The 50,009-nt window shown below is 72.2% G+C and carries 34 protein-coding genes and 1 pseudogene; 19 read left to right on the top strand and 16 right to left on the bottom strand.

Features of this window, described 5'->3' with window-relative positions; genetic code table 11:
* Nucleotides 1–2,211, top strand: a 2,211-nt coding sequence (locus GWI24_RS05720; protein ID WP_210944807.1) for a type I polyketide synthase, incomplete at its 5' end; no start/stop codon positions are given.
* Nucleotides 2,212–2,248: 37 nt separating this feature from the next.
* Here the strand turns inward: GWI24_RS05720 and GWI24_RS05715 are convergent.
* Together GWI24_RS05715 and GWI24_RS05710 are read right to left on the bottom strand one after the other, a co-directional pair.
* Nucleotides 2,249–2,932, bottom strand: a complete 684-nt coding sequence (locus tag GWI24_RS05715) for a DUF4232 domain-containing protein (RefSeq protein WP_210944806.1) — start codon at nucleotides 2,930–2,932, stop codon at nucleotides 2,249–2,251.
* A gap of 57 nt (nucleotides 2,933–2,989) precedes the next feature.
* Entirely contained in the window at nucleotides 2,990–4,372 is a 1,383-nt protein-coding gene (locus GWI24_RS05710; protein WP_210944805.1) for a Gfo/Idh/MocA family protein, read from the bottom strand.
* A 243-nt stretch (nucleotides 4,373–4,615) separates the two neighbouring features.
* On the opposite strand from GWI24_RS05710, the gene GWI24_RS05705 reads away from it, so the two are divergent.
* The 3 genes from GWI24_RS05705 to GWI24_RS05695 all read left to right on the top strand — a co-directional run bounded on the left by GWI24_RS05705 (nucleotide 4,616) and on the right by GWI24_RS05695 (nucleotide 9,906).
* Nucleotides 4,616–4,990 (top strand): hypothetical protein, encoded by a 375-nt coding sequence (locus tag GWI24_RS05705; protein WP_210944804.1) that lies wholly within the window; start codon nucleotides 4,616–4,618, stop codon nucleotides 4,988–4,990.
* Between the two features lie 246 nt (nucleotides 4,991–5,236).
* A complete protein-coding gene (locus GWI24_RS05700; protein WP_210944810.1) occupies nucleotides 5,237–7,927 on the top strand; it encodes a SpoIIE family protein phosphatase/ATP-binding protein in 2,691 nt (896 codons plus the stop codon).
* Between the two features lie 107 nt (nucleotides 7,928–8,034).
* Entirely contained in the window at nucleotides 8,035–9,906 is a 1,872-nt protein-coding gene (locus tag GWI24_RS05695) for a potassium transporter TrkA (RefSeq protein WP_210944803.1), read from the top strand.
* A gap of 16 nt (nucleotides 9,907–9,922) precedes the next feature.
* Here GWI24_RS05695 and GWI24_RS05690 read toward each other — a convergent pair whose 3' ends face one another.
* Nucleotides 9,923–10,669 (bottom strand): helix-turn-helix transcriptional regulator, encoded by a 747-nt coding sequence (locus GWI24_RS05690; protein WP_210944802.1) that lies wholly within the window; start codon nucleotides 10,667–10,669, stop codon nucleotides 9,923–9,925.
* A 61-nt stretch (nucleotides 10,670–10,730) separates the two neighbouring features.
* Nucleotides 10,731–11,519 carry an SDR family NAD(P)-dependent oxidoreductase gene (locus tag GWI24_RS05685; protein ID WP_210944801.1) on the bottom strand — a complete coding sequence of 263 codons (789 nt, stop codon included), beginning with the start codon at nucleotides 11,517–11,519 and terminating at the stop codon, nucleotides 10,731–10,733.
* Between the two features lie 174 nt (nucleotides 11,520–11,693).
* On the opposite strand from GWI24_RS05685, the gene GWI24_RS05680 reads away from it, so the two are divergent.
* Nucleotides 11,694–12,908: a DUF4032 domain-containing protein gene (locus tag GWI24_RS05680; RefSeq protein WP_210944800.1), complete on the top strand. Its 1,215-nt coding sequence runs from the start codon at nucleotides 11,694–11,696 to the stop codon at nucleotides 12,906–12,908.
* Between the two features lie 139 nt (nucleotides 12,909–13,047).
* Here the strand turns inward: GWI24_RS05680 and GWI24_RS05675 are convergent, their stop codons facing one another.
* The 4 genes from GWI24_RS05675 to GWI24_RS05660 form a co-directional block, all read right to left on the bottom strand.
* Nucleotides 13,048–14,202 (bottom strand): hypothetical protein, encoded by a 1,155-nt coding sequence (locus GWI24_RS05675; RefSeq protein WP_210944799.1) that lies wholly within the window; start codon nucleotides 14,200–14,202, stop codon nucleotides 13,048–13,050.
* A gap of 502 nt (nucleotides 14,203–14,704) precedes the next feature.
* Nucleotides 14,705–15,460: a thioesterase II family protein gene (locus GWI24_RS05670; RefSeq protein WP_210944798.1), complete on the bottom strand. Its 756-nt coding sequence runs from the start codon at nucleotides 15,458–15,460 to the stop codon at nucleotides 14,705–14,707.
* A 161-nt stretch (nucleotides 15,461–15,621) separates the two neighbouring features.
* The gene (locus GWI24_RS05665) at nucleotides 15,622–16,455 is read right to left on the bottom strand and encodes a RimK family alpha-L-glutamate ligase (protein ID WP_210944797.1); all 834 of its coding nucleotides are present in this window, start codon (nucleotides 16,453–16,455) and stop codon (nucleotides 15,622–15,624) included.
* Entirely contained in the window at nucleotides 16,452–17,381 is a 930-nt protein-coding gene (locus GWI24_RS05660) for a RimK family alpha-L-glutamate ligase (RefSeq protein ID WP_210944796.1), read from the bottom strand. The genes GWI24_RS05665 and GWI24_RS05660 overlap by 4 nt, the downstream gene beginning before the upstream one ends.
* A 190-nt stretch (nucleotides 17,382–17,571) precedes the next feature.
* On the opposite strand from GWI24_RS05660, the gene GWI24_RS05655 reads away from it, so the two are divergent.
* From GWI24_RS05655 to GWI24_RS05630, 6 genes are all read left to right on the top strand, one after another.
* A complete protein-coding gene (locus GWI24_RS05655; protein WP_210944795.1) occupies nucleotides 17,572–18,708 on the top strand; it encodes a PfkB family carbohydrate kinase in 1,137 nt (378 codons plus the stop codon).
* Nucleotides 18,705–19,640 (top strand): pseudouridine-5'-phosphate glycosidase, encoded by a 936-nt coding sequence (locus tag GWI24_RS05650; RefSeq protein ID WP_210944794.1) that lies wholly within the window; start codon nucleotides 18,705–18,707, stop codon nucleotides 19,638–19,640. The genes GWI24_RS05655 and GWI24_RS05650 overlap by 4 nt, the downstream gene beginning before the upstream one ends.
* Nucleotides 19,641–19,704: 64 nt before the next feature.
* Nucleotides 19,705–20,481 carry a GNAT family N-acetyltransferase gene (locus tag GWI24_RS05645; RefSeq protein ID WP_210944793.1) on the top strand — a complete coding sequence of 259 codons (777 nt, stop codon included), beginning with the start codon at nucleotides 19,705–19,707 and terminating at the stop codon, nucleotides 20,479–20,481.
* A 60-nt stretch (nucleotides 20,482–20,541) separates the two neighbouring features.
* Nucleotides 20,542–20,868, top strand: a complete 327-nt coding sequence (locus tag GWI24_RS05640; RefSeq protein WP_210944792.1) for an MmcQ/YjbR family DNA-binding protein — start codon at nucleotides 20,542–20,544, stop codon at nucleotides 20,866–20,868.
* A gap of 154 nt (nucleotides 20,869–21,022) precedes the next feature.
* Entirely contained in the window at nucleotides 21,023–21,595 is a 573-nt protein-coding gene (locus tag GWI24_RS05635; protein ID WP_210944791.1) for a hypothetical protein, read from the top strand.
* Nucleotides 21,596–21,703: 108 nt separating this feature from the next.
* A complete protein-coding gene (locus GWI24_RS05630; protein ID WP_210944790.1) occupies nucleotides 21,704–22,015 on the top strand; it encodes a hypothetical protein in 312 nt (103 codons plus the stop codon).
* Between the two features lie 118 nt (nucleotides 22,016–22,133).
* Here GWI24_RS05630 and GWI24_RS05625 read toward each other — a convergent pair whose 3' ends face one another.
* Entirely contained in the window at nucleotides 22,134–24,548 is a 2,415-nt protein-coding gene (locus tag GWI24_RS05625) for a tetratricopeptide repeat protein (RefSeq protein ID WP_247615932.1), read from the bottom strand.
* A gap of 72 nt (nucleotides 24,549–24,620) precedes the next feature.
* Between GWI24_RS05625 and GWI24_RS05620 the strand changes: the two genes are divergently transcribed.
* From GWI24_RS05620 to GWI24_RS05610, 3 genes and pseudogenes are all read left to right on the top strand, one after another.
* A complete protein-coding gene (locus GWI24_RS05620; protein WP_210944789.1) occupies nucleotides 24,621–25,166 on the top strand; it encodes a GNAT family N-acetyltransferase in 546 nt (181 codons plus the stop codon).
* A pseudogene (locus GWI24_RS05615) lies at nucleotides 25,153–25,836 on the top strand (ABC transporter permease subunit); the annotation flags it as partial. The gene GWI24_RS05620 and the pseudogene GWI24_RS05615, both read left to right, overlap by 14 nt.
* Before the next feature lie 74 nt (nucleotides 25,837–25,910).
* On the top strand, nucleotides 25,911–27,371 hold the full coding sequence (locus GWI24_RS05610; protein WP_210944788.1) for an aldehyde dehydrogenase family protein: 1,461 nt from the start codon (nucleotides 25,911–25,913) through the stop codon (nucleotides 27,369–27,371).
* 259 nt (nucleotides 27,372–27,630) lie between these two features.
* Here the strand turns inward: GWI24_RS05610 and GWI24_RS05605 are convergent, their stop codons facing one another.
* Nucleotides 27,631–28,713, bottom strand: a complete 1,083-nt coding sequence (locus GWI24_RS05605; protein ID WP_210944787.1) for an NAD(P)/FAD-dependent oxidoreductase — start codon at nucleotides 28,711–28,713, stop codon at nucleotides 27,631–27,633.
* A 74-nt stretch (nucleotides 28,714–28,787) separates the two neighbouring features.
* Nucleotides 28,788–29,660 (bottom strand): RNA polymerase sigma factor SigJ, encoded by an 873-nt coding sequence (sigJ, locus tag GWI24_RS05600; RefSeq protein WP_210944786.1) that lies wholly within the window; start codon nucleotides 29,658–29,660, stop codon nucleotides 28,788–28,790.
* 190 nt (nucleotides 29,661–29,850) lie between these two features.
* Here sigJ and GWI24_RS05595 point away from each other — a divergent pair, with 190 nt between their 5' ends.
* Together GWI24_RS05595 and GWI24_RS05590 are read left to right on the top strand one after the other, a co-directional pair.
* Nucleotides 29,851–30,909: a PP2C family protein-serine/threonine phosphatase gene (locus GWI24_RS05595; RefSeq protein WP_247615931.1), complete on the top strand. Its 1,059-nt coding sequence runs from the start codon at nucleotides 29,851–29,853 to the stop codon at nucleotides 30,907–30,909.
* Nucleotides 30,910–31,019: 110 nt separating this feature from the next.
* Nucleotides 31,020–33,644, top strand: coding sequence for an ATP-dependent Clp protease ATP-binding subunit (locus tag GWI24_RS05590; protein WP_247615930.1), 2,625 nt, complete (start codon nucleotides 31,020–31,022; stop codon nucleotides 33,642–33,644).
* A 21-nt stretch (nucleotides 33,645–33,665) separates the two neighbouring features.
* Here the strand turns inward: GWI24_RS05590 and GWI24_RS05585 are convergent, their stop codons facing one another.
* Nucleotides 33,666–34,835: a CapA family protein gene (locus GWI24_RS05585; protein WP_210944784.1), complete on the bottom strand. Its 1,170-nt coding sequence runs from the start codon at nucleotides 34,833–34,835 to the stop codon at nucleotides 33,666–33,668.
* 344 nt (nucleotides 34,836–35,179) lie between these two features.
* Between GWI24_RS05585 and GWI24_RS05580 the strand changes: the two genes are divergently transcribed.
* Entirely contained in the window at nucleotides 35,180–36,031 is an 852-nt protein-coding gene (locus GWI24_RS05580; protein ID WP_210944783.1) for an SAM-dependent methyltransferase, read from the top strand.
* Between the two features lie 67 nt (nucleotides 36,032–36,098).
* Here the strand turns inward: GWI24_RS05580 and GWI24_RS05575 are convergent, their stop codons facing one another.
* From GWI24_RS05575 to GWI24_RS05560, 4 genes are all read right to left on the bottom strand, one after another.
* Entirely contained in the window at nucleotides 36,099–37,994 is a 1,896-nt protein-coding gene (locus GWI24_RS05575) for a Xaa-Pro dipeptidyl-peptidase (protein ID WP_210944782.1), read from the bottom strand.
* Nucleotides 37,995–38,080: 86 nt separating this feature from the next.
* Complete coding sequence (locus GWI24_RS05570; protein ID WP_308343497.1) at nucleotides 38,081–38,320, bottom strand: DUF5988 family protein; 240 nt, start codon at nucleotides 38,318–38,320, stop codon at nucleotides 38,081–38,083.
* 18 nt (nucleotides 38,321–38,338) lie between these two features.
* Nucleotides 38,339–39,109 carry an AfsR/SARP family transcriptional regulator gene (locus tag GWI24_RS05565; protein WP_210944781.1) on the bottom strand — a complete coding sequence of 257 codons (771 nt, stop codon included), beginning with the start codon at nucleotides 39,107–39,109 and terminating at the stop codon, nucleotides 38,339–38,341.
* 727 nt (nucleotides 39,110–39,836) lie between these two features.
* Nucleotides 39,837–40,649, bottom strand: a complete 813-nt coding sequence (locus GWI24_RS05560) for a cyclopropane-fatty-acyl-phospholipid synthase family protein (RefSeq protein ID WP_210944780.1) — start codon at nucleotides 40,647–40,649, stop codon at nucleotides 39,837–39,839.
* Nucleotides 40,650–40,892: 243 nt separating this feature from the next.
* Here GWI24_RS05560 and GWI24_RS05555 point away from each other — a divergent pair, with 243 nt between their 5' ends.
* Entirely contained in the window at nucleotides 40,893–48,179 is a 7,287-nt protein-coding gene (locus GWI24_RS05555) for a type I polyketide synthase (RefSeq protein WP_210944779.1), read from the top strand.
* Between the two features lie 41 nt (nucleotides 48,180–48,220).
* Nucleotides 48,221–50,009: type I polyketide synthase (locus GWI24_RS05550; RefSeq protein WP_210944778.1), on the top strand; the 1,789-nt coding region annotated here is incomplete at its 3' end.

Genomic DNA, 50,009 nt, shown 5'->3' with positions numbered 1-50,009 from the left:
GCCCGCTACACCGCCGAACTGGACCACGCGCCCCTCACCGACACCGAGCGCACCACCGCCGCCGCCCGCACCGTGCGCTGCGGCACCGACGGCTTCCGGCTGCGCGCCGGCCGCCTCGGCGACCTCGGCAGCCTGGAGCTCACCACCACCCCCCGCCGCCCGCCCGGACCCGGTGAGGTGGAACTGCGGGTGCTCGCCGCGGGGCTGAACTTCCGTGACGTCCTCACCGCCATGGGGCTGCTCCCCGGCGACGAGGACATCCGCTACCGGCTCGGCTTCGAATGCGCGGCCGAGGTGAGCGCGGTGGGGCCCGGCGTCGACCACCTCCGCGCCGGTGACCGGGTGGTGGCCGCCGATGTGCACGGCGGCGCCTTCGGCTCCTTCACCGTCGTCCCCGCCGACCGCACCGCGCCCCTCCCCGAGGGCCTCGCCCCGCACACCGCCGCCGGGCTGCCGATCGCGTTCCTCACCGCCTGGTACGCGCTGCGCCACATCGGCCGGGTGAGCGCGGGGGAGCGGGTGCTGATCCACTCGGCCACCGGCGGCACCGGACTCGCCGCCATCGCGGTCGCCTGGCTGCTGGGCGCCGAGGTGCTGGCCACGGCGGGCAGCGAGGAGAAGCGGCGCTTCCTGCGGGGGATGGGCATCGCCCGGGTGATGGACTCCCGGTCGCTGGACTTCCGCGACGAGGTCATGGAGGCCACCGGAGGCGAGGGCGTCGACGTGGTGCTCAACTCCCTCTCCGGGGCCGCCATCCGGGCCGGGCTCGAGTGTCTGCGCCCCTTCGGCCGCTTCGTCGAACTCGGCGTCCGCGACATCCTCTCCGACGCCCCGCTCGGGCTCGCCCCGCTGCGCCACAACATCACCTTCTCCACCGTGGACCTCAGGGAGCTCCAGCTGGACCGCCCGCGGGAGTACGCGGCGATGCTGCGCGAGGTGCTCACCGCGATCGGCGAGGGCCGTCTCAAGCCACTGCGCTGCACCACCTATCCGCTGGCCGAGGTCACCGACGCGTTCCGGCAGATGGCCGGCGCCCGCCACATCGGCAAACTGGTGCTCACCATCCCGCAGGAGGGCCAGGTCGACGCGGTGCTTCCCGACGGACCGCTCACGGTGCGGGACGGCGGGACGTACATCGTCACCGGCGGTCTGCGCGGTCTCGGACTCGCCACCGCCTGCTGGCTGGCCCGGCAGGGCGCGGGTCACCTGGTGCTCAACGGACGGACCGCACCGGTCGGCGCCGCCGCGCGGACGCTCGCCGAACTCTCCGCCACCGGCACCAGGATCACCGTCGTCACCGGCGACATCGCCCGCCCGGGCACGGCCGAGCGGCTGATGGCCGCCGCCACCGCCGACGAGGGGGCGTCCCCGCACGGCGTCGTCCACTCCGCGATGGTTCTCGACGACGCGGCCGTGGCCAACATCCGCGAGGACCAGCTGCGCCGCGTATGGGCGCCGAAGGCCACCGGGGCGTGGCGGCTGCACCAGGCCACCGAGGGGCACCGGCTCGACTGGTTCGCGGTGTACTCCTCCATGGCCTCCCTGCTGGGCAACGCCGGACAGGGCGCCTACGCGGCCGCCAACGCCTGGCTGGACGGCTTCGCCGCCTGGCGCTCGGCGCGCGGCCTGCCCACCCTCGCGGTCAACTGGGGCCCGTGGGGCGAGACCGGAGTGGCCACCGGCTTCGCCGACCGCGGCTACCAGACGATCCCCACCGACGAGGGGCTCCGCGCCCTCGGCGCCCTGCTGGCCCATCGGCGGGTGCAGACCGGGGTGATACCCGGCGAACCGGCCACCTGGATACCCGCCACCGGCCGCCGGTCCTCCCTCTTCGCCCCGCTGCTCCCCGGCGACGACACCCCGGCGGCCGCCCGCGAGAGCACCGACGACATCCGCACCCGGCTGGCCGCCCTCCCCGCCGGTCCGGCCCGCCGCACCGCATTGGAGTCCTATCTCAGCGACCACATCCGAGCCGTGCTGCGGCTCAGCAGCGCCACCCTCGATCCGCGGACCCCGCTCAAGTCACTGGGCTTCGACTCGCTGCTCGCCATGGAGCTGAGGGTGCGGCTGGAGACGGGGCTGAGCATCAAGCTCGCGGGCAACTTCGTCTGGCGGCATCCGACCGTGGAGGCCCTGGCCGCCGGGCTCGCCCAGCAGCTGGAGCTCGATCCGGCCGACCGGCCGGAGGAGCGGCTGGGCGCCCCGGGCTGACGGGGCCGCGGGACCGTACGGCGCCACCGGCGGGCGGCTACGGACGGGCGTCCGGGCGCTCCGGGGAATCCGGGGCCGGGCGGGCCCAGGCGCTCACGCCCAGCTTGCCGGTGGTGCCCAGGTCGACATGGTCGGGCACGGTCTGCGCGTCCGTCCCGCCGCCGTTCGGCGCGATCTTCAGATAGCGCCCGTCGGCGGCGGGGCGCGTCACCTCCGTCACCAGATTCCGCCACGCGAGCCGCGCCACCGCCCGTTCACCGGGCTTCAGCCGCACCGGCCCGGTGGCCGTCTCGAAGCCGTCGAGAGTGGCGATGGCCGAGGCCCCGTGGCTGACCGTGACCTCCAGCGGCTCCAGGTCCTCGTCCAGCACCTGGACGGACGGATGGCCGCTCACCGTATAGGCGCGCGTGCCGCAGTTCACCAGCTCGATCTGCTGCACCCGCAGCCCCATCGCCGCGTCGGCCTCCGCGGCCCGCAGCAGCACCCCCGAGTCGGGGCAGGCCGCAGGGGCGGTGGGGGCGGTGGCGTCCGGCGAGACGGTGGGGCCCGCCGGGCGGGACGTGGCCTCGTCGGGCACCGCGGCCACTCCCGACGAGGACTGCGTACCGCACGCGGTGAGCAGACCGGCCGCCGCGAGCGCGCCGAGCAGCCGTCTTCGGCGGTGCCGGGGGGCGCTCCGGAAATGGGGCGCCGGGGATGTTCCGACCGTATCCGTGTCCATGCGGCTCATCCTGCCCCAACGGCGGGCGGGATGAGCCGTGTTGGACCGGACGCCCGGTTACGGGGTCACGACGTCCGCCGTGGCCACCGGCCTTCCGCTGACGAACGACTGGTTGGCCGCGAGCCCGGTGACCAGCGCGAGCGCCCCGTCCTCCTCGGTGGCCCGCCGACGGGAGGCGTCCGAGGCGTCCACGGCCGCCGCCGCTTCGGTGGCGGCCGCCGGATCCACCGGGCCGTCCGCCGGATCCACCGGGCCGTAGAGCACATCGAGCATCCGCTCGTCCCCGCCGCCGTGCCCCGCGTGGTCGAACGCCGGCAGCTCCACCTCCCGCGGCGGCTCCCACAGCGGCCGCAGCACCAGCCGCGGACCGCCCGCGTTGGCCAGTGCCTGATCGCCGTGGATGGTGCCGCGGCCGGAGGCGGTGCCCAGCAGCGGCGGCTGCCACGCGCTCTCCTCGACCTCCAGCTCCAGCCGGCCCCGGGTGCCGTTGAACATCACCCGGTAGCCCTCCCAGGGGGAGTAGGCGGTCAGGTGGTACGTCATGGTGGCGCCGGTGTCATAGCGGACCAGCAGCGCCATGTCGTCCTCGATGGTGATGTTGTCGCCGAACACATTGCGGTCGCGGTGGTAGCCGTCCGCGCCCTCGGCGTCCAGGTACAGCGAGCGCATCGCGTCGTTCTCGGCGAGCTCCAGCGCGAACGGGTCGTCCCTGGCGGCGGCGGCGCCATGGGCCCGCTCGTACTCGCGCCGGTAGCCGCTGCGCTCGCCCGCCGCACGGCCGTAGAAGCCGAGCCGGCCGTAGCCGAACACCTCCTCCGGCCGGGCCCCCAGCCACCAGTTGACCAGGTCGAAGTGGTGGCTGGACTTGTGCACCATCAGCCCGCCGCTGTGCTCCTTCTCGCGGTGCCAGCGGCGGAAGTAGTCGGCGCCGTGCCGGGTGTCCAGCAGCCACTCGAAGTGCACCGACAGCACCTCGCCGATGGCGCCACCGGACAGCTGCCGGTGGACCTCCTCGTGCACCGGGTTGAAGCGGTAGTTGAAGGCGACCGCCAGATGGTTGCCGGTCTCCCGGACCGTCTCCAGGATGCGGCGGCACTTGGCCGCGTCGGTGGTCATCGGCTTCTCGGTGACCACCCGGCAGCCGGTTCGCAGCGCGGGCACGATGTACGCGTCGTGCGACGCGTCCACGCAGGTAACCACCACCTCCTGGATATCGTCCGTGCGCAGCCGCCGCTCGAACTCCGCCGGGCTCCAGGCGGCCGCCTCCGGCTCGCCCGCCTCCTTCAGCAGCCGCTGGTGATGGGCGATGCGCACGGGGTTCGGATCGCACAGCGCGGCGACCCTCAGCCGTGGGCGGCGGGCAAGTGCCTCGGTGAACATCTGGGCCCGGGAGCCGGTGCCCACCACCACGGCCCGGGACGGGGTGCTGCCGACGGTCATGCGTCCTCCAGCGGAAGCAAACGATTCAATCCGAAGTCGATCAACGCCTGCGCAGGATAGGACGATCGGCGGCCCGCCACCACGGGGAGTGCCGCACGACGCCGGGGGCGGCCGCGCGCGGGGGTGCGCCGGCGGACCCTGTGCAAGGATGAAACGTGTGGACATGACCTCCAGGGTCCCGGCGCGGTGGACGTTTCCGGCCGGTGCCGGCGCCCCTCACAGGTCCCGGAAGGGCGACGGGCCATGACCGATATCCAGGAGTCGCTGCGCGAGATGATGGAGTGCGAGGGCGCACTCGCGGCCTCGCTCGTCGACTACCTGAGCCGGATCAGCCTGGGCGCCGCCCAGACCCCGCAGGGACCGGACCTGGAGAAGGTGGCCTACGGGGACACGGATGTGCTGCGGGCCAAGCTGTCCACTCTGGAGTTGCTCGGCTACAGTGCGGAGCGCCTCGAGGACATCGTCGTCACGCTGGACACCGAGTACCACGTGATCCGTCCGCTCAGCCAGCGCGCCAGCCAGGGGGTCTTCCTCTATCTGGTGGCCGACCGGGCGCGGGCGGATCTGGACAGCACGAGGGCCACGATGCGCGATGTGGCCCTCCGGCTCGATGTGTGACCGTGTCCCCTCGCCCCGACGGGGCCGGTGACGCCTGCCGATGGGCCATGGTGAGCGATGCGTGGCCGAGGTGCCACATATCGTGCCGATGCGTATCGCGGATCGGGACGGCCGGGGATCGTGCGCCACGAGGCTTCCCGATCGGAGGGGAATAAATGGTAGGAAGGGGGCGTGGTCGGAGTTTTCGGTCAACCTAGGCTTGCCCCACACACCCCCTCCCGGACGCGTCTCCGCTCGCTCCTGAGCCTGCGCAGCTTGAGCGTGCGCAGCATCGCCGGGCAGGTTTTCGCTGTCCAAGTGCTGCTCGTGTGCCTGCTCATCGTGGCGGCCACGACGGCGCTCATCCTCCAGGCCCGTATCGACAGCGAGCAGGAGGCCCTCAACCGCGCCACCGCCGTCGCCCAGACCTTCGCCACCTCCCCGGGCACCGCGTCCGCGATGCGCACCGAGAATCCGACCGCCCTCCTCCAGCCACGGGCCGAGGAGACACGCAAGCGGGCGCATCTGGACTTCGTGGTGGTGGCGAACACCCACGGCATCCGCTACACCCACCCCAAGCCGCAGTACATCGGCAAGACGCTGGTGGCCGACTGGCGGCCCGTGGTGAAGGGCAAGATCGTCACCGAGTCCGTACAGGGGCCCCTCGGCCGGGAGGTCCAGACCACCGTCCCGATCCCCAAGGGCGACGGCACCGTGGCCGGTGTGGTGTGCGCCGGGATGACCGCCGCCGATGTGAGCGGCCGGGTCGAGCGCCAGCTGCCGCTGGTCTTCGGCTCCGCCGCCGGTGCGCTCGCGCTCGCCACCGGCGGGACCGCGCTGGTCGGCGGGCGGCTGCGGCGGCAGACGCGAGGGCTCGGCCCCGCCCAGATGACCCGCATGTACGAGCACCACGACGCCGTTCTGCACTCCGTGAAGGAAGGCGTGCTCATCGTCGACAGCCACGGCCGTCTGGTCCTCGCCAACGACGAGGCCGGCCGGCTGCTCGACCTGCCCCCGGACGCCGAGGGCCGCCCCGTCACCGAGCTCGGCATCGAGCCGCGCACCGCCGAGCTGCTCGCCTCGGGCCGGGTCGCCACCGACGAGGTGCATCTGGCCGGGGAGCGGCTGCTGGCCGTCAACCAGCGCCACACCCGGTGGGACGGCGGGATGTCCGGAAGCGTCGCCACGCTCCGCGACTCCACCGAACTGCGCGCGCTGTCCGGCAAGGCCGAAGTGGCGGAGCGGCGGCTGAGGCTGCTCTACGAGGCCGGCGCGAAGGTCGGCACCACCCTCGATGTCGTACGGACCGCCGAGGAGCTGACCCGCTTCGCCGTCCCGTGGTTCGCCGACTTCGCCACCGTCGACCTCGTGGACCCCGTGCTGCGCGGCGACGAGCCCGTGGGCAGCGCCATGCGCCGCACCGCGACCTGCGGCGTCCGGTCCGACCATCCGCTGTGGCGGGTCGGCAAGATGATCACCTACAGCGGCACCGCGCCCCAGGCACTGGGCTTCGGCGCCGGCCGGCCGGTGCTCGAGGCGGATCTGCGCACCTACGAGGGATGGCAGGAGCAGGATCGCGAGCAGGCGACCAAGATCGTCAAGTATGGCATCCACTCGATGATCACCATCCCGCTGCGGGCACGGGACGTCACCCTGGGCATCGCCACCTTCTGGCGCTCGGAGAAGTCCGAACCGTTCGACGAGGACGACGTGGCGCTCACCGAGGAGCTGGTCGCGCGCGCCGCGGTCGCCATCGACAACGCCCGCCGCTACACCCGCGAACACGCGATGGCGGCCACTCTGCAGCGCAGCCTGCTGCCCCAGGGCCTGCCCGAGCAGGACGCCATGGAGGTGGCCCACCGCTATCTGCCCGCCCGGGCCGGAGTCGGTGGTGACTGGTTCGACGTCATCCCCCTGCCCGGCGCCCGGGTCGCGCTCGTCGTCGGCGATGTCGTCGGCCACGGACTGCACGCCGCCGCCACCATGGGCCGGCTGCGCACCGCCGTGCACAACTTCTCCGCGCTCGACCTGCCGCCCGATGAACTGCTGGCCCATCTCGACGAGCTGGTCAGCCGGTTCGACCAGGACCAGGCCGCCGCGGGCACCGACGCGCCGGGGATCAGCGGCGCCAGCTGCCTGTACGCCATCTACGACCCGGTCTCCGGCCGCTGCACGATGGCGGGCGCCGGCCACCCGGGCCCGGCGGTGGTCCTCCCCGACTCCTCCGTGACCTTCCCCGACGTCCCCCTCGGCCCACCGCTGGGCCTGGGTGGCGAGCCCATCGAGACCGTCGAGCTGGAGCTGCCCGAGGGCAGCCGGCTGGCGCTGTTCACCGACGGGCTGATCCGGGACCGCGGCCGGGACTTCGACGAGGGGCTCGGCGTCCTGCGCACCACGCTCGCCGGACTGCCCGAGCGCACTCCGGAGGAGACCTGCCAGGCCGTCTTCGACACCATGGCGTCCTCCCACCCCGGCGACGACATCGCCCTCCTCGTGGCCCGCACCCATCTGCTGGACCCCGGGCACGTCGCCGAATGGGAGCTGCCCTCCGACCCCGCCGCGGTGGCCCGCATCCGCAACGAGGCCGCCGGGCAACTGAGCGCATGGGGGCTGGAGGAGGTCGGCTTCACCACCGAACTCATCCTCAGCGAGCTGATGACCAACGCCATCCGCTACGGATGCCGCCCCAGCCGCGTCCGGTTGCTGCGCGCCCGCACCCTCATCTGCGAGGTGGCGGACGGCTCCAGCACCTCCCCGCATCTGCGCCGCGCCGCCACCACCGACGAAGGCGGCCGAGGGCTCTTCCTCGTGGCCCAGTACGCCCAGCGCTGGGGGACCCGCTACACCCCCAACGGCAAGATCATCTGGGCCGAGCAGCCCCTGACCGCCCCGGTGTCACCGCCGGGCGAATACACGGGCGACGACCTCCTCGACCAGTGGGCCGACATCCCCGGCTGACCCCGATTGGCGCCGAAGCACCGTCAGACGACACCCTCATGGCGTAAAGCGCCGCTCACCACGGGCCGTTGGGCCCGGCGGCGCGATGGGCTATGGAGGAATACGGCATGCGCAAGAGGCTGCGGGAGCGGCTGCGGTACTGGTTCGACGGGACGATGGACCGTGGCACCCCGGCGCTGATCGGCTGGCTGGGGCTGGCCTCATTGGCGTTGATCACCCTGGTCTCCGGGGCGGCGGTCGCCTTCGCCCACAAGGACACCAAGGAGAACGGCGGCTGGCTGGGCATCGTCTGGATGAGCCTGCTGCGCACCCTCGACCCGGGCACGATGGGCGGGGACAGCGGCCGGCCGCTGTTCCTCATCCTCATGCTCACGGTGACCATCGGCGGAATCTTCATCGTCAGCGCGCTGATCGGTGTGATGACCACCGGCCTGGAGACCCGGATCCAGCAGCTGCGCAAGGGCACCTCACGGCTGATCGAGCACCACCACACCATTGTGCTGGGCTGGTCGGAGCAGGTCTTCACGGTGATAGCGGAGCTGGTGGAGGCCAATCAGAGCGAGCGGCGCTCCTGTGTGGTGATCCTCGCCGACCGGGACAAGGTCGACATGGAGGACGAGATCCGGCGCCGCATCCCGGACACCGGGAAGACCCGGGTGGTCTGCCGCTCCGGCAATCCGCTCCAGCGCGGCGACCTGGAGCTGGTGAGCCCGGACAGCGCCAAGGCCATCATGGTGCTCTCGCCCATCGGGGACGACAGCGACATCGACGTCATCAAGTCGCTGTTGCTGCTGAACAGCCGCACCTGGACCGGGACCCGGCCCAATGTGGTGGCCGCCGTGCAGAGTTCGGCGAACCTGGCGGCCGCCCGGCTGGCCGCGGGGGACACCGCGCTGGTGATCGACGCCGATGACATCGCGGTCGGGCTGATCGTGCAGTCCCACCGCCAGTCCGGTCTCTCCACCGTCTTCAACGAACTGCTCAGCTTCGTCGGCAATGAGATCTACCCCTGGGACGAGCCCGCACTGGCCGGCGCCACCTACGGGGAGTCGCTGAACGCCTTCGAGTTCGGTGTGCCCATCGGCGTGCACCGCGCGAATGGCGAGGCGCTGGTCAACCCGCCCATGGACACCGTGATGGGGCGCGGGGACCGGCTGCTGATGGTCGCGGAGGACGATCTGCTCATCAAGGCCGCGGCCACCCGGCCCCGGATCGTGCGCCAGGCGATGGCCATGGCCGAGTTCCAGCCGCCGGTGCCGGACCGGACGCTGCTGATCGGCTGGAACTCCCGCGCGGAGAAGATCATCGCGCAGCTCGACCTCCTGGTGAAACCCGGGTCGGTGGTGGACATCGCCGCCGCGCGCCCGCCCCGGGAGGAGGCGAACCGGGAACTGAAGAACCTCACCGTCGGCTTCAAGTACTGCGAACCCACCCGCCGTCCGTCGCTGGAGGCGCTCGGGCTGGACGGCTACCGCCACATCGTGGTGCTGACGGACGACGGCATCGACCCCGGACGCGCCGACGACCGCACCCTGGTCACCCTGCTCCATCTGCGCGACATCGAGATCCAGCTCGGCGATCCGTACTCCATCGTCACCGAGATGCACGACGACGCCAACCGCGAGGTCGCGCAGGTCACCAAGGCCGACGACTTCATCGTCAGCACCAAGGTGATCAGCCTGCTGCTGACCCAGCTCACCGAGAACCGCCATCTGTACGCGGTCTTCGCCGACCTCTTCGACCCGCAAGGGTCCGAGATCTACCTCAAACCGGCGCCCAGCTATCTGATACCGGGCGCGGAGGCCAACTTCGCCACCGTCATCGAGGCCGCCCGCCAGCGCGGCGAGACGGCCATCGGCTACCGGCTGGCCCGGCACAGCGACGAGCCACCGCTCTACGGAGTCCACCTCAACCCGTCCAAGACGGCGCCGCTGACCCTGGAGGAGGGCGATACGGTCGTGGTCCTGGCCGAGGACTGAACGCGGGCGCGGGGCGTCAGCCGAGCGCGCGATGGGCGCCTGGGGTGTGGCCGAAGGCCCGGCGGAAGACATCGATGAAGGCGCTGCTGGACGCCCAGCCGCAGCGATGCGCCACGGCCGTGACCGGGACGCCCTCGGCCAGCAGCCGCAGGGCGTGGTGCAGCCGCAGCTGGGTGCGCCACTGCGGGAAGGTCATCCCCAGCTCCGCCCCGCACAGCCGGGTCAGGGTGCGCTCGCCGACCCCGACCGCGGCGCCCAGCTGCCGCAGGGTCCGGTTGTCCGCCGGGTCGTCGTGGAGGAGCGCGCAGACCGCCGCCAGGCGCGGATCCCTGGCGGCGGGCACGTGTACCGGCTGCTCGGCACAGTGGCGGAGCTGATCGAGCAGTACGGCCCGCAGCCGGCGGCGTTCGGCGCCGAGGTCCGCCGGCCGCGCGGTGTACTCGATGATCAGCTCGCGCAGCAGCGGGCCGACGCCGAGGACCGCGGGCTGCTCCAGCCGCAGCGGGTTGTCCGCCACCGACAGCCCCACCAGATGGAGGTCGGTGGCGCCGTACGCGCGATGCTCATGGACGGTCCCGGCCGGGATCCAGAGCGCCCGGTTGGCGGGTGCGATCCAGCTGCCCGCGTCGGTGGTGACCGCCAGCACCCCGCGCCCGGCGTAGACGATCTGGTGCTCGTCATGCCGGTGCGCGTCGATGCCACCACCGGCGGGCAGCGGGCGCTGGCCCGTCGTCGCCTGGGGCGCGTGGCGGATTCTCTCCATCGCGACCTCATGGTATCGGCCACTGGAGCCGGTGGCCGGGGCGTGGATTCCGCCACGGCCGTCAGCGGACGGCCAGTGCGCCGTCCACATTGGCGCCGTCCACGTTCATGATGGTGCCGGTGGTCCACCCGGCTCCGGGGGAGGCGAGGAAGGCCGCCGCGGCGGCCACCTCATGGGGTTCGCCGGCCCGGCCCAGCGGATGGCCGTCCGGGGCGTGACCGGCTCCGTACCGCTCCCCGGCGCTCATCGCGACCAAGCGGTCCCGTTCACACGCCGGGGCGGGTACGGCGCCGGGGGCGATGCCGCCCACCCGGACTCCGGAGGGGCCCAGTTCATTGGCGAGCGCCCGGGTCATCGCGTTGATGGCGCCACGCGTGGCGGAGTAGGCCGCGGACGGGCGGTCGGCGGACGCCGTGTGGGCCCAGTAGCTGCTGATGTTGATGATGCTGCCGCGCCCCTCGATGAGCGCGGGCAGCAGCGCCTGGGCGAGCAGGAAGGGCACCCGGACATTGTGGTGCAGCATGGCGTCGAAGGAGTCGGCCGAGGTCTGGGCGAGCGGGCTGAAGTGTGCCGTGCCCGCGTTGTTGACCAGGGTGTCCACCCGCTCGGTGAGCGCGAGCACCTCACGCGCGGCGGCGGTCGCGGCGCCGGGGTCGGCCAGGTCCACGCGGAGTCCGCGTACGGTGGTGCCGTGTCCGGCCAGGGTGTGGCGGGCCCGCTCCAGCTTGTCCCCGTCATGGGCGAGCAGCACCAAGTCGGCGCCCTCCACCGCGAAGGCGTCCGCGATGGCGTAGCCGAGGCCGTCGCTGGCTCCTGTGATCACCGCGGTGGTGCCGGCGAGGTGGCTCATGCACGGGCTCCCTTCGAGGTGTCGGTACTGTAGCGGCGGCCTCCCTGAGCGGACAGATCTTGTCCGATTGGATCTTCAGCGTATGTATCCGGACAGATTCTGTCCATTTGATCGTGCGTCGGGTCGCCGTACGACCGGCTCCGATGACACTTCCGTACCGCACACTGGGGTGTCATGGAGCTGCAGATCACCGCCACATCGCCCGAGCATCCGGCGTCCCTGCTCGATCTGCCGTGGAACATCCCGCTGGAGGAGTGGCCGGAGGAGCACCTGGTCGCCCTGCCCCGGGGCATCTCCCGCCATGTCGTGCGCTTCGCGCGGGCGGGCGGCGAGATCGTGGCGGTCAAGGAGGTCGGCGAGTGGGCGGCGGTGCGGGAGTACGGGCTGCTGCGCGATCTGGACCGGCTCGCGGTCCCCGCGGTGGACGCGCTCGCGGTGGTGACCGGGCGCACCGACGAGCACGGCGATCCGCTGGAACCGGCGCTGATCACCCGCCATCTGGTGGGGTCGCAGCCGTACCGGTCGATGTTCCAGACGACCATGCGGCCCAGCACCATCAGACGGCTGCTCGACGCGCTCGCCGTGCTGCTGGTGCGGTTGCACCTGGCCGGGTTCGCCTGGGGTGACTGCTCGCTGTCCAACACCCTCTTCCGGCGCGACGCGGGCGCGTACGCCGCCTATCTGGTGGACGCCGAGACCGGGCAGATCCAGCCGAGGCTCACCAGCGGACAGCGCGAGTACGACGTCGAGGTGGCGCGGGTGAACATCGCGGGCGAGCTGATGGACCTGGAGGCCAGCGGCTCCCTGCACCCCTCGGTCGACCCGGTGCTCTTCGGCCAGGCCATCGTCGAGCGCTACTGCGACCTGTGGCATGAGCTGACCCGTCAGTCGGTCTATCCGCTCGCCCAGCGCCACGCCATCGACCAGCGCGTCCGGCGCCTGAACGACCTCGGGTTCGACGTGGCGGAGATGCAGATCGAGCGCTCACCCGACGGCGACGCCGTCACCTTCGTGCCCAAGGTCGTGGACGCGGGCCACCACCAGCGGCAGTTGCTGCGGCTGACCGGGCTCGACGCGGAGGAGAACCAGGCCCGCAGCCTCCTGAACGACCTGGAAGCCTGGATGGCCACCCAGGACGACTACGCGCCCGGCGATCCGCTCGGCGCCCGCCCGGAGGTACTCGCCCACCGGTGGGTCCGCGATGTCTTCCGGCCCACCGTGCGGGCCGTGCCGAAAGATCTGCGCGGTGCCACCGACACCGCGCAGATCTACTATGAACTGCTGGAACACCGCTGGCTGTTGTCCGAGCGGGCCGGCCGGGACGTGGGCCTGGACGCCACCGTCGAGGACTACATACGGACCGTCCTGGCGGACCGGCCGCACGGCTGACCGCCCCGCGCCCCGGGCTCGGCCACCTCGGACCGGCCGGGCCGCCGTGGGTCCCGCGGCGCCGCCCGCACACCTCTGCCAGGCCCGGTCCGCCGAAGGTCCACCGCCGCCCATCGTGGCCGCCCCGGGGCGGGGCGGGCTATCCCGCGGCGGCTGGCCGCGGCGGGAGCTCGAAGCGCAGCAGGGCCCCGGTCAGATGGGTGCGCAGCTCCGTCTCCGGCTCGATATGGCGGATCTCGCCCCCGTCGTCGATGACGGTTTCGGCCAGCGCGTCGATGATGTCGGGGACCTCGCGCAGCGGATCGCCGCACAGCGGACAGCTCTCGCCCGAGCGCGCGAGGAGCCCGTCCCGGTCACAGACGACCCCGGGGGCGGCCGCCTCCTCGTCCGCCGCCAGTGTGCCGACCGCGGCCAGCGACGCCGCCCACAGCGTCTCGTCCAGCCCCACGGCGCTCGGCGGCCGCCCGGCAGCGTTGGCCTCCAGGATGTCGCCCACGAGCTGCCGTTGTTCCTGGTGGGCGTGGTCGGAGACGATCTTCTGCACCCGGTTCCTGATGTCCGCGGGGGTCGCGGTCTCACGGTCGACGGTGAAGTCGCCGATCAGCCGCTCCCGCAGGTCACGGGGGAGGAACTGAAGGAAATTCGGCACCTCGTAGGAGTGCCCGCCGACCACGAGCACATCGAAGGCCCGCCTCCCGAACAGCTGCTTGAGCTCGCCGATGAGCTTCCGGAAGTGGCGTTTGCTCAGCTCATCGGCCTTGTTGCGGACCCTGTCCTCGGCGAGCCCCGCAGCGTAGTCGGGCTTGCGCAGCGTACGGTCGCGGATCTCCTCCAGCTCCCGGGCCTGGTCGAGGTAGTGCTCCCAGATCTGGCCGGTCCCCCGGTCCACGATGACGGCGCAGGCGCGGTCGTACTCATCCAGCACGGCCAGCATGGGGCGGACATACGGATCGGAGTCCACCACGATGCGCTCGCGGGTGGGGCGTGGCAGCCACACCTCCTCGTACACATCCTTGCCGCTGCAGGCGAAGACGGCGACGGCGCCGGGCTGGTGCGGCTCGAAGGCCAGCGACTTCTCCAGCTTCGCGATGTCCTCGCGGAGCGAGAGCCGCGCGGCGTGATCGAGCGAGCTGTCCAGTGAGAGCGGCCGGATGCCGTCCAGCAGACTGGCCACCCGGGTCATGAATGTGCTGCGGCCGGGCTGCTCGGGCAGCACGGGGACGTAGAGGGACACACACGGAAGACCGTTCCCGCTCAACCGCAGGACCCGGTCGACCTGCTCTTGCGTGATCATGGCCGCTCCTCGCCGCGACGGTGAGCCTCACTGCGCCTCATTCCAGGTAACGCGGTGGTCGCGGGAGAGGCAAACGCAACCCGGGGATCGACTCGCAACCGAGTTCAGGTTGGGGCTACGCTCGGAGGAATTGGACACGGTGTGACCGCGACCCACCGGGCTTTCCGTCCGAATTGAACTGAACTCACCTCGGCCCCTGTCGGCGACACCATGCTCGGCACGATGGAGCGGACGCTCGAGGACAACACCGCCGCCGTCGCCGGTACGGACGATGTGCGGGAGAACCTCCGCCGGGCCGTGGAGGCGCATATCCGCTGCCACGCCCGGCATCGGCTGGAGGCGTTCGACGGCAACCGCGAGATCGGCAGCCTCGAAGAACCCGGCCAGGAGCGGGGCCGCGCCGCCGTGGCACCTACGAACGCGGGTTCCGCGAACCAGCTACGGCGATATCGCCCCGCGCGTCATCGGGGCGGCCACCGCGTGACCCCGGCCGGGCGGGTGTTCAGGACTTCGAGGTCAGCACGTCCCGGATCGACGCGATCACGCGCGGCGCCTGGTCGTTGAGGTAGAAGTGGCCGCCGGAGTAGACCTGGAGGTCGAAGCCACCGGTGGTGTGCTCGCCCCAGGCGCGGGCCTCCTCCACGGTCGCCTTGGGGTCGTCGTCCCCCACATGCGCGTGGATGGGCGTCGCCAGCTGCGGCCCGGGGGTGTAGCGATAGGTCTCGGCCGCCTTGTAGTCGCTGCGGATCGCGGGCAGCACCATCCGCAGGATCTCGTCGTCGCCGAGGAGTTGGGTGTCGGTGCCGCTCAGGCCCTTCACCTCGGCGATCAACCCGTCGTCGTCGCGGAGGTGGACGGACTCGTCACGGTGGCAGGACGGGGCGCGCCGCCCCGAGGCGAACAGCGCCACCGGCAGCACGCCCTTCTGCTCCAGGCGCAGGGCGACCTCGAAGGCCAGCGTGGCGCCCATGCTGTGGCCGAAAAGCGCCACCGGCTTGTCCGTATAGGGCAGCAGCTCGGGCACCAGCGCGTCGGCCAGTTCGGCGATGTTGTCCATGCACTTCTCGTTGCGCCGGTCCTGGCGCCCCGGGTACTGCACGGCGAGCACATCGACCGTGGGCGAGAGGGCCTTGGAGACGGGGAAGTAGTAGGAGGCGGACCCGCCGGCGTGGGGCAGGCAGACGAGTCGCGTCGCCGCGGTCGGCGCGGGGTGGAACTGCCTGATCCACAGGCTTGTGCCGGTGGGGTTTGCGGTCACGTGATGTCCTTTCGTGGCGCTCGCTCTGCGGCGGCTGTCGGGTGGCTGTCAGGCGCGTGCCTCGGGTCGCGCGCAGACCAGTAGACCACCCTGCCGGTCCCATCCGACCTGCGGCCACCCCTATTTCGGCCGGGAGTCCCCTAGTATTTCCCTCGTGTCGGTCATGTGCGGGAGGCGGTGAGTCCGCCCCGTTCGGCCGTCCGCAGCGCCAGGGCCGCCAGCGCCTCGGGGGCCCCGGCCTGACCGCGGATTCCGGGGAAGGCGTTGATGTCCACGATCAGCGGTGCGCCGCTGCCCGCGTCGATCAGATCCACTCCGTAGACGTCCAGCGAGAACACCGAACCGACCCGGAGCACCGGATCCAGCCAGCCCGGTGGCAGCGCGTCCAGGGCCAGCGGCAGGTTCGGACCGCGGCCGCCGGCCGCCAGCTCCGACCGGCGCAGCGCGGCGAACACCCGGCCCGCGACCACCCACAGCTTGTGGTCCCAGCCGTCGTTCGGGGCGAAGTCCTGCACCACCACGGGCTCATCCGCCCAGTCCGCGGTCAGGGCACGCAGATGTGCGGCATCGTCCACGCGGGCCACCAGGTCATGGCGGCGGCTGTGGCGGCTCTTGACGACGACGGGACGACGGGGCGGCTCCGCCGCCAGTCCGGCGAGGGAGGTCACGGTGCGGGTGGGGGCGAACGGCAGACCGGCGCGGAGCGCCCGTTCGGCCATCGCCGTCCGGTCCTGGCACCGCGCGGTGGCGGTGGCGGAGTTCACCACCGGGGCGCCACGCCGCTCCAGGGACCGGGCGAGCGCCAGCGCGGGCGGTGTCCGGGCCTTCAGCAGATAGACATCGGCGAGTTCGCCGGTGAGGACCGGGTCCCGCGCCCCCGCTCCGTCGTGGCGGCGCGGGTCGAGCGCCACCACCTCATGGCGAGGGGTGAGCAAGGCCGTGGCGTCGGCGAGGAGTTGATGGCCGGGGTCGGCGGTGATCAGGCCGATCCTCATCGGCCGCCGCTCACCGTGGCGGTCATCCGGCAGGTGGCCGTGGGCGGCTCCGGAGCGCGTACCGGCGACTCGGCTCCGGTGAGGGCGCCGACGAGCGCGGACCCGGACCGGCCACCGCCCCCGCGCGCCAACTCCAGTACCGCGCGTCCCACCCGGGCCGCCGCGTCCGGCACCTCCTTGAAGCTGGGGAAGTCGTTCACATCGACGACCACCGGCCCGTCCGGGCCCAGCAGCACATCCACCCCGTACAGATCGAGGCCGTAGACCGCGCCGACCTCGGCGGCGATGGCCGCCACTTCGGCGGACAGCGGTACCCGTCGGCCGCGTGCGCCCCCGTCGGGGCCGAGCGGTGACACCCGCTCGGTGGCGTACAACTCCCCGCCCACGCAGTACACCTTGAGGTCGATGCCCGAATTCGGCACATACGGCTGGGCGATGAGCATGCCCTCCGCCGCCAGCTCGGAGCGCAGCGCCCTCAGCCGGTCCGGGGTCGGCACCAGCCGTACGGCCCGCCCCGAACTGCCGTCCGCGGGCTTGACCACCAGCGGGAACTCGGCCTCCGGTATCTCCTCCAGCGCCTCGGGCCTGGCCGCCGCGTAGGTGGGCGGCATCGGCAGGCCACGGCTGCGCCCGATGGCGGCCGCCAGGGCCTTGTCCCGTACGCCGCGGATGGAGCGGGCGTCGTTGACGGTGGTCAGCCCGACCGCAGCCGCGGCCTCCAGCAGCGTCAGCCCGGGGCCACCGGACACCGTCTTGAGCACCCAGGCGTCATGGCTGCCCGCCCGCACCGCGTCGGACATCCGCATCAGGGAACGACCCGGCCGGACCACATCCACCTGGTGGCCCCAGGCGGAGAGCTGACGGATCACCTCACGCGGCATGCCGTCATGGCGATAGCGCTCCTCCACCAGAAAGCAGAGTCTCATCGGCCTTCTTCCTCGTCACCGGACAGGTTCCCGGGCCGCTGCCGAGAGTGTCCGGCGCGCCATGGCTCCTCAGGATGTCATCCGCCGTTCTTTTACGATCTCCTGGGCCAACCCATGGCCGTCAGTGGCCTGTTCATCGGCCCCTGATGAGGCCTGTTTATCGGGCTAAGTTTGCTTTACTCTGCTGAACATGACGCTGACGCGCAGGGAGCGGGAAATACTCGCGCTGCTGCGGCGGGACCCGCTGGCCGGCGCCCAGTCCATCGCCGACGCCCTCGGGACCACGCGGGCCGCGGTCAATGTGCACCTCTCCAACCTGGGCAAGAAGGGCGCCATCCTGGGGCGCGGCTACATCCTGCGCCAGGAGCACGCGGTGGTGGTGATCGGCGGGGCCAATGTGGACATCAAGGTGCGCAGCCTCGCCCCCGTGGCGTACCGCACCAGCAACCCGGGGCGGTCCCACACCAGCCCCGGCGGGGTGGCCCGCAACATCGCCGAGAACCTCGCCCGGCTGGGCACCCCCACCCATCTCATCGCCGCCGTGGGGCAGGACGCGGCGGGGGAGCGGCTGCTGAGCGACACCCAGGCCGCCGGGGTGCGCATCGAGCATGTGCACCGCGGCCCGCATCCCACCGGCACCTATACGGCGGTGCTCGACGCCGACGGCGATCTGGTGGTGGCCATCGCCGACATGGCCGCCACCGACGCGCTGGCCCCCGAACACCTCCACACCGCGCGGGAACTCATCGGCAACGCCGGTCTGCTGGTGCTGGACGGGAACCTCTCCACGCGGGTGCTCTCCTATGTCCTGGACATCGCCTCGGCCACCGGTGTCCAGACACTGATCGACCCGGTGAGCGTCCCCAAGGCGGCGCTGCTGGCCCCGCTGTTCGCCGCCGGGCGGCCGGTCTTCGCCATTACGCCGAACGTGGCGGAGCTGGGCGCGCTCGCCGGGCGTGACCTCGACGGGGTCACTGACGCGGACGACCCGGAGCTGCTCCGGGCCGTGGCCGTCCTCCATGAGCGCGGGGTGCGGCATGTGTGGGTGCGGCTCGGTGCGCGCGGCTCCCTGCTGAGCACCCTCGACGAGGGCCGGGTGGTGCTGGAAGCGCCACCGGCCGAGGTGCGGGACGTCACCGGGGCCGGTGACGCGATGCTCGGCGCGTTCGCCCACGCCCTGCTCGGTGGCGCCGACCCGGTCGATGCCGCCCGCTACGGCCACGCCGCCGCCGCGCTGACCGTGGCCACCCCCGCCACCGTACGACCCGACCTGACCCCGCGTCTGATCGAGGACGCGCTCGACGCCCCGCTGCGGAGGACCACATGACCACCCCCCACCCCCGGCTGACCCTCACCGAGGAGGTCGCGGAGGCCCTGCTCGACGGCCGTCCCGTGGTCGCGCTGGAGTCCACGATCATCAGCCACGGCATGCCGTATCCGCAGAACGTCGAGATGGCCACCGAGGTCGAGGAGATCATCCGCGCCGAGGGCGCGGTCCCCGCCACCATCGCCGTCCTCCACGGCAGTCCGCGCGCCGGTCTGGAGCGGGCCGATCTGGAACTGCTCGCCACCAGCCCCGAGGTGGGCAAGGTCAGCGTGCGCGACCTCGCCCACGTCATCGCGCGCGGCGGCCATGGCGCGACCACCGTGGCGTCCACCATGCGGCTCGCCGCGCTCGCCGGGATCCGGGTCTTCGTCACCGGTGGCATCGGCGGAGTGCACCGGGGAGCGGAGCGGTCCTTCGACATCAGCGCCGATCTCACCGAGCTCGCCACCACCCCGGTGGCCGTCATCAGCGCCGGGGTCAAGAGCATCCTCGACATCGGGCTGACCCTGGAGAAGCTGGAGACCCTGGGCGTTCCGGTGCTCACCTACGGCACCGACGACTTCCCCGCCTTCTACTCCCGGGTGAGCGGCTTCCGCTCCCCGGGACGCGTCGACTCGCCCGAGGAGATCGCCGCCACCATGCGCGCCCAGTGGGAGCTGGGCATGACGGCGGGGCTGAGCATCGCCAACCCGGTCCCCGAGGCCGAGGAGATCCCCGCCGAGCGGATGGACGGCATCATCGGGCGGGCCCTCGCCGAGATGGCGGAGACGGGGATCAGCGGCAAGGACGCGACCCCGTATCTGCTGGGCCGGATCGTGGAGTTGACGGAGGGGGAGAGCCTGCGGACCAATATCGCCCTGGTCAAGAACAACGCACGGCTCGGGGCGCGGATCGCGATCCACTACGCGGCCGGGGCGACGGGCGGGTCGTAACGCGCCGGCCTCGAGGGCCCGATAATCGATTGCCGCCGGAGGGGCCCGGTGCTGGGGTGGGCGCATGGACCATGATGTGGTGCGTGAGCTGTACGACCGGGAGATGAGACAGGGCGCGCGGGCCGACGGCCCCGGCGTCCTGGTCGAGCGAGTGGGCGCGGTGGTGCGGCAGACCGGTGGCCGCGACGACTGGAACGGCGTCCTGTGGTCGGATCTGGAGGATGCCACCGCCGATGCGGCGATCGCCGCGCAGATACGGCACTTCGGGGGCGCGGACCGTGCCTTCGAGTGGAAGCTGTACGCGCACGACCGCCCCGGCGACCTCGGCGAACGGCTACGGGCCGCCGGATTCGTCCCCGAGCCCGAGGAGACGCTGATGGTCGCCCACGTGGCGGAGCTGGACACCGCCGTCGAACCGCCCCAGGGCATCCGGCTGCTCCCGGTGACCGACGCGGCCGGTGTGGAGCGGGTGGTGGGCGTCCATGAGCGGGCGTTCGGCGACGACGGCGCCGCTCTCCGGCACCGGCTCCTCGCCCAGCTCGCCGAGGAGCCGGACACGGTCGTCGCGGTGGTGGCCATGGACGGTGACCGGCCGGTCAGCGCGGCGCGGATGGAGCTGCCGCCGGGGGTGCCGTTCGCCGGGCTCTGGGGCGGGGGCACCGTGCCGGAGTGGCGGGGCCGGGGTATCTACCGCGCCCTGGTCGCGTTCCGGGCCCGTATCGCCGCCGACCGCGGCTATCGCTATCTCCAGGTGGACGCGTCCAGCCTGAGCCGCCCGATCCTGCGCCGGCTCGGCTTCGTGCCCCTCACCACCACCACGCCGTACGTGTACCGGGCCTGACGACAGCCGGGGGCGGACGTGGCCAGGAGTCTTGTCGGTGGGGTGTTCTACGGTCTGGCCATGACGACCTCCGATGATGTCCGTGCCATCGCCCTGTCGCTGCCGGAGACCACAGAGAAGATCGCCTGGTCGATGCCCACGTTCAGGGTGGCCGGGAAGATGTTCGCCACCTTGCCCGAGGACGAGACCTCGATGGCCGTCAGATGTCCCAAGGTGGAGCGGGAGGAGCTGGTGCTGGCGGAGCCGGAGAAGTTCTGGGTCGCCGCCCATGAGGCGAGTTCGGCCTGGGTGCGGGTGCGGCTCGCCGCGCTGGACGACCTCGATGAGCTGCGGGACATCCTGCTCGACTCCTGGCGGCAGGCGGCACCGGCCTCATTGCTCGAATGATCACACCACGCGGCCCATGACTTCTCGAAATGTGGCGTTATGGGTGTTCGAGTGGATAACCGACACGGGTGAAAGTCTGGACTTTTCCCGGCAATCGGAGTGCCGTCTTCCGCTGTGCGGGGTTCCCTGGAGGGGGATCAGCGAGGGAGGCCGCATGGTGCACGGCGGCAGGACGAACCGCCCCGCGGTGTGCGGCGGCCCGTGCGCGGCCGCCGTCCTCCTGCTGCTGGCGGCCACGCTGCTGCACGCCGTGCTGGCCCTGGGGGTCGTCCGCGCCTCGCCGTCGACCGGGCCGGAGCAGTGCGCGGCCGGGAAGGCCGGGGCGGCCGGGGTGCCGAACCGGGCCCCGGCCACGTCCGCGCCCGGTGACGCAGGGGCTCCCGCCTCGGCCCGGGCCCTCGCCGCGTCCGCCCCCGCGGGTGCTCCCGCTCCCGTCACCCCTGTTCCGGTGGCGCCGGAGGCCGAGGACGAGCGCTCCACCTCCTCGGCGTCGGCCGTGTTCTCCGCCCGGGACGGTGCGGCGCATCCGGCCCGGCACGCCGGGCGGGTGGCTCATGGCGCCTCGTTCGGCGTGCATCGCTCGCTCTCGACGTCCCTCGGTCCCCTCGTGCTCGGCGCGGTCCGCGGTCGCCCCGCCGACCCGGCGCCGGGCGTCGGCACGTTCGGGGCCGGGGGCGACGTCCCGGCCGGCCGGCTCTCCTCGCGGTCCGTCGTTCTGCGCTGCTGACCGGGCCCGGGCCGTCCGACATCCCGCTTCCGCGTGCCCCGCGGATCCCGGATGCGGTCTGGCCTGTCCGCCCAGCCGTAGGACGTCCGAGACCGCAGGAGTATCCGCATGCCCGTCGATGTCTATGCCGCCATGCGCGCGATGCTGCGCGCGGAAGCCACCCGGCGCCCCGTCACCCCGCAGGCCGACACCGCCGATCCGTCGCCGCCCGCGGTGGATCCGGCCGCTCCCGCCCAGGTGGACGCCACCGTTCGGGACGCGTCCGCCGAGGAGGCCGTACCGGCTCCATCCGCCGCACCGCGCCCCGTCCGCCGGGCCCGCCCGTCCCGGTACCTGTCGCGCTGCCGTGCCGTGCTGCGCGCCGTACGCCACGCCGTGTCGTCCTGCTTCGCCGGGCGCGCGTCACGACAGGGCCGGTGACGCACAGGGCCGGTGGCGCACAGGGCCGGTGACACAGGGCCGGTGACATAGGGCCGTTGACACACGGCCGTTGACCGGCCGCCGAGGGAGGGGAGCCGGAAGCACGGGTGCCGGGAGGTCACACCGGTCCGTCGTTCCGTCCGCCCTCCGGTGAATCCCCGCTCGAGAGCAACCGCTCGCGCTGCGCCACGGCCCAGGCGTAGCCGGGATTCAGCGCCACCGCGCGCTCCAGATCCGCCAGCGCCGCTGCGCGTCTGCCCAGGGCCTCGTTGGCCATCGCGCGGCTCCCCAGGGCCCAGGCGTAGCCGGGGTCGAGGGCCAGCGCCCGGTCGTACGCCGCGATGGCCTCCTCGTAGTGGCCCGCGAAGCGGTGGACGTCGCCGCGTTCGCCGAGCGTTCCCGGGATGCCCGGCTCCAGCGCCTCCACCCGGTCCAGGTCCTCCAGCGCGCCCGCGGTGTCCCCCAGGGTGCTGCGGACGCGGGCCCGCCGGAGCAGTGCCCAGGTGTAGTCGCCGTGTCGCTCGATGGCCCGGTCCAGGTCCGCCAGGGCCTCCTGGATCCGGCCGAGCGCCATCAAGGTCTGGCCGCGGCTGCCCAGGGCCACATGGTCCGCCGGATCGGCCTCGATCACCGGGTCGAGCCGGGCCAGCGCCTCCTCGTACCGGCCCGCCCGGCGGCAGGTCTCCCCGCGCTCCCGCTGCACCCAGGTCGAGCCCGGCTCCAGCGCGTCGACGCGGTCCAGCGCGTCCATCGCCGCGGTGAATTCCCCGGTCGCCCGGTGGACCACGGCACGCCCGAAGTGCGCGCGCACGTTCCCGGGGTCCAGCTCGATCGCCCGGTGGAAGTCCCCCAGCGCCCCGTCGAACTCCTCGACCGAGCGGCGGTGCCAGCCCCGTACGACGAGGGCCGCGACCCGGCCGGCGGCGTCCAGTCCGCCCCGGGCCAGCAGCAGCCCCATCGCCTCGATACCGCGCCGCCGATCGTCCGCCAGCGCCTCCACCAGGTGCCATCCCCAGGTGCGCACCGCGTCCGAGTCGGCGTCCTCGCCCGCCTCGACCAGGGTGGTCGCCCAGCGCCGGGCCACCGCGGGGCCCGCGTCGCAGGCGCCGATCCCGTCCCGCAGCGCTCCGGGCAGCGCCGCCGACGGCCGTGCGCACAGCAGGTGGTACCACTCCTCCAGGCGCGGTCCGCTCCAGGTGTCCAGCCGCCATCCGTCGTGCGGGTCGAGCCCTCCGGCGGCGGCCTCCCGCCACTCGGCGAAGGTCTCCGCCAGCCGGGTGTGCGCCGCGCCCCACCGCTGTGGGGAGGTGGTCCGCTGCAATCGCAGCATGGGGGCGCGCACCACATCGTGGTAGCGGGCCGCGCCGTCGCGGTCGCCGATGAACGGCAGCGACCGCAGCCAGCCGAACAGCCCGGCCCCGTCGTCGTCCACCGCCGCTCTGAAGACGTCCTCGTTCAGCCGCCGGGGCAGCGCGCCCGCCAGGGCGGCGGAGCGGCGCACCGGATCGCGCTCCCACTTCAGGAACCGGTCGACGGCGGTGGCGCTGGGGTCGTCCAGATCGCCGCCGGTCCCGGGGTTCTCGGCGAGGGTGGACACCAGGACCGGCAGCCGGCCGGAGAGCCGCAGCACCTCCCGCACCACCGGCTCATCGGTGATCCCCTTGGCGGTCAGCAGCTGCCGGGCCTCCGCGTCGGTGAACGGCTCCAGTGGCAGCTCCGCGACCACGTCGGCCAGGTCGCCCCAGCAGCCGGGGTCCAGCCGGGTCTGCCCGGCCAGCACCAGCACGGTGTTGGCGGGGAGGGTGCCGAGGCGTTCGCTGGTCAGCAGGGTGCGCAGCCAGGGGTCGAGCAGCGGTCCGAGGCGCTCGTAGGTGTCGAAGAGCAGCACCAGCCACGGCACCGCCGCGGCCGCCTCCGACAACTCCCTGAGCAGCAGCGGCGACAGCGTCTCCACCGGGTCCAGAACCAGCTGGACGTCCTTGTGGTCGCGGAACCGCGAGCTGAGCGCCGCCCGCAGCCGGTCGGTGCCCTCGGCCAGCGGCACCGGATCGACGGCGCCCGCCAGCGCCCCGACCCCCGGCACCAGGCCGAGCCCCGCGAGACCCGCCCGCGCGGCGGCCATACTGCCGGTGCTGGGCCCCTGCCGCTCGCCCTCCGCCGGTACCGACCCGGCCTCGTGGCGGCGTTGCCGATAGGTGGCAAGCCGGCGGTCGAAGGCCGCCAACTCCCGCCCCTGGCGGGCGAATTGCTCGCTGATCGCGGCCATCGCCTCGGGTACGGAGCTCGCCGTCTCGTCGATACGGGCGGTGAGCGCGCCGTACTCCTGGCGGGCGGTCTGCTCCAGCCGGCGCGTCAGCCAGCTCTTGCCCACGCCCGCGTGGCCCCGCACATGGAAGACGAAGCGATGCCGCGCGTCCTCCGGCGGCAGCCCGAAATTGTCCCGGAACGCGTCCAGTTCCCGGCGCCGGCCCACGAATCCGGCGTTCCTGCGCCGCTGGATCAGCTCCTGCATCGACGGCCGTGCCCGCCCCATCGGCCCCCTCCTCCCCTCGGGATCCAGTCTGCCAGCACGATCGGCGGACGGGCTTATCGCGACGAATCGCAGGTGCCCGGCTACCGCATCAGAACCGCGACCCCCGACGACCTCGACGCCGCCCGCGGCGTGATGCCCGACACCGTCTACCGCGACTTCGGAACCGGCTATGTGCCGCGCCGGCACGCCGGCATCATCGATCCCGCCGCCGCGTATCTGGACGGTGCGCGCCACGCCCTGCTGGTCGCGGTGGACGACAGTGACGGGGCGGTCGTGGCGACCGCCGCGCTCGACTCCCGGGGCCCGGCCCATCCGCCCAACCCCCCGTGGCCGGCCGCGCGTTATCCGCCGGGCGAGACCGCCCAGCTGCGTCGGGTCCATGTGCGTCCCGAGCACCGGCGCCACGGGCCGGCCCGGCGGCTGGTGCGTGCGCTGCTGGACTTCGCCGCGGCGGACGGCGGCTATCGCGCGGTCTATCCGCACACCGATCCGGGGGTGCCGGGCGCCGAGCCGTTCTGGCGGTCCCTGGCGAAGGTCGTCTGCGATGAGCGGGAGGCGCCCGGGGACGGTCAGGGCATCGTCCACTTCGAGGCGCTCATGACCCCCGGGGCACCCTGAGTCCGACGCGCTGGGCCGCGATCTGCCGGCCCGGGTGGGACACGGCGCGCTGTCCACGCTCGCGCTGGCGGTGGCGGGGAGCGCCGCCGTGCTGGTGGCGGGCGTGCTGCTCGGGCTGGTGCCCCGGCTGTCGGGCGGACTCGCCGAGACGGTGAACGCCGTGCCGCCCGTGCTCGCCGGGCTGCTGGTCGCCGGGGCGGCGGGCCGCGGCCCGTACGCCCCCACGCTCGCCGTGGCCGCCGTCGCCTTTGCACCGCTGGCCACGCACACCTCCGCCCTGCTGCGGCAGCGGCGCGCCGCCACGCATCTCGCCGCCACGCATCTCGCCGCCACCCGCGGGCTGGGCGCCTCCCGCCGCCATCTGCTGCGCCGCCACGTCCTGCCCCCGATCGTCCGTCACGCGCTGCTGCGTCTGCCGTCCCTGGCGCTCGCCCTGGCCGCGCTGGGCTTCCTCGGCCTGGGCGCCCAGCCGCCGTCCCCGGAGTGGGGCCGGCTGCCGGCCTGGAACCACCCCTACGCCGAGCGCGCCCCGTGGGCCGTCCTCGCCCCCGCCACCGCGCTGGCCCTCCTGGGCCTCCTGGGCCTCCTGGCGGTGACGGCGTCCGGCGGGGTGCGGTGGCCCCGCCGGCGCCTGCGCATTGACGACCGGCCAGGGCGCGTCGGAGACTGACGGCCCGCCGCAGTGAACCGAAGTTCATTCCACGAACACGCCCCCGGGGCGAGGGACCGCAAAGGACATCCGATATGACCCTCCACCGCGATCTGCTGATCGATGGCAAGGACACCCCGGCCGTCTCGGGGCGCACCGCCGAGGACCTCAACCCCTACACGGGTGAGGTGTTCGCCACCGTCGCGGCCGCCGGGGCCGAGGATGTGGCGCGTGCGGTGGCCGCCGCCGACGCCGCCTTCCCGGCCTGGGCGGAGCTGGCCCCGTTCGAGCGCCGTACGATCTTCCTGACCGCGGCGGACCTGCTGGAGTCGCGGGCCGCCCGGGCCGCCGAGATCATGGCCCGGGAGACCGGGGGCACCGCGCCCTGGGCACACTTCAACGTGGGCCTGGCCGCGGACATCCTCCGTGAGGCCGCCGCCGCGATCACCGCCCCTCGCGGTGAGGTGCTCAGCGCCCAGGAGGCGGGCGCGCTTGGTCTCGCCGTCCGCGAACCGGCAGGTGTCGTCGCCGCCTTCGCCCCCTGGAACGCGCCGGTCATCCTCGGTGTCCGCTCCGTCGCGGCGCCCCTGGCGGCGGGCAATACGGTGGTGATGAAGCCCAGCGAGGACGCCCCGCTCGCCTGCGGGCTCTTCGTCGCCGATGTGCTGCGCGACGCCGGGCTGCCCGACGGGGTGCTCAACGTGGTCACCAACGCCCGTGAGGACGCCGCCGAGGTGGCCGAGGCGCTCATCGCCGATCCCCGCGTACGGATCGTCAACTTCACCGGGTCCACCGGCGTCGGCAGGACCATCGGCTCACTCGCCGCGCGGCACCTCAAGCCGGCCGTGCTGGAGCTGGGTGGCAAGAACGCCATCATCGTCCTGGACGACGCCGATGTGGACCACGCGGTGAACGCCGCCACCTTCGGCGTCTTCATGAACTCTGGTCAGATCTGCATGTCGGGCGACCGGATACTCGTCCACGAAAGCCTCGCCGAGGAGTTCAGCGCGAAGTTCACCGCCAAGGTGGCCGCCCTGCCGTGCGGCGACCCCGCCCAACCGGCCACCGTGGTCGGCCCGCTGATCACAGCCGACTCGGCGCGCCGGGTGGCGGCCCTGGTGAAGGACGCGGTGGACAAGGGTGCCACGGTGCTGACCGGCGGTGGCGAACCGGACGGCGCGGTCCACCCGGCGACGGTGCTGAGCGATGTCACCCCGGACATGGACATCCACCACGCCGAGGCGTTCGGGCCGGTCTGTGTGGTGGACACCTTCGCCGACGACGATCGGGCCGTGGCCCTGGCCAACGCCACCGACCACGGCCTGACCTGCGGCATCATCACGGAGAACGGAACCCATGGGCTGAAGGTCGCCCGCCGTATCCGGACCGGCATCGTGCACATCAACGACCAGTCGGTGGCGGACGAGCCCCAGGCCCCGTTCGGTGGCGTCAAGCACTCGGGGTACGGGCGGTTCGGCGGCCGCTGGGGCATCGAGGCGTTCAGCGACACCCGGTGGATCACCCTCGCCACCCAGCACGCCCACTACCCGTTCTAGGCCGACGGATCGTGACGCCCGCGGCGGGCCGCTCCCCGCCCGGTCCCTTCCCGCGGCATCGATATGCGGCTCCGCCGCGTGGCGGGGCTCCGCCCCGGGCCCCGGGGGGTCCAGGGGCGAAGCCCCTGGTAACGGGAAGGGGCGGGAAGGGGAAAGCGTCGATATGCGGCTCCGCCGCGTGGTCCACCGGACACTCCGTAGCGGCCGCGCGTCCCCCGGCCGCTCCCCGGGGATACCTCGGCGGCCCCTCCCGGGGGCCTCAGCCGATCCCGGGAATGAGGGGCACGGCCCCGGGACGGCGCGCCGCCAGCCGCAGCGCCCTGACCGTGGAGCGCACCACCTGCTCCTTGGCGCGCGCGGCCGTGCCACCGCGCAGCACCGTCTCGCGCGGGGAGTCGTCCGCCCGCACCAGCTGGATCAGCCCGTTCCGGCGGCCCAGGCTCACGCACTGCGCTATGAAGCGGAAGCGCAACGGCTTGGGCTCCCGCCCCCGAGTCTCGGCGATGATCGAGGAGGCGGCGTGCGAACCGGACGGGAGCGCGGTGGCGCAGGCCATGCGCAGAGCACCGGCGGCCGGGGTGGCCATGGCCGCCGCGTCGCCCACCGCGTAGATCTCCGGATGGGACACCGAGCGCAGGGTGGCGTCGACGCGTACGCGGCCGGCCGGGTCGAGGGTGATTCCGGCGGCCTCGGCCAGTGCGGTGTTCGCGGTCATCGCGGTGGCCCAGACCACCGCGTCGGCGTCGATGTCCTCCGGGCGCGCCACCCGGCGGCCCTCCTCGATCCGGACACCGAGCCCGGTGAGCGTCGTACGGACGTGGGCGCGGCCCTTCGCCGACAGCCCCGCGCCGACCTCCTCGCCCGTGACCAGCCGGACCTTCCAGGCGTCGTGGGACTCGGCGATCTCGGCCGCGAGCTCGATGCCGGTGAGTCCCCCGCCGACCACCGTCAGCTCACCCGGGCCGTCCAGCAGCCGCTTGTGCAGTTCGGCCGCCGTCTCCGGGGTGTAGGCGCGCTCACCGGGGTCCGCGGTGCGGCTGCCGAGCGCGTACACCAGCCGGTCGTACGGGAACTGGCGGCCGTCGTCGGTGGTGATCCGCCGGGCGGCCGGGTCGATCCCGGTGGCGCGGGCGGCCACGTGGACGATCCCGGCCCGCCGGGTCAGCGCGTCGAGCGGATGCGTGATGTCGGGCCGTCCGACGGCCCGCTCGTGCAGCCGCACACGCTCGGTGAAGGCGGGGCTCGGATCGACCAGGGTGACGCGGGTGTGCGGGGCCAGCCGCAGGGCGGTCATCAGCCCCGCATAGCCCGCGCCGAGCACTAGGACCTGCTGCTTCTCCATGTGGGCGGCCTCCTTGCCGGTCGGTGTTCACGAGGAGGACGACACGGCGGCCCGAGATGTGACGGTGATGCCGGTCACAGGTTCGGCAGGTCGAGGTGGCGGAGCTTGTCGGGGTTGATGATCGCGTCGATCTCGGTGATCCGGCCCTGGTGCACCGAGAACGCGAAGACCACGGCCTGCCCGCCCGCGCTGTCGACCATGACCAGGCCCGGGGCGCCGTTGACGTCGCGGTGGTGCACCAGCATCGTGGCCGGGTCGAAGCCCCGGGCGAGACGCTGGGCGAAGCGGGCCACCTTCTCGTTCCCCAGCACCGGGAGCCGGGCCGCCGCCACCTTGCCGCCGCCGTCCGAACGCCAGACGACCTCCGGATCCAGGATCTCCAGCAGCCCGTCCAGGTCGCCGCCCATGACCGCCCGGAGGAACGCGTCCACGGCCCGCCGGTGCTCCTCGCGGTCCACCGAGCGCCGCGGCGCCTCCGCCCGGACCCGCTTGCGGGCACGGGAGGCCAGCTGCCGTACGGACTCCGGGCTCCGGCCCACCACCTCGGCGATCTCCGCGAACGGCACCGAGAAGACATCGTGCAGGATGAAGGCGGTCCGCTCCGCCGGAGTCAGCCGCTCCAGCACGGTGAGCAGCGCCAGACCCACCGACTCGTCCAGCGTCACCCGGTCCTCCGGGCCGTCGGCCGCCACCACCGGCTCGGGCAGCCAGGGGCCGACATACGCCTCGCGCCGCACCCGTGCCGAACCCAGCAGGTCGTAGCAGATGCGGCTGATGACGGTGGTCAGATACGCGCGGGGGTCGGCGACCTCGTCCGCGGGCAGCGCCTGCCAGCGCAGCCAGGTCTCCTGCACCGCGTCGTCGGCGTCGGCGACCGAGCCGGTGATGCGATACGCGACGGCCCACAGCCGGTCGCGCTGTTCTTCGAAGGCGGTCAGCTCTGCCATGTCCTGATCCTCTCCTCGGCCTGAGAAGGGGGACGAGACAGCGGCCGGAAATGTGACAGCCGCCTCGCGGGGTCCGGTCGTGCCCCGGGCCGGCGGGTTGGCGCGGGGGCCACGGCAGGCGTAAGCAGTAGATGTGCACTCGCGGCAAGGTCCCTCGGATCTGCGCCGGCCAAGGTGGCGGACCCGCGTCTTGGTCGTGATCCCCCTGCTGGTCATCGGGCTGATCACGATCGGCGATGTGCTGGCCCCGGCAAGTGTCCGGCTCAGCCCGCTGCTGATCGCCGCCCCCGCCATGACCGCCTCGTTCGCCGGTCCCGTGGTCACCGCGTGCGTCGGGCTCCTGGCCGTCGTCGCGCAGATCGCGGCGAACGCCTCGGAGGGGTTCCTCGGCCATCCCGGCCGTCTGGCCGAGGTGATCACCCTCGCCCTGGTCTCGGCGATGATCGTGCTGTTCCGCGCGGTCCTCGACCGGCACATGCGCGAGCTGAACCGGGTGCGGGCGGTGGCCGATGTGGCGCAGCGGGTGCTGTTGCGCCCGCTCCCCGTCAGGGTCGGCCCGCTGCTGATCGCCTCGGTCTACCTCGCGGCCGAGCCGGGGGCGGAGATCGGCGGTGATCTGTACGCGGCGGCGCGCACCTCGAACGCCACCCGGCTGATCATCGGCGATGTCCGGGGCAGCGGGCTGACCGCCGTCGCGGACGCCTCCCTGGTCCTCGGCGCCTTCCGCGCGATCGCCCACTGGCCGGTACCGCTGACCGATCTGGCGTCCCACCTGGACACCGCGCTGTCCGCGGAGCGGACCGAACCCCGCGACAAGGCGCCCGGGGCGGGGGAGTCGTTCGTCACCGCCGCCGTGCTCGAGATCCCCGACGACCGGCCGGTGGTCCGCCTCGTCAACTGCGGACATCCGCCGCCGCTCCTGCTGTGCGACTCCGGTGTCAAGGCGCTGGAGGGCCAGGCGCCCGCACTGCCGCTCGGCCTCGGCCACCTGGCGGCCGGCCGCTACCACACCGAGGACTTCCCGTTCGACGAGGGCGATCAGTTGCTGCTCTACACCGACGGGGTCGTCGAGGCGCGGAACAGCGAGGGCACCTTCTTCCCGCTCGCCGAGCGGCTCCCCGGAGCGGACGGCGGCGGCCCCCAGTACCTCGTCGACCGTCTGCACCGCGATCTGCTCAGCCACACAGGCGGCCACCAGGGCGATGACGCCGCCCTGGTCGTCCTCGAGCGCCATCGGGTGGAGCGCTGACGCACCCGATGGCGCCGGGCGCCGCCCGGAAGCCGCAGCCGGGCCGCGGTGCCCGCTCGCGGAACCGCCCAGGAACGGACATCGGCCTCGATCGCTCGTAAACTGGTCATATGGGCAGCCGGAACGAGGGCCCGAATGAGGGCCCTGAGGACTTCGGGCCGGATCCACTCGGCGACTTCCTCGCACGCTTCCTCGGGACCGGGCCGGCCGGGCAGCGGCCCGATTCACGCCATGTCGACTTCGGCCGGCTGATGAGCGAGAACGCACGCCATCTCGTCTCGGCCGCCGCCTCCTACGCCGCCGAACACGGCAGCACCGACCTCGACACCGAACATCTGCTGCGGGCGGCGCTCTCCGCCGAGCCCACCCGCACCATGGTCTCGCGCGCCGGAGCCGACCCCGACCGGATCGCCGCGGAGATCGACCGGGAGGCGGGGAGCGGGCCGCCACGCAACTCGGTCGCCGTCACCCCGGCCGTCAAACGGGCGTTGCTCGACGCCCATGAGATAGCCCGCTCGCGCGGCTCCTCGTACATCGGCCCCGAACACGTACTGATCGCGCTCGCCGCCAACCGCGAGTCCACCGCCGGGCAGATCCTGGGCGGCGCCCGCTTCGAACCCCGGGCCCCCGGGCTGCCGACCGGCGGCCTCACCCCGAGCGCCCCCACGGCCGACCAGAGGCCCGTCATGGACCAGCGGAAGACCCCGAACCTCGACCGGTTCGGGCGCGACCTGACCGAACTGGCCCGCGAGGGGCGGATCGATCCGGTGATCGGCCGCGACGAGGAGATCGAGCAGAGCATCGAGGTGCTCGCCCGGCGGGGCAAGAACAACCCCGTCCTCATCGGCGAGGCCGGAGTCGGCAAGACGGCCGTCGTCGAAGGGCTCGCCCAGCGGATCACCGACGCCGATGTGCCGGACATCCTGCTCGGCCGCCGGGTCGTCCAGCTCGACATCGCGAGCGTCGTGGCCGGCACCCGCTTCCGCGGCGACTTCGAGCAGCGCGTCACCAGCATCGTGGACGAGATCCGCATCAACTCCGACGAATTGATCATCTTCATCGATGAGCTGCACACGGTGGTCGGCGCCGGCGGCGGTGGCTCCGAGGGCGGCCAGATGGACGCCAGCAACCTCCTCAAGCCCGCGCTCGCCCGCGGCGAACTGCATGTGATGGGCGCGACCACGCTCCGGGAGTACCGCCAGCACATCGAGAAGGACGCCGCGCTCGCCCGCCGCTTCCAGCCCATCATGGTCCCCGAGCCCACCCCCGCGGACGCCGTCGCCATCCTGCACGGCCTCCGCGACCGCTACGAGGCCCATCACCAGGTCCGCTACACCGACGAGGCGCTGTTCGCCGCCGTCGAGCTCTCCGACCGCTATCTGACCGACCGTTTCCTGCCCGACAAGGCCATCGACCTCATGGACCAGGCGGGGGCCCGGGTACGGCTGCGCTCCAGCGCCCGCGGCACCGATCTGCGCGCCCTGGAACGGGAGGTCGAGCAGCTCACCCGGGACAAGGACCAGGCCGTCGCGTCCGAGAGCTATGAACGCGCCACCTCCCTGCGGGACCGGCTCGCCGAGCTGAACAACCGGATCGCGCAGGCATCCGAAACGCACTACCACGGCGGGCGCGTCGCCGAGGTCACCGTCGAGGACATCGCCGAGATCGTCTCCCGGCAGACCGGGATCCCCGTCTCCAGCCTCACCCAGGAGGAGCGCGAACGGCTGCTGAGCCTGGAGGAACACCTCCACCGTCGGGTCGTCGGGCAGGAGGAGGCCGTGTCCGCCGTGGCCGACGCGGTCCTGCGCGCCCGCGCCGGACTCGCCGACCCCAACCGCCCCAGCGGCAGCTTCCTCTTCCTCGGCCCCACCGGCGTCGGCAAGACCGAACTCGCCCGCGCACTGGCCGAGGCGCTCTTCGGCAGCGAGGACCGCATGGTCCGCCTCGACATGAGCGAGTACCAGGAGAAGCACACCGTCAGCCGGCTGGTCGGCGCGCCACCCGGATACGTCGGGCACGAGGAGGCCGGACAGCTCACCGAGGCGGTGCGCCGCCAGCCCTACTCGCTGCTGCTCATGGACGAGGTGGAGAAGGCCCACCCCGATGTCTTCAACATCCTGCTCCAGGTGCTCGACGACGGCAGGCTGACGGACGCCCAGGGCCGCACCATCGACTTCAAGAACACCGTCATCGTGATGACCAGCAACCTCGGCTCGGAGGCCATCGCCGGACGCGGTGGCCCCCTGGGCTTCGGCGGCGGCGGTGGCGAGGAGGCCGACGACGCGGCGCGCCGGGAGCGGGTGCTGCGCCCGCTGCGGGAGCACTTCCGGCCGGAGTTCCTCAACCGCATCGACGAGATCATCATCTTCCGCCGGCTCGCCGACGACCAGCTGCGGCAGATCGCCGATGTGCTGCTGGAGGAGACCCGGCGCCGGCTGCACGCCCAGGACGTCGGCGTGGAGTTCACCCTGGCCGCCGTCGACTGGCTGGCCACCCACGGCCACCAGCCGGAGTACGGCGCCCGGCCGCTGCGCCGCACCATCCAGCGCGAGGTCGACAATCCGCTCTCCCGGATGCTGCTCGGCGGCGAGCTGCCCGCGCACAGCCAGGTCCGGGTCGATGTGCACAACGACCGGTTGGCCTTCCACACACAGGACGCCGCCGAGCGGACGGGTCAGCCTGGTCCGTCGGATCACCCGGAGCAGCCGGGCGGGACGGAGCGACCGGAGCGGTAGCGCCACCCGGAGCGGGCCCGGTCAACGTCCCATGGACAGGCCGTCCTTCTTGCCGCCCCGGCTGAGCACCGCCTCCTGGATGGTGCTCAGGGCACTGGTGTAACCCGGGTTGCCGGGGCTCTTCTCCAGAGCCCGGGGAAGGTTCACCAGGGTGATCGGGTCATTGTCCACGGCGTGCGGGATGTACTCCGCCTTCTTCACCTGCCACGCCCTGCCCGGGGCGGAGGGCGGGGTGAAGGTGAAGCGCGCCGCCGAGCCCATCTGGCCGCGCTTGTCGGGCATGACCCCGGCGATCTGGTCGCCCATGCCGTAGACCACCCAGGTGCCGTTGACCTTCTCGTACGCCTGGGGGATATGGGCGTGGGTGCCGATGATCAGGTCGATGTCGCGGCGGCCGCCGTCCTTGGAGGCGGTGAGTTTCTTGGCGAGCGAGAGCTGGAGCTTGTCCGGCGCCTGCTGCCACTCGGTGCCCCAGTGCACGCTGACGACGACCACATCGGCCCCGGCGCGCCTCGCGGCCCGCGCGTCCTTGATGATCCGCGCCGGATCGATGAGGTTGACCAGCCACGGTTTGCCCTTGGGGACCGGGATGCCGTTGGTGCCGTAGGCGTAGGCGAGATGGGCCACCTTGGCGCCGCCGGCCTCCATGATCGTGGGACGGACGCTCTCCGCGGCTGAGCGGGCCGATCCGGCGTGCTTGAGCCCGGCCTTGTCCATGGCGTCGAGGGTGCGGACCACCCCCTCCGGACCGGCGTCGAGGGTGTGGTTGGAGGCGGTGGAGCAGGAGTCGTAGCCGACGTTCTTCACGGCCGAGGCGAGTTGCGGAGGGGTCTTGAAGGTCGGATAGCCGGTGAACGGCCCGTGGGTGGCCCCGTAGACGGTCTCCATATGGCAGATGGCCAGGTCGGCCTGGGCGACGATGGGCGCGGCCGCCTGGATCATGCGCCGGAAGTCATAGTTCTCGCCGCCCGAGTCCGCCTTCGCCTGCCGGATGACCGAGGCGTGCACCAGCAGATCGCCGGTGGCCACGAGGGTGAAGTTCTTCATGGACCCGCTCCGGGCCACCGCCGAGGTCTTCGAGGGCTTCTCCTCGGCCTTCGGGGTGGCCGGTGTCCCGCTGCCGCACGCGGTGGCGGCGCCGAGCAGGGCGACGGCGAGAAGCGCCGTCCGATGGCGTGGGTGATGGGACACGGTGCACTCCGCACTGGTCCGGCCATGCCGGACCCTTTTGTTCTGATTGTCGGTTTGTCATATTTATTGCACGACATCAGAGGGGCTTGCGGAGTGGTGGGGAGCTTCACCGGTTCGGCCGATCGGTTGCACCCGATGGGCCCGGTCAACCCCTGTCCGGAGCCCATTGATGGGACAATGCGCGCCCGCCGCGCGGCGCCACCGCCGGGGCGGTCCCCGGGTCGCCGTTCATCGCGTAACTCCCTTGAAAACAAGGGTCGTCAGCGCCGCACGCGGAGTGCCGAGCTGACACCATGGAGGTGTCGCTCGCGGCATCCGCGGTGGGACTCGGGGGAGGACGTTCCATGCAGATCGGCCGGCCCAGCATCACCGCCCGCGGCGCGGCCGCGTTCCGCGCGGCCCACCAGGAGCTGGAGGACGGCCGGGTGTTTTACGACCCGCTGGCGCTCCGTATCCTCGCCGCCGACGCGGACGACCCCGTCCTCGAGGCGGCCTTCCACCCCGAGCGCGAGGAGGTGCGGCTGTCCGTGGCGGCCCGTGCGCGGTTCGCCGAGGACGCCGTCGCGGCAGCCGTGGCACGCGGGGTACGGCAGGCGGTGGCGCTCGGGGCGGGGCTGGACACCTTCGGCTGCCGCAATCCGTACGAGGCGGAGGGCCTGAGGGTGTTCGAGGCGGACCATCCCGCCACCCAGCAGTGGAAGCGCGACCGTCTGTCCGCCGCGGAGATCCCCGTGCCGCCGTCACTGACCTTCGCGCCGGTGGACTTCGAGCGGCAGAGCCTGGCCGACGGGCTGACCGCGGCGGGCTTCGACCCGGCCCGCCCGGCGTTCTTCTTCTGGCTCGGGGTGGTGCCGTATCTGACGCACACCGCCGTGCTGGACACGCTCGGCTTCATCGCGGCCCTGCCGGACGGCTCGGGCGTGGTCTTCGACTACGGTGAGCCGCCGGACGCGCTGCCACCGGAGCAACGTGCCGTGCACGAGGCGCGCGCGGCGTGGGCCGCCGAGGCCGGTGAGCCCTTCCTCAGCTTCTTCACCCCGGAAGAGCTCGCGGACGAACTGCGTCGGCTGGGCTTCTCCGCGAGGGAGGACATCCGCTACCGCGACCTCACGGCCCGGTACGAGAGCGGCCACCGCATGGCCGGGGAGCACGCGGACCTCGGCGCCCATGTGATCCACGCCTGGACGCAGGGCTGAGGGCCTGGCTACGGGACTGCACCCGGGCCGCCGGTGGCGGAGGCCCGGGCGGTCATCAACGCGCCTATCAGCGAAGGGAGTTGCGGAGCCTGTCGGCGGCGGTCACCGGTACGGTGACCCGGCTGCCACCCAGGTCCACCGTCACCTTCGCCCCGGTCGGGTCCTCGAAGTAGAGGAAGTCGGCGTCGGTGCCGCCGAGGACCAGCCCCAGCCGATGGCCCGGCTTGATCTCGTAGTCGCCCGGCAGGGTCTTCCAGGTGATCCGGTAGGACCGGCCGGGCGTCAGCGGCTCGGGGGCGGTGAGCGAGTGGCGGTTCTGGGCGTCCATCCAGCCCCGGGCGATCACCTCGGAGGATCTGCGCGCCGTCACATTGGCGGTCTGCTGGTAGCAGGCGTCGTCCTGGGCGGTGCTCTCCCCGTGGCAGGACTCCTCGTCCAGCCCGCGCAGACCGTCGTGGATCCGGTTCTGGGGTTCGTTGCGGTTCCAGTCGATCCGTTCGTCCTCGCCGTAGTCCACGAGCAGCGCGGTGAGGTTCGACGTCGGCTTGTCGAGTGTGACCCGCAGATCGGCGGTGGGTGTACCGGAGAGCCGTACCCCGGTGCGCAGTGGCGGGGTGACGAAGGCCAGCCGGTCCGGACGGTTCGCCGACGGGTCCGCGGTGAGATCCGCCTCACTCAGCTTGGTGTCGGTGAAGGTGCCGGTGCCGCTCGCGGGGCTCAGCGCCAGCGAGCCGTCGGGCCCGGGGTGGAGGGGGACCGAGGAGGTGCCCGCGGGCCAGTCGGTCTGGGTCGTCCAGGTGTCGGGGCCGGTCTGCAGATCGACGCGGGGCTCGTCCATGATTCCGTTCTGGACGCCGTACAGCCAGTGGTCGAACCACCGGTGCACGGTGTCGACCCACTGCGCACGCCGACCGGGCCAGTCGAACGGATCGGTGTGGCCGTAGCGGCCCAGCCACAGCTTGCGTGGCACCCCGCGCTCGGCCAGCGCATCCCACCAGTTCGCGAGCTGATTGATCCGGATGTTGTAGTCGTTGATGTCATGCGCGGCGAGGACGCTCGCGCGCACCTGGTTCACCTCGGGTGCGGGCTGCGCGATGTAATTGCGCTCATGCCAGTGGGCGTTGTAGTTGCCGGTGGTGTCGTCCTCACCGGCCTGCAGCCGCTCGCGCACCGCCTGGCACTTCTGGGGCGGGTCGGTGTCCAGCGCGGTGGTCAGATACGAGGCGAAACCGTTCCAGTGCTTGGCGCCGTTGGTGCGGGCGAACTCGTACCAGGAGCTGACTCCGGAGATCGGCACGATGGTCTCCAGCCCCTCCACCCCGGTGCCCGCCACCGCGTTGGCCAGCATGCCCTCGTACGAGTGGCCGATCATGCCCGCCTTGCCGGTGGACCAGGAGGCTTTCACCTCGCTGCCGTCGGCCGTGTACGCGGTGGCGCGGCCGCCCAGCCAGTCGATCGTGGCCTTGGCGGCCGCCACATCGGCGGCGCCGCCGACCGTCAGACAGCCGTCGGATCCACCGGTGCCGGTCACATCGACATCGACCACGGCGTAGCCGCGCGGCACGAAGTAATTGTCGTAGAAGAGAGGGAACTTGGCCGGGTTGCCCTGGGCGTCGTAGCTCTTCCGCTCCGACTCGAAGCCACGGCCCACGGTGTCGTTGTAGGGGCTGGACGACATGATGACCGGCACCTTGAGACCCTGCTGGGTCTCCCTGGGCCGGATGATGTCCACCGCGACCCGGTCCTTGTGGCCATCGCCGTCACTGTCGACCGGCGTTTGGACCATCAGGTGCTCACGCACGGCATCCGCGTAGGAGAACACCGGCTGGGTGCGGCCGTCCACCACCTTGGTGGCGGGGCCGGCGGATGTCCGGGCCGACGCGGGCCCGGCGGGCAGTGCGGCAAGGGCTGTCGACATCGTGAGCGCGGCGATCACGACCCCGCGCCATTGTGAAGTGCGCATACGGACCTCCTGGCCACGGCCCCCGCCCCGGGACCGCCGGCCGGCGGTGGCCGGTCGGCGGTCCCGGGGTTCCGGAGCCATGGAGGCTACTCGGCGATTTTCGTACGCATGGTCCAGCGAAAGATCGCTGTGGTGATGTCAGCGGAATCGTTGACGAGTTCGAAGTGCTCGTATCCATCGCGGTGCTGGATTTTGAGCTTCTTACTGGTGAGCGTCGATCGCCCGGTCCGGAATGCCCGGGGCAGATCGTCCGGTCCGCCTTCGAGGACGACCTCGATCGGACTGCCCTCGGACAGATAACTGGCGTGTTCGCTCAATATCTCCACCTCCTTACGCGGTCCTCCTCAAGCGGGAACATGCAGTTCCAGTCGGTCATCCGAGGTGAGGATGGCCTGCTGCATGTCCTGCAGGGCCCGGCACGGCTCGAGCCCGAGTTCTTCATTGAGCGTCTTGCGCGCCGCTTGATACACATGCAAGGCGTCCGCCCGGCGGCCACAGCGGTAGAGCGCCAGCATCAACTGACGGTGCAGTGCCTCCCGCAAGGGATGCTCGGTGGTCAGCTGATACAGATCGCTCACCAGTTCGCGATGGCGGCCGAGCATGAGCCGGGAATCCGTCAGCATCTCGATGCATTCCAGCCGGGCTTCCTTCAGCCAGGCCTGAAAGCCTTCGAGGATCGGCCCATGGCATACGTCGTCCAGCAATGGATCGCGCCATAGATCGAGTGCGCTTTCGAAAGTCGCCGTGGCCTGCTGGTAACGCCGCTCCCGCAGATGGTCCCGGCCCTCGCACACCAGCTGTTCGAAGCAGTGGAAGTCGAGGCGGTCGTGGCCCAGCCGCAGGACATATCCCGGCGGGCGGGTGATAACGGGGCTTTCGTTCTGGCCGGGCCGGCGCAGGAACTTACGGATCTGGGAGACATACACATGGAGCCCGGCGATCGCCCGGCGCGGCGGATCCTCTCCCCAGATCTCCGTGATGAGCTGGTCGATCGGGACCACTTGATCGGCGCGGACGAGGAGGACGGTCAACAGGACCTCGATCTTCCGCGCCCTGATAGTTAATTTCCTCTCCTCTTCCACTACGCGGAGAGGTCCCATGATCTCATATCGCACGATGTGCCCCATCCGAGTCGCCGACGAGTGCTGTCATGGGACAGTCGGCGCCTTTGCCGGAATTGCCCGCGGGGTTGTCTGTGTGTTCTCTCGATTTCGAGGGCGGTCTGCTTCCGGAGGCGAACGCGTGTGCGGGCCGGGCTCTGGCGGTCCATGCGGTTCGTCGGCCCTTGCCGTCCGGGTGGCGCGCTGGAATTGTCACGCCCCCGGAGTCCGGCGGCCCCGAAGGGGATGGGAAGTGGGCGCTTGCCGAGCCGCTTGCGTGTGGAAAGTGGTCCGGCCGCTCCGCACTGGACGGGTACGGGCGGTGCCGCCGGATCCACTGACGCACGCCGTTCGCGACTGCCATTACTCACCCCTCTTTTATCGCGGACCTGCCGGGGAGTCAGGGGATGGGCGAGATCGACGCCTTCGGCAGGTGCCCCACATCGTAAGCGAGTCCTATGACTACCCACCTCACCTAGAATCCGGATATACGCGCCCTCGAGGCGGCGTCCTCGACGGTGCGGAGCGGGTATTCGCAATACGGTCCGGAAGATCGGAGTCCGGTTATCCCGCACTTGAGGTGTTGCAGTCCGTGAAAGAGAATACGCGGATCGCATCGGCCGGGACAAGCACACCTTGCGAGATCATGGGCCCCTTGGCGCCGCTTTGATGAGGAGCGGAGAATTCCGTCTGCGCGGGACCCATGAAGGTTTCTCGAATAACCGTCAGGTTTGCCGCCGATTCAGGGCTTGTGAGCCACCACGATGGCGCAGCCGGCGCTGGGCACGGTGGGCAGCGCCGACTTGGCGGCGTCCAGCACCTCCTGCACGCTGACCCCGTGGCGCGCCTCGAACTCCCGGCGACAGCGCAGGATGCCGTCGATCATGCGGTTGGCGGTGTCCTTGGTGTTCTCGGTGACATCGGTCAGCTCATCGAGCACCAGTCCGGCGTCACCGACCAGACCGGGCCAGTCCTCCAGCCGGGTCAGCGAGGTGACCACGGCGGGATCGTCGTCCGGCTGATAACTGCCGTCGCTCGGCGGGGTGACATCCGTGAGCACCACGCGGCCTCCCGGCCGCAGCACACGGGCCATCTCCCGCAGCGCCGTCGGACGGTCCATGTGATTGATCGATTCGAATGCGAGTACGGCGTCGAAAGCCGCGTCGTCGAAAGGCATCGCCATGGCGTCGGCGTATTGGAATGCCACCCGGTCGGACAGCTCGGCCAGCCGGGCGGATTCGGTCGCCTGTTTGACCTGGAGCTCGCTGATCGTGACGCCCAGGACATTGGCGCCGGTGGCGGACGCCAGCCGCATCGCCGGTTTCCCGATACCACAGCCGACATCCAGTACCCGGTCTCCCGGCCCCACCCGCAGCCGTTCGATCAGCAGATCCGTGAAGCGATCGGTGGCCTCTTGCACCGAACGGGTATCGGACGGGCCGTCCCAGTAGCCGAAGTGGAAGTTGTCGTCCCACGCCATCTGCAGAAGCGGGCCCAGCGAGCTGTAGTAGTCCGACACCGTGCCGCCTGGCGGCACGGCCGAGGGAGAGGTCATGGCACTCCTCCTGTGTGCTCGAAAGATCGGGTCGGCCAGGGCACATAAAGGCTCACCCGCTCAAGCGATCGTCCGGGGTTCCGGTAACGCGTCTCTAAAGTCACCGGCCGTGGCCTATTTGGTCTTGCTTTAGAACCGCGCCCCACGATGGGCCACGTGCTCGCACCGATCATCAATCCGGAGCGGGAGTGCCGCCCATGACCACGAACACGCAGCCGTTCTCCGAGCGCCGTATGGGGTGCGATGGATAGCGCCGAGCCCACCCGTACACCTCAGCACGCGGAGCCCATCGCCGTGGTGGGAATGGCCTGCCGCCTGCCCCACGCACCCAGCCCGTCGGCCTTCTGGCGGCTGCTGCGGCAGGGCGGAAACGCCATCACCGCCATGCCGGACGACCGCCGCCGGACCGGCGCCTCCGCCACTGGTGGCCCCGCTACGGATGGCGCGGCCGCCGATGGCGCGGCCGCCGACGGTCCCGTCAGCGACGGCTCCGACCGGTCGGCCCCGACCTGGTACGGCGGCTTCCTGGACCGCGTCGACACCTTCGACGCCTCCTTCTTCGGCATCTCGCCCCGAGAGGCCACGGCCATGGACCCGCAGCAGCGGCTGATGCTCGAACTCGCCTGGGAGGCGTTCGAGGACGCGGGAATCCGCCCCGGAACGCTGAAGGACACCCCGACCGGTGTGTTCGTCGGCGCCATCTGGGACGAGTACGCCGCCCTCCTGCGCCGGGACACCACCGCGGCCACCCGGCACGCCATGACCGGTGTCCACCGCAGCATCATCGCCAACCGGGTCTCCTACGGCTACGGTCTGCGCGGACCCAGCCTCACCGTCGACACCGCACAGTCCTCCTCGCTGGTGGCCGTGCACACCGCCTGCGAGAGCCTGCGCCGCCAGGAGTGCACCCTGGCCCTGGCCGGCGGCGTCAACCTCATCCTCACCGAGGACAGCATGGCGGCCGCCGCCGCCCAGTTCGGCGGGCTCTCGCCGGACGGGCGCTGCCACACCTTCGACGCCCGCGCCAACGGATTCGTCCGTGGTGAGGGCGGCGCGGCGGTCCTCCTCAAGCCACTCGCCGCGGCCGTACGCGACGGCGACCCGGTGTACTGCGTCATCCACGCGAGCGCCGTCAACAACGACGGCGCCACCGACGGGCTGACGTCCCCCAGCACGGCGGCCCAGGAGGCCGTGGTGCGTACCGCCCACCGGCGGGCCGGAGTCTCACCCGACCAGGTTCAGTACGTCGAGCTGCACGGCACCGGAACCCCCGTCGGCGACCCCGTCGAGGCGGCGGCGCTCGGCGCCGCGCTCGGGACCGTACGGACGGACGGCACACCGCTGCTCGTAGGCTCCGCCAAGACCAACGTGGGCCACCTCGAGGGTGCCGCGGGCATCGCCGGACTGCTCAAGACCGCCCTCGGTATCACCCACCGCCTGCTCCCGGCCAGCCTCCACTTCGCCACCCCGAACCCGCGGATCCCGCTGACCGAGCTCGGGCTGCGGGTCCAGGACCGGCTCGGCGAGTGGCCCCGCCCGGACCGACCACTGCTCGCCGGGGTCAGCTCCTTCGGCATGGGCGGCACCAACTGCCATCTCGTCCTCGGCGAAGCACCCGCGTCGGCGCCCGTTCCCGCCGACGACGGCCTCTTGCCTCCCGTGGTGGCCTGGCCGGTCTCCGCGAAGACCCCCGTGGCGCTGCGCGCCCAGGCCGGGCGGCTACGGGACCATCTGGCGGACCACGACGGCCTCTCCCCGGCCGACATCGGACACTCCCTGGCCACCACCCGGACCGCCTTCGGCCACCGCGCCGTGATCCTCGGCGAGGGCGCCGACGAGCTGCTGAGCGGACTGGACGCGCTGGCGAACGGCAAGGAGACCGCCGGAGTGGTGCGGGGCAGGGCCACGGACGGCGGTCTCGCCGTCCTCTTCAGCGGCCAGGGCAGCCAGCGAGCGGCCATGGGCCGTGAGCTGTACGCCGCCTATCCGGTCTTCGCCGCGGCGCTCGACGAGGTGTGCGACTGTCTGGACGGGCAGTTGGCAGAGCCGTTGCGCGAGGTGATGTTCGCCCAACCCCCGTCCCCGCGAGCGGCGTTGCTCGACCGCACCTCGTACACCCAGCCGGCGCTGTTCGCCATTGAGGTGGCCCTCTACCGGCTGGCCGAATCCTGGGGGCTCACCCCCGGCCATCTGATGGGCCACTCGGTCGGCGAGATCGCCGCGGCCCATGTGGCCGGTGTGCTCACCCTGCCCGACGCCTGCACCCTGGTGGCCGCCCGCGGCCGGCTGATGCAGGCCATCACGGCGAAGGGCGCCATGGCCGCGCTGCAGGCCGACGCGGACGAGGCCGCAGGACTGCTCGCCGGGTGGGAGGACCAGCTGGACCTCGCCGCCGTCAACGGGCCCTCGTCGGTGGTGATTTCGGGCGACCACGACGCCGTCCGCGCGACCACCGCCGCGTGGCGCGAGCGCGGCCGCAAGGCCCGGCTGCTGAAGGTCAGCCATGCCTTCCACTCGCCGCACATGGACACCATGCTCGACGAGCTGCGTGCCGTCGCCTCCGGACTGACCTTCTCCGCACCGGCCATCCCTCTCGTCTCCAATGTGACGGGACGGCTCGCCACCGCCTCGGAACTCGCCGCACCGGACTACTGGGCCCGGCACGCCCGCCACGCGGTGCGCTTCATGGACGGTGTGCACACCCTCCTTGACGCCGGTGTCACCACCTTCCTCGAACTCGGGCCGGACGCCCCGCTCACCGCCATGACCCGCGAATGCCTCGCCGCACGGCCCGTACCGGCCCCCGGGCGGCCACGCCCGACCGCGGTGGCGGCGATGCGCCGCGACCGCCCCGAGGTACGCACCTTCGCCGCCGCCATGGCCCAGGCGTATGTCCGCGGCGCCGAGGTGGCCTGGGATCGTGCCTGCGCCGGGCGACTCCGCCAGCGGGTCCCTCTGCCGACGTACGCTTTCCAGCGGGACCGCTACTGGCCCGGCACCACACCCGAATCCACCGCGCGGGGCGCTCACGCCACCGGGGCGGAGGCCGCCCCGGATCCGGCAGCGCCCGTAGGAGAGACGGCCGAGCCCGGCGACACGGGGCCGGACCGGGACCCGCTGGAGGTTGTACGGACCCAAGTGGCCCTCGTCCTCGGACACTCCGAGCCGGACGTCATCGATCCCGGCCTCACCTTCAAGGAGCTGGGCTTCGACTCGCTCGCGGCGACCGAACTGAGCGAGCGGCTCGGCGCCGCCACCGGGCTGCCGCTGACCGCGACGCTCACCTTCGACCACCCCACGCCCCTGGCCGTCGCCGACCATCTGCGCGCCCACACCACCCCTGCCGCCACCCCGCGCGCGCCAGCGACTCCCGCAGCGCGCCACGCCGAAGAGCCGATCGCGGTGGTGTCCATGGGCTGCCGCTTCCCCGGCGGCGTCGACTCGCCCGAGGCGCTGTGGCGGCTGGTGGCCGAGGGCGTCGACGCGATCGGGGAGTTCCCCCGGGACCGCGGATGGGATCTGGCCGGACTCTTCGATCCCGACCAGGACCGCCCCGGCACCAGCTACGCCCACGAGGGCGGCTTCCTCTACGACGCACCGGAATTCGACGCGGAGTTCTTCGGGATCAGCCCCCGGGAGGCGCTCGCCACCGATCCACAGCAGCGGCTGCTGCTGGAAACCGCGTGGCAGACCTTCGAACGGGCGGGCATCCGCTCCACCGCCCTCCAGTCCAGCGCCACCGGGGTGTTCGTCGGAGTGATGCCCCAGGACTACGGCCCCCGGCTGCACGAAGCGCCCAAGGGGCTCGACGGCCATCTGCTGACCGGGGGCACCCCGAGCGTGGTGTCCGGCCGAGTGGCGTTCACCTTCGGCCTGGAAGGGCCCGCGGTGTCGGTGGACACGGCGTGTTCGTCGTCGCTCGTGGCCATCCATCTCGCGGCGCGGGCGCTGCGCCAGGGCGAGTGCGCGCTCGCCCTGGCCGGAGGGGTCACGGTGATGGCCGCACCCGGCATGTTCACCGGCTTCTCCCGCCAGCGGGGCCTGGCCCCCGACGGGCGGTGCAAGCCCTTCGCGGCCGCCGCCGACGGCACGGGATGGGGCGAGGGCGTCGGCCTGCTGCTGCTGGAGCGGCTGTCCGACGCCCGGCGGAACGGCCACCGGGTGCTGGCGGTGATCCGGGGCTCGGCCGTCAACCAGGACGGCGCCTCCAACGGCCTGACCGCGCCCAACGGCCCCTCCCAGCAGCGGGTGATCCGCCGGGCCCTCGCCGACGCCCGGCTGTCCCCGTCCGAGGTGGACGCCGTCGAGGCGCATGGCACCGGAACCACCCTGGGGGACCCGATCGAGGCGCAGGCGTTGCTGGCCACGTACGGACGGGAGCGGCCCGAAGAGCGGCCCCTGTGGCTGGGCTCGCTGAAGTCCAACATCGGTCACACCCAGGCAGCGGCCGGTGTGGCGGGCGTCATCAAGATGGTGATGGCCATGCGGCACGGACTGCTGCCCGCCACCTTGCACATCGACACGCCCAGCCCCCACGTCAACTGGGACAGCGGCGCGGTACGGCTGCTGACCGAGCCGGTGGAGTGGCCGCGCGACGAACGGCCCCGCCGCGCGGGCGTGTCCTCCTTCGGCATCAGCGGCACCAACGCGCACCTGATCGTGGAACAGGGCCCCGGACCGGAACCCGCCCCCAGCGGCACGCGGACGGACGAGGACGACTGGCCGGTGCCCTGGGTACTGTCCGCCCGCAGCGCCGAAGCCCTGCGGGGACAAGCCCGGGAGCTGGCCGCCCACACGGCCGCCGACGACACACCGTCGCCCCGGGACGTGGGCTGGTCACTGACCACCACCCGGACGGAGTTCGACCACCGCGCGGTGGTGGTCGGCGCGGACCGTGGCGAACTCCTCGCCGCCCTTGAGGCGTTGGCGGCCGACGCGACGCATCCCGGCGTGGTGGGCCCGGGCGTCACACGCTCCGGTGCGGCCGTTGACGCGGGCCCGGTGCTGGTGTTCCCCGGGCAGGGTTCGCAGTGGGCCGAGATGGGCGCCGGACTGCTGGACGCCTCACCGGTGTTCGCCGCCCGCGTGGCGGAGTGCGAACGAGCGCTCGCGCCCCACGTCGACTGGTCGCTCACCGATGTCCTGCGGGGTGCCGAAGGCGCCGCCGAGCTGAGCCGGGTCGATGTGGTGCAGCCGGTGCTCTGGGCGGCGATGGTGTCCCTGGCCGCCGTATGGGCCGAGTACGGTGTGCGCCCCGCCGCCGTGGTGGGGCACAGCCAGGGCGAGATCGCGGCGGCCGTGGTGGCGGGAGCGCTGTCCCTGGAGGACGGTGCGAAGGTCGTGGCGCTGCGCAGCCGGGCCCTGCGGCGACTCGCCGGGGGCGGGGCCATGGCCTCGCTGGCACTGGGCCACGAGCAGGCCGAGGAGCTGCTGACCGGGCTCGGCGACCGGGCCGCCGCGGTCGTGGTGGCGGTGGTGAACGGGCCCGAGTCCACGGTGGTGTCCGGGCCGCCGGAGCAGGTGGCCACTGTGGTGGCTGTGTGTCAGGAGGTGGGCGAGCGGGCGCGGATGATCGAGGTGGACTACGCCTCGCACAGCCCCCAGGTCGAGGAGATCGCCGACGAACTCACCGAGCTGCTCAGGGGAGTTGAGCCGGTCGAGGCGTCTGGGTCCGGGGCGGTGTTCTACTCCACCGTGACCGGTGGCCGGACCGATGTATCCATCCTGGACACGGACTACTGGGTGCGGAATCTGCGGGAGCGGGTGCGGTTCGCCGATGCCGTCGAGGCGCTGCTGGCGGCTGGGCATCGGGTGTTCATCGAGGCCAGCACCCATCCCGTCCTCACCATGGCGATGCGGGAGAGCTTCGAGCACGCCGAGATCGGCGCCGCCGCGGTGCCCACCCTGCGGCGCGACCACGGGGACCTGGCCCAGCTGACCAAGTCGGTCGCGCAGGCATTTATCGCCGGGGCCGAGGTGGACTGGTCGGCCGCCTTCCCGGCCGACCCCCCGCCCCGTACGGTCGATCTGCCCACGTACGCCTTCCAGCGTCGGCGCTACTGGCTGGACGCCCCTGGCGGGCGCGCAGGGGACCCCGGCGCCCTCGGCCTGGTGGCCGCGGACCACCCGCTGCTGGGCGCCGCGGTGCGGCTGGCAGATGGCAGCGGCCATGTGCTGACCGGACGTCTCTCCCCGCAGACGCACGGCTGGCTCGCCGACCATGTGGTGGCGGGCGTGGCCCTGGTGCCCGGAGCCGCACTGGTGGAGTGGGCGCTGCGGGCGGCCGACGAGGCCGGCTGCGGTGTGGTGGAGGAGCTCGCGCTGCGGCTGCCGCTGGTGATGCCCGCGACCGGCGGCCGGTGTGTCCAGGTGGTGGTGGGCCCACCCGCCGACGGCGGACGCCGCGATATCGCGATCTACTCCCTCCCCGACGACTGCCTTCGCACGGGTGGCGACCCCGACTGGATGTGCCATGCCGTGGGCGTCCTCGGCCCCGCTGTACCGGAAAGCCGGTCGGGGGAGTTGTCCGGGGCCTGGCCTCCGTCGGGAGCGCGGCCGATGGACACCGACGGCTTCTACGAACGGATCGCCGCATCCGGATACGCCTACGGAGCCGCGTTCCAGGGGCTGCGCGCGGTGTGGCGGGACGGCGCGGATCTGCTGGCCGATGTGGAGCTGCCCGAGGCCGCGGGAGAGCCCGGTCGCTTCGGTATCCACCCCGCCCTGCTGGACGCGGCGCTGCATCCGACGCTGCTCGTGGATGGCATGGACCGGACTCAGAGGGAGGAGGACAACGGCCGGATGTGGCTGCCGTTCACCATCAGCGGTGTGTCCCTGTGGGCGGCCGAGGCCACCGCCGTACGCGTCCGCCTCATCCCCCGTCCCCAGACCGCCGAGCCCAAGGGCGAGCGTGAACTGCGGGTCGTCGTCGCGGATGCCGTGGGCGCCCCGGTGCTGACGATCGACGCGCTGGTGCTGCGCCCCGCCGACGCCGCTCAGCTGCGCTCCCTGAACACCGGCCGAGTGGCGACTGAGAGTGCCGGTGGCGGAAGCGTACGGCGGCGCGCCACCGCTGCCGCCGCTGGAGCGTCGTCCGTCGACTGGGCCGCCCGGCTGGCACGTCTGTCGGCCGTGGAGCGCTATCGCACCCTCCTCGGCCTGGTGCGCGACCACGCCGCCACCGTGCTGGGGCACACCGATGCCGAGGCGGTCCACGCCGACGCCAGCTTCAAGGAGTTGGGCTTTGAGTCCCTGACCGCCGTAGAACTGCGCGATCGCCTCGCGGCCGCCACTGGCCTGCGGCTGCCCGCGGCCCTGATCTTCAGACATCCGACCCCGGAAGGCATCGCCCACCACCTTGTGCGACGGCTGACCTCCGACGGCACCGACGCCACCCCCACCGCGATCGTCCCTCCGAGTACGCACTTGCCACGGCAGCCGACGGATGAAATGAGCGCGGCCCAAAGGCTGGAGTCCGCCTCCGCGGATCAGGTCCTTGAGTTTATTGACAACGAGCTTGGTGTGTCCTGAATGTGCCGGGCGCGACGATCGCTGAAGGCCGGGTGACCCTCATGGCGAACGAAGAGAAGCTGGTCGAGTATCTCAAGCGCGTTTCCGCCGATCTGCACGATACGCGTCTGCGGTTGCGCGAGGTGGAGGAGCGTTCCCACGAGCCGGTGGCCGTGGTCGGCATGGCCTGCCGCTTTCCCGGCGGGGTCACCTCCCCGGAGGAGCTGTGGGAACTGCTGGTCTCGGGTGTGGACGCGATCGGGGACTTCCCGACGGACCGTGGCTGGGACCTGGAGAACCTCTACCACCCCGATCCGGAGCACTACGGCACCAGCTGTGTCCGCCAGGGCGGATTCGTCGAGGCGGACCGGTTCGACGCGGCGTTCTTCGGCATCAGCCCCAGGGAAGCGCTCGCCATGGACCCGCAGCAGCGGCTGGTGCTGGAGATGGCTTGGGAATCCCTGGAGCGTGCCGGTATCGATCCGGTGTCATTGAAAGGGTCCCGTACTGGTGTCTACGCCGGTGTGTCCAGCCAGGACTATCTGTCCCGCGCCCCGCGCATCCCCGAGGGATTCGAGGGCTACGCCACTACGGGCGGGCTCACCAGTGTGATCTCGGGCCGGGTGGCCTACACCTTCGGTCTGGAGGGGCCCGCGGTGACGGTGGACACCGCGTGCTCGGCCTCGCTCGTGGCCATGCATCTGGCGGTGCAGGCACTGCGGCAGGGGGAGTGCACCCTGGCCCTTGCGGGCGGTGTCACCTCGCTCGCCACCCCCATCATGTTCACCGAGTTCTCCCGGCAGCGCGCACTGGCCCCGGACGGCCGGTGCAAGTCCTTCGCCGCCGACGCGGACGGCACCGGCTTCTCCGAAGGTGTCGGCCTGGTGGTGCTGGAGCGGCTGTCGGAGGCGCGGCGCAACGGCCATCGGGTGCTGGCGGTGATCCGGGGCTCGGCCATCAACCAGGACGGTGCCAGCAACGGCCTCACCGCGCCCAACGACGTGGCCCAGGAACGCGTCATCGGCCAGGCACTGGCCAACGCCCAGCTGGGCCCGGGCGATGTGGACGCCCTCGAGGCACACGGCACCGGCACTAAACTCGGCGACCCGATCGAGGCCGAGGCCCTGATCGCCACGTACGGCCGGAACCGCCCCGCCGACCGGCCACTGCTGTTGGGGTCGCTGAAGTCCAACATCGGCCATACGCACGCGGCGGCCGGTGTGGCGGGCTTGATCAAGATGGTGATGGCACTCCGGCACCCTGGATTGCCCGCGAACCTGCATCTGGACGAGCCCACCCCGCATGTGGAATGGGAGGGCAGCGGGCTGCGGCTGCTGAATGAGCCGGTGGAATGGCCTCACCTGGAGCGGCCCCGCCGTGCGGCGGTGTCGTCGTTCGGCATCTCCGGTACGAACGCCCATCTGATCGTGGAGCAGGCTCCTGAGGAGGATGTGCCGGCGGTGTCCTCTGAGGTGGGTGGGGTGGTGCCGTGGGTGGTGTCGGGGCGGAGTGTGGAGGCGTTGCGTGGCCAGGCCGCCGCCCTGGCTGAGTGGGTGGGCGGTGCGTCCGAGCTGTCGTCGGTGGATGTGGGGTGGTCGTTGGTTACGGCGCGGTCGGTGTTTGAGCATCGGGCGGTGGTGGTGGGTGCTGACCGTGGGGAGCTGTTGGCCGCCGTGGAGGCGTTGGCGGGGGGTGTGTCGCATCCGGGTGTGGTGCAGTCGGGTGCGGCGGCGTTGACGGGTGGTGTGGGTCCGGTGTTGGTCTTCCCCGGTCAGGGTTCGCAGTGGGTGGGGATGGGTGCGGAGCTGCTTGAGGTGTCGCCTGTGTTCGCGGCGCGGGTGGCGGAGTGCG

It is taken from the genome of Streptomyces sp. MK37H (genome assembly GCF_018035285.1).
GTDB lineage: Bacteria > Actinomycetota > Actinomycetes > Streptomycetales > Streptomycetaceae > Streptomyces > Streptomyces endocoffeicus.
The sequence above is the reverse complement of the archived record's forward strand: the minus strand, read 5'-3'. Positions and strand labels throughout refer to the sequence as shown.

Excerpts from the sequence above, each read along its gene's own strand:
- GWI24_RS05690 (WP_210944802.1), bottom strand. The coding sequence starts at position 10,669 with ATGGAGAGAATCCGCCACGCGCCCCAGGCGACGACGGGCCAGCGCCCG.
- GWI24_RS05610 (WP_210944788.1), top strand. The coding sequence starts at position 25,911 with ATGACCCTCCACCGCGATCTGCTGATCGATGGCAAGGACACCCCGGCC.
- GWI24_RS05560 (WP_210944780.1), bottom strand. The coding sequence starts at position 40,649 with ATGACCTCTCCCTCGGCCGTGCCGCCAGGCGGCACGGTGTCGGACTAC.
- sigJ (WP_210944786.1), bottom strand. The coding sequence starts at position 29,660 with ATGGCAGAGCTGACCGCCTTCGAAGAACAGCGCGACCGGCTGTGGGCC.
- GWI24_RS05640 (WP_210944792.1), top strand. The coding sequence starts at position 20,542 with ATGACGACCTCCGATGATGTCCGTGCCATCGCCCTGTCGCTGCCGGAG.
- GWI24_RS05630 (WP_210944790.1), top strand. The coding sequence starts at position 21,704 with ATGCCCGTCGATGTCTATGCCGCCATGCGCGCGATGCTGCGCGCGGAA.
- GWI24_RS05580 (WP_210944783.1), top strand. The coding sequence starts at position 35,180 with ATGCAGATCGGCCGGCCCAGCATCACCGCCCGCGGCGCGGCCGCGTTC.
- GWI24_RS05635 (WP_210944791.1), top strand. The coding sequence starts at position 21,023 with ATGGTGCACGGCGGCAGGACGAACCGCCCCGCGGTGTGCGGCGGCCCG.
- GWI24_RS05645 (WP_210944793.1), top strand. The coding sequence starts at position 19,705 with ATGGACCATGATGTGGTGCGTGAGCTGTACGACCGGGAGATGAGACAG.
- GWI24_RS05655 (WP_210944795.1), top strand. The coding sequence starts at position 17,572 with ATGACGCTGACGCGCAGGGAGCGGGAAATACTCGCGCTGCTGCGGCGG.
- GWI24_RS05685 (WP_210944801.1), bottom strand. The coding sequence starts at position 11,519 with ATGAGCCACCTCGCCGGCACCACCGCGGTGATCACAGGAGCCAGCGAC.
- GWI24_RS05605 (WP_210944787.1), bottom strand. The coding sequence starts at position 28,713 with ATGGAGAAGCAGCAGGTCCTAGTGCTCGGCGCGGGCTATGCGGGGCTG.
- GWI24_RS05555 (WP_210944779.1), top strand. The coding sequence starts at position 40,893 with ATGGATAGCGCCGAGCCCACCCGTACACCTCAGCACGCGGAGCCCATC.
- GWI24_RS05575 (WP_210944782.1), bottom strand. The coding sequence starts at position 37,994 with ATGCGCACTTCACAATGGCGCGGGGTCGTGATCGCCGCGCTCACGATG.
- GWI24_RS05705 (WP_210944804.1), top strand. The coding sequence starts at position 4,616 with ATGACCGATATCCAGGAGTCGCTGCGCGAGATGATGGAGTGCGAGGGC.
- GWI24_RS05665 (WP_210944797.1), bottom strand. The coding sequence starts at position 16,455 with ATGAGGATCGGCCTGATCACCGCCGACCCCGGCCATCAACTCCTCGCC.
- GWI24_RS05715 (WP_210944806.1), bottom strand. The coding sequence starts at position 2,932 with ATGGACACGGATACGGTCGGAACATCCCCGGCGCCCCATTTCCGGAGC.
- GWI24_RS05695 (WP_210944803.1), top strand. The coding sequence starts at position 8,035 with ATGCGCAAGAGGCTGCGGGAGCGGCTGCGGTACTGGTTCGACGGGACG.
- GWI24_RS05680 (WP_210944800.1), top strand. The coding sequence starts at position 11,694 with ATGGAGCTGCAGATCACCGCCACATCGCCCGAGCATCCGGCGTCCCTG.
- GWI24_RS05660 (WP_210944796.1), bottom strand. The coding sequence starts at position 17,381 with ATGAGACTCTGCTTTCTGGTGGAGGAGCGCTATCGCCATGACGGCATG.
- GWI24_RS05710 (WP_210944805.1), bottom strand. The coding sequence starts at position 4,372 with ATGACCGTCGGCAGCACCCCGTCCCGGGCCGTGGTGGTGGGCACCGGC.
- GWI24_RS05650 (WP_210944794.1), top strand. The coding sequence starts at position 18,705 with ATGACCACCCCCCACCCCCGGCTGACCCTCACCGAGGAGGTCGCGGAG.
- GWI24_RS05625 (WP_247615932.1), bottom strand. The coding sequence starts at position 24,548 with ATGGGGCGGGCACGGCCGTCGATGCAGGAGCTGATCCAGCGGCGCAGG.
- GWI24_RS05590 (WP_247615930.1), top strand. The coding sequence starts at position 31,020 with ATGGGCAGCCGGAACGAGGGCCCGAATGAGGGCCCTGAGGACTTCGGG.
- GWI24_RS05675 (WP_210944799.1), bottom strand. The coding sequence starts at position 14,202 with ATGATCACGCAAGAGCAGGTCGACCGGGTCCTGCGGTTGAGCGGGAAC.